Source organism: Halosolutus sp. YCN4, from assembly GCF_059736495.1.
This window is the reverse complement of record NZ_JCASSM010000007.1, coordinates 55,123-109,308: the sequence shown is the minus strand read 5'-3', so window position 1 is coordinate 109,308 and position 54,186 is coordinate 55,123. Positions and strand designations below refer to the sequence as shown.

Here is a 54,186-nt window from a genome sequence, read left to right as displayed (position 1 = left end):
GACGCCCCGGATCGGGACGTTGCGGTCCCGTTCGACGATCTCGCGTCGATCGAGAGGGGCGTCGCCGGCACCGCGAAGACCGGCGACACCACCGGCGACTCGCGAGCGGAGGTCGACTGACCCCGTGCTCGTCCTCCCGTCGTCGGTTCGCGACGCGATCGTCGACCATGCACGCGAGGGTCGGCCGGCGGAGATCTGCGGCATTCTCGGCGGTGAGTACGATCCCGACGGCCGGAGCCGCGTTCGATCCCAGTACCCCGCCGAAAACGTCGCCGAGCGGCCCCGAACGCGCTACCGGATCGACCCCGAAGAACAACTCGCGATCTTCGAGCGCCTGGAGGACCGCGGCGAGGAAATCGTCGGCTTCTACCACTCTCACCCCCGCGGCCCGCCGCGACCCAGCGCGACCGACGAAGCGCGGGCGACGTGGCCGGATCGATCGTACGTGATCGTCTCGCTGGAGCCGTTCGCGGTCGGCTCGTGGCGCTGGCGAGCGGACGGGCGCGACGACGAGCGGTTCGAGCGAGAACGAGTCGTCACCGAGTGATACGGATTGCTGTACCGATGTACCGGCGCAACCGCGATCCGTCTGCGGTTGCACCGGAATTGACGGACAGCAGTCCGTATGAGCGGCCGATCTCAGGCCCCGTCCGTTCCGTCCTCGAGTTCGGCGGCCTCCGCTCGCGCGTCGGCTGCCTGTTCGCGGAACGCCTCGATCGTCCGGCTCAGTTCCTTCCCGGCGCGGTATTTGAAGTCGTCGGGCATCATCCCGTACTCGATGTCGAGCTTGAGCATCGCGTCGCAGTCCTCCACGATTTCGGGTGCCCAGCTTCCCTGTGCCAGTTTCGACTCCTCCGTGACGATCGCCTCGCCGTCCTCGACGTCGATGAACGCCGTCACGGTGTTCCAGATATTCGGATTGCTCGTACTCGCCTCGTCGAACAGCCCCTCGAGTCGCGACTCCCTGACCGGGTCGTCCCGTAGTTCCACGACGAGGTCCTCGAGCGCGTCGGCGATCGCCTCGTACTCGGCCGCCTCCTCGCGGAGCGCCGTCGCTCGATCGTCGGTCATCGGTCCCCCTCCGTCCCGTCTGCGTCGGCGATCATGTACGGGACGGTAGCCGCCTGGGCACCGTAAACGTACGCTTCCGCACCGCAGGTACTGAAGCGAAGCCGCCGCTCCGAGCGCGTCACGGCACGTCCCGCAACACGTCCGGTACCCACTCCCGATTCGGATCGTCCGTCTCGTACATCCACTCGACCAGGCGTTTCCGCATCGCCGATCGCGCGTCGGCGTACTCGGGGTGGTCGATCAGATTCTGGAGTTCGGCCGGATCGCGATCGAGGTCGTACAGTTCGTCGATATCCGGGCCGTTGTAGACGTACTTGTACCGATCGGTACGGACCATCCGCTGGGTGTAGAGGCCGAACTCCTCGCCGTGGTACTGGGCGAACGTCGAGTCGGGCCAGTCGCCCGGGTCGTCGCCCCGGAGAAACGGCACGAGACTCCGGGCGTGGAAGCTCTCGGGGACGGGTACGCCGGCCATGTCGAGGAACGTGGGTGCCAGATCGTGGAGGTGGACGGGCTTCTCGCAGACCGATCCCGGCTCCGTGACGCCCGGCCAGCGCACCTGCAGCGGGATGCGGTAGGTGTCGTCGTACATCAGCGGCCCCTTGTTGAACTGGCGGTGGCCCCCGACGAAGTCGCCGTGGTCCGAGGTGTGGACCACCGCGGTGTCGTCGGCCAGTCCGTACTCCTCGAGCGCGTCGAGGATCCGCTCGAGTTGGTCGTCGATCAGCGTCACGAACCCCCAGTACTTCGCGAGCACCTCGGCCCAGGTGTCCCAGTCGAACCCCCTGACGCCGCGGTAGTCGACGAAGTTCTCGTGCACCTGCGGTTTCCCGTCGAACGTCTCCGCGTAGCTCTCCGGCGGGTCGATCTCGTCGGGATCGTACGTCGAGGCGTAGGGTTCGGGGATCACGTAGGGATGGTGCGGGCCGTAGAAGTCCGCCCGGTGGAAGAACGGCCCGTCCCGATCGCCCTTCGCGTGGGCCTCGATCGCGTCGATCGTCCGCTCGGCGAGGAAGTACGCGCGGGTGTCCGCGACGTCGATCGGCGCCTTCGCCGCGACGAAGGTGCCCTCGCCGCCGCCGGTGTAGACCGCCTCCTCGAACGCCACCTCGTCCATCGGGGTCCCGCGCTCCTCGCGGTACTCGCGGAACGCATCGTCGATGTCGTCGTGGTGTTTGTCGCTCCCCCCGAGGTAGGAAAAGCCGAAGTCCTCGGGCGTCTGGTCGTGGCCGACGTGCCACTTCCCCGTGTACGTGAGGTCGTAGCCGGCGTCGCTCGTCGCGAGCGTCTCCGAGAAGGTCGGGACGTCCGCGGGCAGGTTCGCCCGGATCGCGTCGGCCTCGTGGCTGTTGTTGAGCATCCCGTGTCCGTGCGGGAACTGGCCGGTCAGCAACGACGCGCGGGCGCTCGTACAGATGCTGATCGGCGTGCACGCGCGTTCGAATCGCATCCCCTCGCTCGCGAGTCGATCGATCGTCGGGGTCTCGACGGGCGGCCCGTCGGGGGCACTGCAGTCGTAGCGCTCCTGGTCGGTGAGGACGAGCAGGACGTTCGGCGTGTCGACCATCGGCCGTCGTACACCGGCCCCGTAGTTAATGCTGGGGCCGTCGAGGGCCCGGATGAGGCTGGGGCCGTCGGGGCCGCTGAATAAATACGCGCGACATGTGAACCGGGGCATTCAGTCCGACCGATCCCGACGTTTCGGTCGTGCCGACCGCGTACTGCACCGAGTGTGACTGGCAGCGAGAAGCGAGCGAGGACGAGATCACGGCCCTCGGACGGGCGATGATCGACCACCACGTCGAGACCGGCCACGGGCCGATCGAGCGGCGTGACGTGGTCGACCGTATCACGACCGGCGGTCGAGTAGATGCGGGATCGAAGACCCTCGATCGGTCCTGCCGGTAGAACACGAGCGAAGCGAGGAATCGATCGGGTTCGCACCCGAGAGAAACGGTCGGTTGCTATCGAACGGCGAGCGGGCGGGTTCCGATCGCCGGGCACAGTGGTCGAGTCTCGGACAGCTGTCAGAGGGTCACTGGGAGCGGTTCGAGTGGTCGGCCGGGCGTTGCCCCCGCGGCATCAGCCGAGGAGGTACCGGAGCCACGGCCGCCGTTGCACGAACTCCAGTTGCTCGAGGTAGGCGTCGACGCCGAGGATGCGGCCCGCGGCGAAGACGCCGACGATCACGAACAACATGAGGCCCATCAGGTCCCCGTTGACGTAGCCGTGCGCCCAGTCGGCGTTGCCCAGGTAGAACAACGTCATCAGGACGCCGCCGAAGAAGGCGGCGAGGCGCACGAGCGCCCCCAGGATGAGTCCCAGCCCGATGAGGAACTCGCCGAGGGGGATCATCACGTTGGTGAACTCGAGCAGCCAGGGCGTCCCGGCGACGATCTCGAACAGCCACGCGATGGGCGACTCGGCGTTCTGCAGGTAGCCGGCCGCGTTGAACGGCTCACCGGCGACGAACGCGAACTTCCCCCAGCCGGCGTGGAGGAACCAGTAGCCGACGATCAGTCGCACGCCGACCATCACGTAGCCGGCGACCGAGTCGGCGTATTCGAACTCCTGCTGTTTCCCGAGCCACTGTACGGTTGCTTGATTGGTTGCCATTGGTCGTCACCTCACGGATGAGAGTTGGCTCTCTCGGGGGTTAATACCGGTATCTCGATCCCATTCGGCAGGAACGGCTCCGTTTCCCCCACGCGATAGAGGGTCTTTAATACCGATGGGTTAGACGCGGTCGTGAGGCGGCCAGCGGAGACGCGTGGACGGCGATCAGGCGAAGTCCTCGTAGGTTGGGCGGTCCCGATCGCCGGGGAACTCCTCGACGGGGACCTGGACCTGGTCGCCCGACGCCATGTCCTTGATCGTCACCTCGTCGTTCGCGAGGTCCTGCTCGCCGACGATGACGACCGTCTCGGCGTTGATCGAGTCGGCGTAGTCCAACTGCGCGCCGAACGATCGCCCCGCGACGTCCGTCTCGACGACGTGGCCGCGATCCCGCAGGTCCCGGGTGATCCGGGCGGCCGCCGATCGGGTGTCGCCGACCTGGAGGACGTAGTACTCCGTCCGGAGTTCCTCGTCGGGCCAGACCCCCGCCCGCTGCAGGAGCAGGGACAGCGGTGCGAGCCCCGGCGCGACGCCGACGGCGGGCGTCGGCTGGCCGCCGAACTCCTCGATGAGGTCGTCGTAGCGACCGCCGCCGAAGATCGATCGGGAGACCTCGCCGGTGGAGTCGAAACACTCGAAGACGACGCCGGTGTAGTAGTCCAGTCCGCGGGCCGTCTCGAGCGAGATGGTGCAGTGCTCGCGCGCGCCGAAGTCCTCGGCGGCCGCGAGAACGTTCTGGAGGTTCTCGACGGCGGCGGTGACGCGATCGGTGTCGGCGAATTCCTCGACCGCGTCGAGGTCGCCGCTCGCGATCAGGTCGTCGAACGCGGCGGCCTGGTCGTACGTGAGGCCGGCCTCGACGAGCAGGTCGTGGTACTCGGGCTGCGAGATCTTCTCGGACTTGTCGACGGCCCGGATCGCCTCCGTGATATCCACGTCGGCGTCGTACGTCTCGAGGACGCCCCCGAGGATGTCCCGGTGGGAGACGCGGAACTCGAAGTGCTCCTCGGTGAGACCGAGGTCGGTCAGGGCGTCGGCCGCCCACGCGAGGATTTCGGCGTCGGCCTCGGGTTCCGACGAGCCGAAGATGTCGACGTTCGTCTGGTAGAACTCGCGCTGACGGCCCTGCTGGACCTGCTCGTAGCGCCAGAACGGCCGGGTCGAGAACCACTTGATCGGCTTCGACAGTTCCTGCTGTTTCGCGACGACCATCCGCGCCACCGTCGGCGTGAGTTCCGGCGTCAGCGTCACGTGGCGGCCGCCCTGGTCTTCGAACGCGTACAGTTCGTCGACGATGTCCTCGCCGCTCTTGTCGGTCCACATCTCGGCCCGTTCGAGCGCCGGGGTCCCGATCTCGCGGAAGCCGTACGTGCGGGCGGTCTCCTCCAGCGTGTCGATGGTCGCCCGTCGCGCGCCCATCTCGCCGGGATAGAAGTCTCGAAAGCCCTTGATCCGGTCGTACATGACAGGGCGTTCGCCGACGGCGAACTTCTATCCTTCCTTCCGGCGGTCCGATTTCGCCCACTCGTCCACCGACGCTCGATTCGTCGGTCAGTCACTCGCGTTCGCACCGGCCGGTGGCGACGCGTGCGGTATCGATCGGCGCGTGCGGGCCGATCAACTGCCGAACGCGTCGCTAGCCACGCGCGTGACCGTCGGCGACCCGACCAGTTCCATGTCGGCCGACGCGACCCCGCCTGCCCGCGGTCCGTCCGGTGCCGGGACGCTCCCGAGCAGGTCGTCGATGGCGGCGCCGTCGCCCGAAAGGACCGTTACCGACGGTTCGCCGAACGTGATTTCCATCTCGATCGACCCGCCGGACCCGGTGTCGTCCGTCGACTCGTCCGCCGTCCCGGGATCTCGACTCGAATCGGGGTCGTCGGCGTCCCGATCGGCCGCTGGCTCGCCCGTTTCGTCCGCCGCGTCCTTCAGGTTCCCGAGCAGGTCCGCGACGGCCGTCTCGTCGGCCGCCTCGTCCGCGATCGGATCGTGTCTTCCGCCGCCGGCGATTAGCTCCGCCGGGGAGTCGACGCCGTTCGCCTCCAGGATCGCGTCCGGATCGGGGTCGACGTCCGCGAAGACCTCGCGTACTTGCGTGCGTTCGCTCATGCGTGCGAACGACTCCCACGAACTCGGGTTTGGTTATGGCCTCGCTATCACGAGGAAAAGACAGTAACGGACTCGTTAACGTCCGCGCCGTCGCCGGAATCGATCGCACCGATCCGTCGGCGATCGTCGACGGATCCTCAGCGAACGTCGGTGACGTACGTCTGGTCGTGCGCCGGGAAGAGATCGGCCACCCGCTCGGGACCGTCCGCCTCGGCGATGAACGCCCGCAACTCGGCCTCGTAGTCCGCTCGATCGATCGCCTCGCTCGGCCCGACCGTCACCTCGAGGCGGGCGTCGACCAGCCGATCGACGGCGGTCCGACCGAACCCCGATAGCGGGGCGATGTAGTCGACGCCGTGGCGATCCTCCAGACTCTGAGCCTGTGCGCGCGAGACCGTCGGCACCCGATCGTCGCGCCGGGTTCCGTCGGCGATCGCGTCGAACTCCTGTCCGGCCAGCCGCTCGAGGGCGTGCTGGTGGACCCGCTGGATGCCGTTGCGGGGGAAGCCGTCCTCGCGAATCCGATCGACGGCCTCGCGAGCGACGTCGGGGTCGAGATCGAGCCGTTCGAACGCGAACTCGACCGACTCGGCGGTGTTCCGGGCGTGCTTCCAGTCGTCGGTGACGCCGAAGTGGCCGGTCACCAGCGTGACGTCGTAGAACTCGTCGAGGAGAAGCGCTGCGAGCGTCGAATCTTTCCCGCCGCTGTAGAGCAGTCCGAGCTCCATCACCGGCGCTTGATGTCGAAGCTCTTCGAGTCGGGCTTGAGCTCCTGGAGGAGCTGTTTCATCTTCCCATCGTCGATCTTGCCCTGAATGCGCCCCGATCGAGCGAGGGTGATGACCTGCCGTTCGACCTGCTCGCCGAACTGGGGCTTGCTCATCTTGACGGTGTTGAGCCGTTTGCGGGCGTCGTCGGTCAGGTGCTGGCGCAGGACGGCCTTCTTCTGGGCCTCGGCCTGTTGCTGGGCGGCCTCCTGGGCCTCGCTCCCCTGCTGGCCCTCGGCCTGCTCCTGGAGCTGCTCCATCTTCTTCTGTCGGAGTTCCTCGAGTTTCTCCTCGTCGGGTGATCCGCTCATAGCTATACTACACGTTTGTCCTGCAGGCGGGAAAATGATTACGGACCGCGGAAAGTGAGGCCTCTCGACGTGATCGGCGTCTCGAAAACGACGTCGCTCGCGATCGTCTACGCGTAGCGCTCGAGTTCCGGGCGATCGAGTTCTTCGAGGACCTCGCCGGCGGTGTCGTCGAGCAGGCTCTGTCCTTCGGGGGTGACGCGACGACCCTCACCCTCCGCGATGTCGACGAGGCCTTCGTCTTCGAGCTGCTGGAGGATGGTTCGAATGAGGTTCTTCGAGCCGTCGGCGCGCTTGTCGGGGGCGACGCGGTAGCGAGTCGAGCCGTCCTTCGAGCCGCCGTACTCGGTCGAGAGTCGTTCGACGCCGACGGGGCCGCGATCGGCCACCTTGCGCAGGAGGCTGGCGGCGCGGGTCGCCCAGAAGTCCTCCTGTTCGGGCGGGAGTTCGCGGTCGACGCCGGTCTTTACGAACTCGCTCCAGTCGGGTTCGTCGAGTCGGTCCTCGAGGTCCTCGGCGAGCGCCTCGATGAGGTCGTCCGCCGGAACGTCGTACATCGTAGCCATTGGCGTGTGGTTCCCGTCGGCGGCATTTAAGGCCATCGTTGTTCTCTGGCGGCGTTGACAGCCGATACCGTGCGTTGCCGGCGCTTGCTCGCTTCAGGACGATCGCCCGCTCGATTCCCGGCAGGTCCGGGTCGTTTTTCGCACTGGACGCGAAACGGCCGGTATGGACGAACGGGCCGCCCTGAAACTACTGGCGGACGAACTCGACCCCGTCGGCGACGACGCCGCGATCGTCGACGGGCTGGTCGTGACGACGGACATGCTCCACGAGCGGACGGACTTTCCCGCGGGGACGACCCGGTACACGGCCGGCTGGCGATCGGTCGGGGCGTCGCTGTCGGACGTCGCGGCCATGGGGGCCGAGGCGATCGCCGCGGTCGCCGCCTACGCCGCCCCCGAATTCGATCCGGAGGAACTGCTCGCGTTCGTTCGCGGCGCGAACGACGTCTGCGAGTCCGTCGGCGCGGCGTACGTCGGCGGCGACCTCGACGGCCACGACGAGTTCACCGTCTCGACGACCGCTATCGGGCGAACGGCCGATCCGGTCCGTCGGAGCGGGGCTCGCCCCGGTGACGTCGTCTGCGTTACCGGGACCCTGGGGCGTACCGCGGCGGCGATCGCTCAGTTCGAGCGGGGCGATCACGAGCGCGGGAACGACCTGTTCCAGTTCGAGCCCCGCGTCGCGGCCGGCCGGGCGCTCGCCCCCCACGCGACGGCCATGATGGACTCGAGCGACGGCCTCGCCCGATCGCTCCACCAACTCGCCGAGGCGAGCGACTGCGGGTTCGAGATCGAGTCGGATCCGATCCCGATCGACGACGCCGTCTTCGAGACGACCGACGGGGAGCGCGAGGCGCTCGATCGGGCGACGACGTTCGGCGAGGACTTCGAACTGATCTGTACGATCCCCGCGGACGACGTGGCCGCGGGTCGTGCGGATACTTCGGTTGCGCTGACGCCGATCGGGTCCGCGGTCCTGGACGGGGTCACGCTCGACGGGGACCCACTCGCCGATCGCGGCTACACGCACGGCTAGACGATCATCTCGATCGGCACCGGCATGAAACAGAGCGCGCCGAGGCCGAAGGTGAGGACCCCGAGCAGGAACCGGCCGCTGTCCAGCCCGTCGTCGTCGACCGGCTGGGCGGGACCGACGGCCGCGATCACGGCGGTCAGGAAGCCCCAGAACACCCAGATGAACACGGCGTACTGGCCGTAGTCCGCGATGTAGTAGAGGTAGGCGGCGAGTCCGAAGAGCACGCCGGGAACGAGGGCCGCGATCGTCTCCTGGAACTCCCCGGCCATCGCCCGGAGGATGTGGCCGCCGTCTAGCTGGCCGACCGGGATCAGGTTGAGGAACGTGACGAACATTCCGACCCAGCCGCCGATGACGACCGGACTCACTGCGGTCGTCGGATCGTCACGGTACAGCGGCTGGTCGAACAGCGCCGCGAGCCACTCCAGCAACAGGGGATAGCCGAGGCTGATCTGGATCGCGTCGGGATCGTCGACGAGCCCCGGCGGTGCGTGGACCGGCGGGAGGTGTAACCCGATCACGGTGACGACGACCGTGGCGATCAACCCGGCGAGCGGGCCCGCGACGCCGATGTCGAACAGCGCCTTCCGATCGGGCATGCGCCCCTTCATCTTGATGACGGCCCCCATCGTCCCGATGAGCGACGGGATGGGGATGAAGTACGGCAGCGAGGCGTCGACGCGGTGGTGGCGGCTCATCACGTAGTGGCCCATCTCGTGGACGCTCCAGACCCCGAGCACCGCAGCGGTAAACGGCAACGCGCGTAGCAGTTCCGCCGGGTTCGAGAACGGATCGAGGTAGTACCACTGTGCGCCGGCGAACAGCGTGGAGACGATCGTCGCCAGGAACAGCAACAGGTTGGTCCACGGGATCCCGTCGATACCGAGATCGGTCGGTTCGGCGACGATGACGTATTCGCCGTGGCGGATCGTCAACTGGGGTTCGTACCCCGCTTCCCGAAACGCCGACCATAGCTCGCGGATCACCTGTTCGGGCGGACGGAGCGGATCGCCGTAGTAGACCAGTCGGTCGCCCTCGGTTCGCGTCTCGTAGACGGCAAACACGGACTCGATGCGATCGATCGGTGGGCCCGCATCGAGTGTCGGTCCGTCAGGCGTGGACGGTTCGAACCTGGACGAGTCGACGTCCTCCATCACCAGTGATTACTCGCCGTCTCGTATAAATCGACTGTCGTCGGCAGGCGTCCCCGTCTTCGGGTGCTCCCGCGCCGCTCGTGGATCGATCGTTGCGTCGCTGTCCTGAACGGGAAGAAACGATGAGAATCGTGCCGACGGGGACCAGCGCGTCGGGCGGATGCGCGATCGTCGATCGTGGTGCCGGATGGCGTCGGTGAACGACGCGCCGGCACGATATCGGCGATCAGACGCGTGTGGCGTGTGATCGCCTGCGTGCGTGGGTGGCGTGTGCGCGTTCCGTTCGTGTCGGTGCGGCGACCGCGTGGGGACGGGGTTGTCCGTCTCGCGTGTACCGATGGGCGATCAGGCGGGTTCGACGCGCCACGTGGTCGCGCTCGTGTACGACCACTTCTCGATCTCGAGGTCGGTTGCGGACTCCGAGAGTTTGACCATCAGCGCGCCGATCTCTTTCGGGGACATGCCGACGTCGTCTGCGATGAACTTCCCTTTGAAGTACAGCTCTCCGTCTTCTGCGCGTTCGCGCAGGTAGCGCTTCAGGCGGTGTTCTTTGCTTTCCGTGGAGGGTTGGGCTGTCGTGCTCATCGACATCCATCCGTTGTGGGAGAGATATGTTATAAAGGACGGATGGTTAGCGGCGTTTCGATTGCATTCAGATATCCTGTGGGTAAGCGACCTTTTAGTCCGATTTACGATGGGTTTTACGAACGCCTGAGAAGCGGTTAGAAATTTTAAAACCGATTCTAACGTGTTATCGGTGTGGGGCGATCGACCGTCACTGCATCACGGTTCTGACTTGTTTCTAGAAACGTTCGCCGGATAGAAAGCCCTTGTGGTCGACCCGCGAAACGATCACGAACGCTCGTGAACCCAGTACTCGTCGTCGACCGTAACCTCCTTCTTGAACAGGGGAACCTCGTCTTTCAGCCGGTTGATTCCGTCCTCGACGGCCCGGAACGCCTCGTTGCGGTGTCCCGCGAGGACGACGACGAAAACGATGTCCTCGCCGTCCCTGACGACGCCGGTCCGGTGGTGGAGTTCGACCGCGAGCACCCCCTCGTGGGCTTCCAGTTCCGCCTCGATCGTGGCCATTCGATCCTCGGCGACGCCGTCGTACTTCTCGAACTCGAGGAACTCCGTGCGTGCGTCGTCGGGGTCGTCTTTCGCGCGCACTCGCCCGGTGAAGGTCGCGATCGCGCCCGATAGCTCGGCCTCCGGGGCGCGCTTGACGCGGGCGACGAGCGAGTCGAGCGTCTCGTGGGGGTCTCGCTCCTCGAGCGCGGTCACGAGCGCGTCCGTGTCCAGTTCGCCGGCCCGATCGACCGTCGCGAGTACGTCGTCCCGATCGTCGGCGTCTCGGCCGACGGCGATCACGGGGTACTGGAGGTCCGGAACGCCGGTGACGACCGCGTAGTCGCAGTCCGGTGCCAGCGCGTCGATGGCGTCGGCGACGGACATCCCCGTCCCCGAGGCCGTCCAGTCGCCGTCGGCACCGAGCCCGTAGGTGACGTCGCCGCCGATCGTGAGCGCCTCGTGTGCGCCGTCGGCGATCGTCGCGTCGTACCGGACGACGCCGACCCGCCCCTCGCGGGCGAGTCGATCGACGACCCGATCGACGACCTGCTCCCGTCGCTCCTCGCCGGCCCCCCGGTCCAGACAGCCGAGTACGTGCATGTACGACTAGACGGCGTTGTCACACTTTGTAGCTGTCGGCGCGTGTTCGGATCGCACGCCACACGTTCGTACCCGGCCGCGTCGCCACGTCTCCGAGACGAGTCTGCGCCGTATGCACACAGAACCGCCGCGAAAGCCCCTGACGCGTTCGTTAGTCCGGAATCCGATCGAGCCACCGGCTCCTCACCCTGTCACATCTTTTTCCCCGGCTCACGTACGTGCCCGTATGACACCCCGGATCGGCTTCACCGGCGACGTGATGCTCGGCCGGCTCGTCGACGATCGTCAGCGCCGGCGCGCCGTCGACGCGGTGTGGGGTGACGTCCTCGATCGGCTGCGCGCGCTCGACGGACTGGTGATCAACCTCGAGTGTACGCTCTCGACGCGCGGTCAACAGTGGCGACGGACCCACCGGCCGTTTCACTTCCGCGCGGACCCCGACTGGGCCGTCCCGGCGCTCGAGCGCGCGGGCGTCGACGTCTGCGCGCTCGCGAACAACCACGTGCTCGACTACGAGGAGGTGGCACTCTTGGACACGATCGACCACCTCGACGAGGCGGGCATCGCCCACGCCGGCGCGGGGGAGACGATCGACGAGGCGCTCGATCCAGCCGTCGTCTCAATCGCCGACCTCGACGTCGCCGTGGTCTCGTTCACCGACAACACCCCGGAGTACGCGGCCGACGAGGAGTCGCCGGGGACCGCCTGGATCGACGTGAGCGTCGACGACGGGGAGACGCGCCGCCGAGTCCGGGAGGCGCTCGATCGGGCCCGCGAGTCGGACCCGGACCTGCTCGTCGCCTCCCTCCACTGGGGGCCGAACATGGTGACGGAGCCGCCCGACGCGTTTCGCGAGTTCGGTCGCTGGCTGGTCGAAGCGGGCGTGGACGTGATCCACGGCCACAGCGCCCACGTCTTCCAGGGGATCGAGGTCCACGAGGGCGCGCCGATCGTCTACGACGCCGGCGACTTCGTCGACGACTACGCGGTCGACGCCGAGTTGCGCAACGATCGCGGGTTCCTGTTCGAACTCGCGGTGACGGACGCGGGCACGCCGACGGAACTGCGACTCCACCCGACCGCGATCGACGCCTGTGCGGTCCACGAGGCGAGCCCCGACGCGGCGGCGTGGTCCCGCGAGGTGATGCGCGATCACTCCGCCGAGTTCGGGACGACGTTCGAGCGGGACGGGGAGGCGCTCGTCTTGCCGCTCGACGGCTGACGTGGTGACGGGACGGCGACCGCCCCACACCTCGTGGCTGTCACTCCCTGCCGAGCGAGCGCTTCCCGGTGTCTCGGCAGTTGGCAACCCTTAAGATTCGCTCCCGGCTACACCGCTGTAGCATGAAAGTGGTCGTCTCTATCGGCGGGAGCGTGCTCGTCCCCGAACCCGGAGCGGATCGGGTGGCCGAACACGCCGCCGTCGTCGAAGACCTCGTCGCGGACGGCTGTCGCGTCGGTGCCGTCGTGGGGGGCGGCGGCGTCGCCCGCGAGTACATCAGCGCCGCCCGCGACCTGGGGGCAAACGAGATCGAACTCGATCAGCTGGGGATCGACGTCACCCGGCTCAACGCGCGCCTGCTCATCGCCGCGCTCGGCGAGGACGTCGTCAGCGCGCCCGCACGGGACTACGAGGACGCGGGCGACGCGCTCCGACAGGGGCACGTGTCGGTCATGGGCGGGGTCGCACCGGCCCAGACGACCGACGCCGTCGGCGCCGCGCTCGCCGAATACGTCGACGCCGACCTGCTCGTCTACGCGACCAGCGTGCCCGGCGTCTACAGCGCGGACCCGAACGAGGACGCCGACGCGACGAAGTACGACGAACTCTCCGCGGCGGAACTGGTCGACGTCATCGCCGGTCTCGAGATGAACGCCGGCGCCTCGGCCCCGGTCGACCTGCTCGCCGCGAAGATCATCGAGCGATCGGGGATGCGGACGATCGTCCTCGACGGCACCGATCCGGATCGGATCGCACGCGCCGTCCGCTACGGCGACCACGAGGGAACGGACGTCATTCCGGACGGCGGGGGCGAGGAGCCGACCTACTGGGCCCAGGACGACCATGAGTAGCGACCAGGACGATCGGGCTTCGGACGCCGCTTCGAGCCCGGACGCGGAGAGTCCGTACACCCTCCAACGCGAGGACGGCGACGACGCGCGCCACGCCTTCTGGGCCGATACGGTCGCGGATCGCGTGGAGGCGCGCGTGGCCGACCGGCGGGAGGCCACGAACGGGACGAGCGGGGAGGAACGACCCGCGAGTCAGGACCCGGCGGAACCGATCGTCATCAAGGGCGGCATCTCGCCCTCCGGCGTACCCCACCTCGGCAACGTCAACGAGATCATGCGGGGCTACTACGTCGCCGAGGTGCTCCGGGAGCGCGGCTACGACGTCCGACAGGTGTTCACCGCCGACGATCGCGACCCGCTCCGCAAGCTTCCGCGGACCCTCTGTGATCTCGACGGGAACCTCGTCGATCTGGGCGAGGTCGACGCGGGCGCGCTCGGGCGCAATCTCGGCGTTCCTTACACGGACGTTCCGGACCCGTTCGGCTGCTGCGACTCCTACGGCGACCACTTCGCGACCATCATCCAGGACAGCGCCGACGCGCTCGACGTCCCGATCGACCTACTCTCGGACACGGACCTGTACGAGCGCGGGGAACTCGAGGACGTCACCCGCTACGTCCTCGAACACCGGGATCGCGCCCGCGAGGTCCTCGCCGAGTACCAGGACAAGGTCGACGACGACTACGTCCCGTTCAACCCGATCTGCGAGGCGTGCGGGAAGATTACCGAGACGGTGACGAGCGTCGATGTAGATGCGGGTGACGCTGGCACCGTCGACTACCGCTGTACGGACATGGACGCCGGCGATCGAACGATCGAGGGCTGTGGCCACGAGGGGACGGCCACGCTGCGCGAGGGCAAACTCCCCTGGCGCTTCGAGTGGCCCGCCCAGTGGCAGGTGCTGGGCGTCGACTTCGAACCCTTCGGAAAGGACCACGCCGAGGGATCCTGGCCCAGCGGACAGGACATCGCGCGTAACGTCCTCGGAATCGAGCCGCCCGTCCCGATGGTCTACGAGTGGTTCACCCTCGACGGCGAGCCGTTCTCCTCCTCGGCGGGGAACGTCATCCTCGTCTCGGACGTCCTCGAACTGCTCGAACCCGAGGTCCTGCGCTACTTCTTCGCGAAGGACCCCGCGAAGGCGCGCGACTTCAGCATCGAACGGCTCGACCAGCTAGTCGACGAGTTCGATCGGCTCGAGGCCGTCTACTTCGGCGAAGTCGAGGCGAGCGAGGACGAGCGGGCCGTCGCCGAGCGCGTCTACCCGTTCGTCGTCGAGGATCCCCGCGAGGAGCGTATCCGACTCCCCTACACCTTCGCCGCGGTGCTGGGCATGACCGACGACCCCGACCTGCGCGAGGAGATCGCCCGTCGGGAGGGGCACGTTCCCGACGATGCTCCCGAGTGGGCCGTCGAGGACGCCCTGGCACGGGTCGAGAAGGCCCGCAACTGGGCGCGGCGGACCGAAAACGAGTTCGACTACGAACTCAAGCGGACCGAGATCCCCGACCACGAGTTCGACGCGAACACGGCGGACGCGCTCGACGAACTCGCCGACTTCGTCGCGGCGGACGAGGACGTGGACCCGGACGCCCTCCAGGGCGAAATCTACGAGACCGCGAAACGCCACGACGTCCCCGTCGGCGACTTCTTCGCGGCCGGCTACCGGCTGTTCTTCGACGAAGACCAGGGGCCGAAGCTCGGCCCCTTCCTCGCGAAGGTCGATCGGGAGTTCGTCGTCGATCGGCTTCGACGCGAGCGGTAGGCCGGCGGCGCCGCCCGATCGAACACTCGGTAGACTCACGCCGGAGGACTAGACAAAAGCCATTTGAGAGCGCCTCCCGGATGTACAGTCGATGGAACACGCCGCCCCCCTCTTCGTTTCGCCACCCGAACTCTTCGGTTCGGAACTCCTCGCGTGGGCCGCCATCGGGCTCGCAATCTACTGGTTCGGCATCGTTTTGCTCCGACAGATGGATCTCCTGCCCGGATTCGTCGCGACCCAGGGGCCGATCCTGACGATCCACACGAAACGCGGCCGGGCGTTTCTCACCAGGCTCGCGCGGCCGAAGCGGTTCTGGCGCGCGTGGGCGAACCTCGGCATCGGCATCGCCCTCGTGGTGATGGTGGCCATGTTCGTCTTCCTCCTCTCGGCCGCGGTGACCGCGCTCACCTCGCCACAGGTCTCCTCGACCGTCCAGCAACCGCGGAACGTCCTCGTCATCCCCGGCGTCAACGACTTCCTGCCGCTGTCTGCGACACCCGGTATCGTCGTCGGCCTGCTCGTCGGCCTGGTGGTCCACGAGGGCGGCCACGGCCTGCTCTGTCGCGTCGAGGACATCGACATCGAGTCGATGGGCGTCGCGATGCTCGCGATCCTCCCGGTCGGCGCGTTCGTCGAACCCGACGAGGAGAGCAGCAAGTCGGCCTCCCGCGGCGGCCAGACGCGGATGTTCGCCGCCGGCGTCACGAACAACTTCGCGATCACGCTCGTCGCGTTCGCACTGCTGTTCGGTCCGATCGCCGGTTCGATCGCCGTCGCACCCGGTGCCGCGGTCGGCGGCGTCGCGGACGAGTCGCCCGCCGCCGACGCCGGAATCGAGCCGAACGACCGGATCACGGCGATCGACGGCCAGCCGGTCGAGTCGAACGCCGACCTCGCCGACCGGATCGAGGGCGCCGAGGGCGACCAGCTCTCGGTCGAACTCAACGGCGAGGAGACGGTCTCCGTCGATCGATCCTTGCTCGTCACCGCGGCGATGGACGGCGGGCCGACGGGACTTGACGTCGGGGACGCGATCCTCGCCGTCGACGGCGAGTCGGTCGCGACCGAACGCGGCTTCTACGACGCCGTCGGCGACGCCGAGACCGTCTCGCTCACGATCGAACGGGGCGACTCCGGCGAACAGGTCGACCGCGAGGTCCCGATCGGAGCCGCAGTCTCGGTGATCGAGGACGAACCGCTGGCGGGCGAGATTGGCCCGATCGAGGGGTCGTTCGTCATCACGACCTTCGACGGCGAGCGGGTCCACAACTACGCCGACCTCCAGTCGGCGCTCGACGAGACGAGTCCGGGTCAGGAGGTCACCGTCGTCGGGTACCACGACGGCGAGCGCGAGGAGACGACCGTCACCCTCGGCGAGCACGGCCAGTCCGACAACGGCTTCCTCGGCATCTCCCCGAACCCCGGCGTCTCCGGGCTGACGGTGAGCGACCTCGGCGTCCAGCTCTACCCCGCCGGCGAGTACCTCGCCATGCTGGGCGGCGACGGCGAGAGCCGGTTCGACGCGATCACCGACAGCTTCCTCGGGAAAATCGGCATCTCGCTACTCCTCCCGATAATCGGCATCGCGGGCGGGCTCCCGTTCAACTTCGCCGGCTTCACGGGCGGGATCGAGAACTTCTACGAGGCCCAGGGGGCACTCGCCGCGTTCGGCGACGGCACCGTCTTCGTCCTCGCGAACCTGCTGTTCTGGACCGGCTGGATCAACGTCCAGCTCGGCTTCTTCAACTGCATTCCCGCCTTCCCGCTCGACGGCGGCCACATCCTCCGGACCAGCACGGAAGCGATCGTTTCCCGGCTCCCGGCCATCTCGCCGACCCGCGGGATGGTCCGCGTCGTAACGACCTCGGTCGGCCTCACGATGCTCGTCAGCTTCCTCGCGATGCTGTTCGCGCCGGGCCTGCTCGCGGGCTAGGTCACTCGTCGGGATCGATCCCGTAGCGCTCGTAGAACTCCTCGGGCGTGTCCTCGATCCGTTCGAACTCCGCGTCGAAGTAGTCCTCGTGGTGGCGAACGACCTGTTCGACGACCCACCGGCTGAACGTCTCGTCGAACCGCCACTCACCTTCTACGTCGGGGATCTCGAACCGATCGTCCGTCGAGAACGCGGCGTAGACGTGGAAAAAGCCGAGGATGACGTCGGCGAAGTCGCGAGCCTTCTCGGCTCCGCTCTCGCGGCGCTCCTCGAGTTCCGCGTACCCCGCGTCGGTGAGTTCGAAGTACTTCCGATCGGGTTCGTCATCGCGTTCGATCCGCTCGGCCCACCCTTTCTCCTCGAACTTGTAGAGGATGGGGTAGACCGACCCGTAGGACGGCTCCCAGTGACCGCCGCTAATGTCGCGAATCTCCTTGAGGATCTCGTAGCCGTACCGTGGTTTCTCCTCGAGCAACTCGAGGACGAGATAGGCGATGACTCCTTTCGGCGGCCCACTTTTCCGCATATAATCAGGTCCTTGCCCCGTCGGACGTAAATGGTTTCTGTCGCGCTCACTCTCGCGCGGTCCCGCTTCGCGTGCCGTCGGGGCGAAACCCGGTCCTTCTTGACCTCGCCGCACCAACCGGCGTCTATGGACCGACGGCAACCGCCACAGACCGAAGAGGGCTGGTACGTCTTGCACGACTTCCGGTCGATCGACTGGGACGCCTGGCGGGCGGCCCCGGAGCGAGAACGGACGCGGGCGATCGAGGAGGGGGTGGACTACCTCTCCGCCCGCGAGGCCGTCGTGGACGCCGAAGAAGGCGAATCGGCGACGTTCTCGGTCCTCGGGCACAAGGCAGACCTGCTGTTCTTGCACCTGCGACCGACGCTCGGCGATATCGACGCGCTAGAGCGCCAGTTCGAGGGGACGGCCCTCGCGGAGTTCACCGAGCGTGCGGACTCGTATCTCTCCGTCACGGAGGTCTCGGGCTACATGTCCCAGGACTACTTCGAGGAGGGCGAAACCGCCGACACCGGGATCGCCCAGTACATCGAATCTCGGCTCAAACCCGACCTCCCCGACGCCGACTTCCTGTGTTTCTACCCGATGAGCAAACGTCGCGGACCCGACCACAACTGGTACGAACTCCCGTTCGACGAGCGCGCGGACTACCTCTCGAACCACGGCGAGATCGGCAAGGACTACGCCGGCCGGGTCACCCAGATCATCTCCGGCAGCATCGGTCTCGACGACTTCGAGTGGGGGATCACCCTGTTCGGCGACGATCCGACGGACGTGAAGGAACTGCTCTACGAGATGCGGTTCGATCCCTCCAGTTCCCGCTTCGCGGAGTTCGGCCGGTTCCTCTCTGCACGGCGGTTCCCGCCGGAGCAACTCGACGCGTACCTCGCGGGCGATCGGATCCCGCAGGACGAGAGCGAGCAGGGCCACCCGCACGGATCCTCCAGCGGCCACCCGCACGGCGATTCCGGCGGGCATCCACACGGCGAGTCGGGCGGTCACGCCCACGGCGGATCCGAGGGCGGCGGCCACCACGACCACGGCGACGCCAGCGACGAGGACGTCCGATCGGAACTCGAGGAGATGGGCATCTACGCCGGCCAGCCACACGGCGAGGACGTCCACGCCGTCGTGCTCTACTCCGCGGCGGACCCCGACGACCTGTTCGCGGAGGTCGAGGGACTGCGGACGAACTTCGATCACTACGACACCCACGTGAAGACGGCCGTCTACGAACCGAACGAGGGCAGCGGCGAGGAGGCGGAGACCGCCGTCGTCAGCCTCTGGGAGACCGATCGCGCCGCGAACACGGCCGCCGGGTTCCTCGCCGATCTTCCCGACGTCGTTCGACAGGCCGGTGACGACGGGGCGCCCGCTGGCACCGCGAGCGACGATTCCTGGGGGACGATGGGCATGTTCTACACCGTCGAACCCGACCACCGGGAGGACTTCGTCGACACGTTCAGCGACGTCGCCGGCGTGCTCGCCGACATGGACGGCCACCGCAAGACCGACCTGCTCGAGAACCGCGAGGACGAGAACGACATGTTCATCGCCAGTCGCTGGGACTCCCGCGAGGACGCGATGGCGTTCTTCCGCAGCGACGAGTTCTCCGAGACGGTCGACTACGGCCGCGACGTCCTCGCCGATCGGCCGCGACACGTCTTCCTGGCCTGAGAACGGCCCATTCCAGCCGATCGACGCGTTCGTCACAGGAGTGGGACAGTCTCACCGGTAGCGACACGGGTTGATCGGTCCCGTTCGTAGCGTGGTCTGATGAGCACGACACAGGAGTCGTTGCCGTACCGGATCTGGAGCCAGTATCGTTCGATCCCGATTATCTACCGCATCGCGGTCGCGTTCGTCCTCGGGACCGCAGTCGGGGCGACCGTCGGCGAACGCGCTGGCGTTCTCAGCCCGCTGGGCGACCTCTTCTTGCGGTTGCTCGAGATGCTGATCATTCCGCTGATCGTCTTTACGCTGCTCGGTGGGATGCGCAAGCTAACGCCGTCGAAACTCGGCAAGGTCGGCGGGCTGACCGTCGCACTCTACGCTGTGACGACGACGATCGCGGCCGTGATCGGCCTCGCAGTCGCGAACCTGTTCGATCCCGGCACTGCAGTGGAGTTTACCGGCGGTGAGGCCCAGCAGGCCGAACCGCCGACCGTCTCCGAGGTGGTCCTCGGTATCGTCCCCGAGAATCCGCTTGGCGCAATGGTCAGCGGTGACATTCTCGCGACGATATTCGCCATCATCGTCTTCGGGTTGGCGTTGACGATCGTTCGCGAGTCGACGACCGAGGAGTCGATCGAAGACGCGATCGACGGCTTCTTCGCGTTTATCGACGCCGGTACCCAGGCGCTGTTCAAAATCGTCTGGGGCGTCATGGAGTACGGCGTCATCGGCGTCTTCGCGCTCATGGCCGCCGCAATCGGTACCGAGGGCCTCGGCGCGATCGTTCAACTGGGTGCACTCGTGGGGGTCATCGCGCTCGGAATCGTGATCCACATGTCCGTCACCTACCTGGGCGTGATGACCGTCGGTATCCTCGGGCAGTCGCCGCTGGCATTTCTCGACGGCGCGAAAGACGCAATGGTGACGGCCTTTACGATCCGCTCCTCGAGCGGGACGCTGCCGGTGACGATCACCGACGCCAAAACGAACCTGCGGATCGACGAGTCGGTCTACGGCTTCGGCCTGCCACTCGGGGCGACGATCAACATGGACGGCGCAGCGATCAGGCAGGCTGTGACGGTGGTATTTGCCGCTAACATGGTCGGGATCTCGCTGGGACTCGGCGACCAGTTGATCGTCCTCGCGACCGTGATCCTGATCAGTATCGGCACTGCCGGCGTCCCCGGTGCCGGGCTCATCATGCTCACCGTCATCTTGAACGCCGTCGGACTGCCCCTCGAGATCGTCGGGTTCGTCGCGGGCGTCGACCCGATCCTCGGTCGGATCGCGACGACGAACAACGTCACTGGCGATCTCGCTGTCGCCTCGGTCGTCGGCAAATGGACCGACGCGATCGACCTCTCGGAGGGCGTCTGGGCCGACGGCTCGCACGTCGGGAGCAAAGGCAGAGAACAGACGGCAGCCGGCGACTGATACGGATTACTGTACGTCTCCGGCGCACCCGCGACTCGCGTCATACGGGTGCGCCGGCAAACAGTTACAACAGACCGTATGAACACATACTCGACAGTCGTGGTCTCCCGCTCGCGTCTTGACACTCCTCGCCGCTGGTGACGCCGTCTCGAGGTGGACCGGTATCTCGATCGCGTTGGCCGGCAGTATCAGCGTGCGCTCGAGGTGGCCGACTCGTCGTAGAAGAAGTAGGCGGCGATCCCAGCCAGTCCGAACGCCAGCGTGACGAACGGCCACTTGCCGGCGTCGCGATCCGTCCAGACGGCGTGGGCGGTCACGAATATCGCGAACCCCACGTGTGCGAGAAGCGTCGCGAAGAGGAACGCGGTGAACTCCATCACTCGAGGGATTCGACGGAGCGCGGATAGCCGTTTCGAAGCGAGTTACAGTGACCGCAACCGGTTACTGGCCGGGAAGAACGACCACCGCAGTTCCGGTGGTCGTTCCGATCCGGGGAAAGGCAGGCTGTCTCGCTGGAACGCACCGCGAGCGCCGCGGATGCGGCGCGAGCGGGCCGACGGCCGACGTGGAGAGCGCACCGCGCTCGGAACGGAGTGGAGGAGTGCTTTTGATCGACCTTTTGCCGAGTGACGACGCACCGTGCGGTAGCAACGCTACCGCCGGTGCGAAACGAACGTAGAGCAAAAGGTCGGTGTTTAGAAATCGTGGTCCGGATCGTCCTCGACTTTCCGCTTCATCGAGTCGCGACGGGACTTCGCGTCACGACCCGTCGCTTCGAGGAGGAAGTCGTTTTTGGCGTCGACGGCCTCGCCGGCGGCCTCGAGTTCGTCGGGGCCGAGTTCCGTCGGATCGCGTTCGTAGAATTCCACACCGAGTTTGTCCTTCTTTCCGGAGTACTCGACGGCACCGACGACGACTTTCTCGAAAACGGGGTTGTCGGGTTCCCCGATGACGTACAGCTCACTCCCCTTGTACTCCTCGGTGCCCGTGATCGGCCCGAAGTAGTCCTCGATGGTCGCTTCCATATCGGGAATTCGCTCTTCGAGATATTCACCGCGGCGCATCTTGTACTCCTTCATGGATTAGGGAATACACGGCGGAGTGTTTACCTCTTTTCATAGTCGACGGTACGGCGGCGTGACAGGACGAAACAGGGGCCTGCGAGGCCGCTCGATCGACCGGCCGCCGCGATCGGTCCGGCGATTTCGGATGCGCGCGGTTCAGGGGGTAGCGGGCTCGAAAACGATGAATCGTGGTGGCAACCGTCCCGTCTACCGGCTACTGCGCTCGTTCGCTGAGATACCCCTTCCGACACTCCGGACAGATGTCCCCGGTCCGGAGCGAACTGCGATCGGTCCCCGCGACGTATCCACAGCCCGGACAGTAGAGTTCGGTCGGGGTGTCCTCGTCGGGCTCCGCTCGGCTCGCGGTCGGCGCGGGTGCGGAGGTGGCTCGCTCGATACCGGTCCCCGACTCGCCGGCCTCGGCTGCGCCCTCGCCACCGTGCTCGGCCTCGATCGTCTCGGCGTCCGGCGGTTCCGCGTCGACGCCGACCGGGTCGGACTCGTCTGCGGGGGCCGTCGCGTCCGACTCGAGCACGACGGCGTCGTCGATCGGCTCGGACGCCTCGGTGTCGGGCCACTCCTCGGGTTCGTTCTCGGCGCCGATCGGCGGCCCGACGTCGTCGGAGTCGGGCCACTCGCCGTGCCCGCGGTCGCGGTCGTCACGGGCGTCGGTGTCGTCTTCGAGTATTTCGCCGTCGTCCGTGACAGGCTCTCCGTTCTCGTCCGTGGGGACGTCGAGGTCGTCGCCGTCGGTACCGACCACTGTGTCGTCGGCGCTGGGGTCGACGTCCGCCTCGGCGTCGATGAACTGGGCGTCCTCCGCGTCGGCGTCGGGTTCGTCGGGTCGTGGATCGGCGTCCGTCCCGGTACTGAGGCTCGTCACCTCGGTGTTCTCGCTGATGACGTGTTTGGTGCCACAGCGGGCACACTTCTCGTACTCCTGGACGGTCACGACGACCTCACTGCCCCGTTCTTCGCGCTCGCGTTCGACCTCGGGCTCACCGTAGTCGTGTCCGAGCAGCGAACATCGCAGGACCATTGTCACACCGTACCCAGTCATGGCATAAAAAACGTACTGCATACTTATCTCAGACTCGTTGACAGTGTTTTTCAATGACGTGATGCGGCCGGGAGCGTCGCCAGTACGGCCGACGGTGGCGATCACTCGAACGGCAAACGTCAAATCCCAGGTCATCGAATGTATACCTAGATGAAAGCAAAGCGGGAGTACCGGAACCGCGCGCAAACGGAGGTCGCGGTACTCGATGCGCTCGTCGATCGGTCCGAGGAGGGGATGGGCGTCTTCGAACTCCGGGCGGCGGTCGAGGTCGACATCGACGAACTCGAGGAGGCCCTCGGCACGCTGAAGGCGGACGACCTGATCGTCGTCGAGTCCAACCCCGACGAGACGGTGATCAAACCGGACGAGCGGGTCGTCCCCGACGCACCCGCCGAGGAGGAACCCGACCAGTCGATCGGCGAGTGGCTTCGCGAACGCATTCCCTTTTGAATCGAAACGCCTGTGGGGGCCAGGCGCCTCTGTGGAGGTATGAGCGTCATCGAGTCCATCCACACCGATCTCGGGGGGACCTTCGGCGAGCGCGACGGCCGAACGATCGTCGACCACTACGGGCGGCCGGAGCGAACGCACCGCGCCGTTCGCAACGGCGTCGGACTGCTCGAGGCGGCCTACGGCGTGATCGTCGTCGAGGGCGACGATCGGGTCGAGTACGTCGACAACGTCGTCTCGAACCGGGTCCCCGACGAGGACGGCCAGGGCTGTTACGCGCTCGTGCTCGATCCGCAGGGCGGGATCGAGGTCGAACTCTACGTCTACAACGCCGGCGAGCGACTCCTGCTCTTTACGCCGCCGGCCGAGGCCGAGGGCCTCGCCGAGGAGTGGTCCGAGAAGGTGTTCATTCAGGACGTCGACATCCGGGTCGCCACCGAAGACTTCGCCATCTTCGGCGTCCACGGCCCGAAGGCCACAGAGAAGATCGCGAGCGTCCTCAACAAAGCTGGTTCGCCCGATCGGCGCTACTCGTTCGTTCGCGGAACGATGGGCGACGAAGGGGTCACCGTCATCCGCACGGACGCGCTCACGGGCGAGGAGAGCTACGAGGTGATCTGTGCGGCCGACGACGCCGAGGCCGTCTACGACACCCTGCTGAACCACGGGCTCAACGCCGCGCCGTTCGGCTACCGGACGTGGGACACGCTCTGTCTCGAGGCCGGGTCACCGTTGTTCCACACCGAACTCGAGGGTACGATCCCGAACGTCCTCGGCCTGCGCAACGCCCTGGACTTCGAGAAGGGCTGTTACGTCGGTCAGGAGGTCGTCTCCCGCGTGGAGAACCGGGGCCAGCCGAGTCGACAGCTGATCGGGCTGACGATCGAGGGCGAGAATGGCGCCGAGAGCGATGACGCGCCGGTCCCCGACTCCGGCGCGGCCGTCTTCGACGGCGACGCGTCGATCGGCGAGGTGACCCGTGCCGACGTCAGTCCCCTTCTCGAGGCGGTCGTCGCGCTCGCGATCGTCGAGTACGGACTCGAGAGCGACGACCTGACGGTCCGCGTCGGTGGCGAGGAGGTCCCCGCGACGGTGACCGGGTTACCGTTCGTCGAGGGGTCGGATCGCTCCGATCGATTGCCCGTGTACCAGTAGGTGCCGCGAGCGGCACGTACCGGTCGGTAGCTGTTCGCGCCCGCCTGAATGTGCCAGCCACACCCTCACGGCCGGCGACGTCGGAGCGGCGCTATGGGCACGCGTACGGATTCGCCGATCGACGACACGACCGATTTCGAGGAACTGTCCGCACGACTGCGCACGCAGTCGGCGAACGCCCCCGGCTCCGACACCGAGCGCGTGACGATCCGCTCGCTCGAGGCGGTGCGCACCGACTCGCTGTCCGAGTTGCTCGAGGCGGCCGAAACCGACAGCACCGCCCCGGCCGACTTCGTCTTCGTTCTCTCGCGGACCAACGCCGATCGACTCGCCGACCGCGAGTCCGAGATCGACGCGGTCGACGACATCGAGAGCGCCCTGGGCCGGACGGTACAGGTCGAGGAGGGGATGCCCGACGACACGATCCTGGTGCTCGACCCGGACGCGATCGACGGCGAGGACCTCGTCGACCCTGACGCGATCGCCTGCGGGATCGTCGGCACCGGCGGCTGACGGGATCCTGTCCACTGCCACCCCCGATACTATCTGTGGATCTATTGTGGCTCCAGTATGCGCTATCTGGAGATTACGGTCCCGAAGGGGAAGCGGCCGGCCGTGCTCGAAATCCTCGAGGACGAGGGGATCGACTACGTCGTCAGCGACGAGACCAGCGGCCGAGGGTACGCTGCCGTCGTCCGGTTTCCGGTCCCGACGCAGGCCGTCGAACCGCTTCTCGATCGGCTGAAGCGGGTCGGCATCGGAGACGAGGCCAGCGTCGTCGTGATCGACGCCGAGACGGTCATCTCGGAACAGTTCGCGACGCTCCGGGACCAGTACGCCCACGGCAGTCAGGTGGGTGCGCGCACGTCCAGACAGGTGCTTCGTACGAAGGCCGACGAACTCACGCCGCCCTTTACGATCTACGCGGTCATGCTGCTCATCAGCGCCGTCGTCGCGACGTCGGGGCTGCTGGCCGATTCGCCCGCGGTCGTGATCGGCGCGATGGTCATCGCGCCGCTTCTCGGTCCCGCGCTCGCCGCCAACGTCGGAATCGTCACCGGCGACGATCGGCTCAAGTCGACCGGCTTTTCCTACCAGGCCGTCGGGGTGTCGATGGTCGTCCTCGCCTCGATCGGTCTCGCCGCGCTCGCCCGCCTCGCGGGGCTCGAGCCCGCGGGCGTCGACATCGTCGTCGCCACCGAACTCCAGGAGCGGGTCGCGCCCAACCTGTTCTCGCTCGCCGTGGCGCTCGGCGCCGGAATCGCCGGGATACTGAGCCTCACGCGGGGCTTTTCGGAGGCGATCGTCGGCGTCATGATCGCCGCCGCACTCATTCCGCCGTCGGCCGCGGTCGGGATCACGATCGCCTGGGGGATGTACGGCGCGGCGATCGGCGCGAGCGTGCTCGTCGTCGTGAACGTCCTGTCGATCAACCTCGCCGCACTGGCCACGCTGTGGGTCGCCGGCTACCGGCCGCAAGGGCTGTTCGAGGTGTCGCCGACCCGGACGCCGACGTACACCTACGCGGCGATTTTCGGGATCGGATTGCTGGTACTCGCCGCACCGCTCGCCAGCGTCACCCTGCTGGATTTCCACACGACCGAACTCGAGTCGGCGGCCGAGGACGAGGCCGAGACGGTGCTCGCGGAGCCCGAGTACGCCGATCGCGAACTCGAGGACGTCGTGGTCGAACTCGACGGCGACTACCCGATCCAGTCGGTCGAGCGGATCGTCGTCACGGTCACCGGCCAGGATCCCGGGTCGGATCCGGGGCTCGCCGGTCGCCTCCACGAGGAGATCAGCCCCCACAGCGACGACCCGCTGGTCGTCGAGGTCCAGTACGTCGTCGCCGAACGACGCGGCCACGAGGCTGATGAGGATAGACCGGTTCGAGCCGCTAGCGATCCTGCATCGCTACGGCCGTCCGCCCGTGATTCGATCCCGTCGGTGCTGGTTCCGCCGAGAGGGGACGTCTAGAACTCAATAGCTACTGACGGCCACGTTCGTCACGTGGCCGGTTCGACGTTCTGGTTCATCCGGAACAGGTTCTCGGGATCGTACGTCGTCTTCAGATCGGCCAGTCGATCGTGGTTCTCCCCGTAGGCGAGATTCTCTTCACCCTCGCGCTCGCTGATGAAGTTCGAGTAGACGCCGCCGGTCGCGTACGGGGCCATGGCGTCGAAGAACTCCCGGGACCAGGCGATACACCGATCGTCGTCCGCGGGGTCCTCCCAGCGCGTGTGGACGTTCATCGCGTATTCCGCGTCGCGGTGTGGGAACGCCGTCTCGTCCGCCGCCACTCGTCCCATCGCGCCGCCGATCTGTCCGAAGAAGATTTCGGACAGCGGTGTGGGGAGGTTCTGTGCGTATTCGACCGCGGTATCGATCGCCTCGTCCGGGAGCGTACTGAAGTTGTGTGACTTCCAGTAGTTCCGCGCACCCTCCTCGAGCAGCGGATCGAACGCCTGCTGGAACGCCGCGTACTGCTGTGGCCCGACGGTATCGGCGATCGGATCGCCGTACTCCCGGATCGGGGCGAGGACCTCCTCGCCGTCGGGGATGTCGCCGGCGTAGAAGGGGACCACGACGACGACGTCTTCGCCGTGGACGTCCTCCGGGAGGAACGGGAGCGGCGGTGCCTCGCGGAGGACGACCCAGACGGCCGACTCGTCCGGCGCCTCCTCGTTGAAGTCCCGCACGTGCCGGATGACGTCCGGTGCGTCCGCGCCGTGGTAGACGACCATCCCGGCGAGTACCGTCGGCCCGACTTCGTGGAGGTCGAACTCGAACGACGTGACGACGCCGAAGTTGCCGCCGCCGCCGCGGATCCCCCAGAAGAGGTCCGCGTTCTCGTCCTCGCTCACGTGGCGAAGGTTACCGTCCGCGGTCACGACGTCGACGCTTCGCAGGTTGTCCACGCTCATCCCGTACCGGCGCGTGAGCCAGCCGAATCCGCCGCCGAGCGTGAGTCCCGCCACGCCGGTCGTGGAGTTGATGCCGAGCGGGGTCGCCAGGCCGAACGCCTGGGTCTCGTGATCGACATCGGCGAGCGTCGCTCCCGGTTCGACGCGGGCCGTCTTCTTCTCCGGATCGACGCGAATCGATCGCATCGCAGAGAGGTCGAGCATCAGTCCGTCGTCACAGACCGCGTTCCCGGCGATGTTGTGGCCGCCGCCACAGACCGCGAGGAGCACGTCGTGGTCGCGCGCGAAATTCACCGCGCCGATCACGTCCGATACTCCCATCGCGCGAACGACGAGTGCCGGCGATCGATCGATCATCCCGTTCCAGATCGATCGCGCCTCGTCGTAGTTCGGATCCCCTGGCTGGAGCAGGTCGCCGTGAAGCCCCTCGCCGAATCCGCGTATTGCACCGTCGTCTACGGGCGTAGTCGTTACTGCCATGTCACTCACACCTCGTAGGTCTCCCGTGGCGATATAGTTTCACATAATCAATAATTAAGATATGACTTGGGCCGTGAGACACCCGAAATTCGTCCTCTCGGGGCGGCAATCGAGGTCGGGAATCGACTCGCGGCGCGTCACCGACCGCCGATCTCAGCGGGCCGATGGACTACGCCGACCTGCAGTCGATGCTCGACGAGGACTACCCCGACGGGCTGCGGTACTACTGGAAGTCCATCTTCCTGACCGACGTGATCGACGCGGTCGTCGACCTGATGCGCCGGTACACCGAGTCGGCCCCGTCGGCGCTCTCGACGGTCGACCTCTGGCATCTCGGCGGGGCGGTCGCGGAGGTGCCCCGGGACGCGACCGCGTTCTGGCACCGGGACAAGCCGTACATGCTCACCTTCGAGGCGAACTGGGAGGAGCCAGCCGATGACGACGCGAACGTGGCATGGGGCCGCGACGGAATCGCGGACGCGTCGGACCTGCCGGTCGCGTCGGGGAGCCACGACAATTTCCCGGGACTGAACGAAGACCCCGTGAAACACCGATTCGGCGGGAACTACGATCGGCTGGTCGACCTGAAGACGACGTACGATCCCGAGAACCTGTTCGGCGGGAACGGGAGCGTCACGCCGCGAACCTCCGAGAACTGATCGAGCCGTTCCCGCCGCCCCGCTCGTCGCTCGAATTACTCTCCCCGCGCCGATCGCGCCGGCGAACCGGCGCTTCGGCGTCGTTCGCGATCGGGTGCCCGCGACCGATCAGAGCTGGGTCGCCTCGACTGCGGCGAGCCCGTCGCTCTGTTCGACCTCCCAGACTCGCAGGACGAGGTGGGCCTTGCAGTAGTACTCGACCGTTCTGTTGCCGGTTTCGAGGTTCCTGAGGACGAGTTGGCAGTGCTCGTCGCTCGAACAGTCTGGGGAGAGTTCACACATGGTCGATACCTGTTCTACTGCGCTCGCCGATAAGTCTCTGTTGGTGGTCGGGGTCGGCCACAGCCGTTCCCGTCCGCCGTGGGGTCCGTGCGGTCGGTTTACGGCCACTCGCCCGGATTGCCGGTTCCGGCGGGTTCAGTGCCGATCGAGGAACCGGTCACCGAAGCGGGACGTCACACTCGCGAGAGGAGCGCTTTCAGGTGCTCCGTCGAGAACAGCGAGGTCGGCCGGTCCATGTGGACGCCAATCTCGCCCGAGAGGGCCCCGAGTCCGACGCGCTGGACTGGTTCCGGGAAGGAGTACGCCCGCCGGAGCCAGTGGCCCAGTTCCATCTCGCGCTCCAGATCGTCGCGCCAGGCGCGTTCGTAGGCCGCGAGCGTCGTCGGCCGATCGGGATCGATCTTCCGGGCGGCGTGGTCGGCGCTGGTCATCCCGTAGAGGATGCCGCCGCCGGTGAACGGCTTGGTCTGGGCGGCCGCGTCGCCGATCAGGAAGCCTCGACGCGTGGTCACTCGATCGGGCGGGCCGATCGGGATCGCACCCGAACACCGGTGGGAGACGTCGATCTCGTAGCCGTCGATCAGTTCCTCGAAGTGTTTGGTCACCGCGACGCCGGGCGGTGCGGCCAGCCCGTACTCGACGCCGGCCTCGCCGCGGGGGATGCGCCACGCGAAGAACGTCGGGGCGGTGAGGTGGACGTCGACGAAGTCCTGGCTGTCGTTCTCGTCGGAGAACGCCAGCACCCCGTGGAGGAGTTCGCCGGGTTCGGGGAGGTCGAGCGCGTCCCGGACCCGCGATCGAGGCCCGTCGCAGCCGGCGACCATCTTCGCCTCGAACGTCTCGGTGCCGTCCGGGCCGCTGGCGACGACCGTGACCCGATCGCGGTGCTCCGTCACCTCGGTGACGGTGTGTTCCTCGCGGACGTCCGCGCCCGCCTCGCGGGCGAGGTCGGCGAGGTGACGGTCCAACCCGACCCGGTCGATGACGTTCGAGGCGACCTCGCGCTTGTAGAACGGGTAGGCGTCGCTGTGGGGGCCGCCGACGTGGAACCGCGCGCCGTAGATCTCGTTCTGGAACAGTTCGTCGCGGGCTCCCTCGCCCGTGAACTCCCAGACGTCGGTACTGACGTGGCCCGAACAGGCAAGGGGCGTGCCGATCGATCCCTTCTCGAGGGCTAGTACGTCGTACCCGTTCTCGGCGGCCCGGCGGGCGAAGCGCGCTCCCGGCGGTCCCACGCCGACAACGACGTAATCGTACATGTCCGTCACGTTCTCGGGCGAGAGTAAATAGTTTCTCGAGATCCTCCGGGCGCCGCGGCGAGGGCCCAGTTCGCGGGAGACGGTTCCGACCCGCCGTTTTCGTCCAGGGTCAGTGTCCCAGTGAAGGGGTAGTGTTTTGTGAGTCGTGTGTACTCGAGTTAGTGTGAACGCGAACACAGTGGCGGTCGAGGCCACACGCCGGTCCGCTCGACCGTCGGTCGCCCGTGAGTTCCACCGGCAGCGCCGACGATGATCGACGGCGTTTCGACGGGTGCGCTGGTCGTCTTCGGACTCATCGCCGTCGCCCTCGTCCTGTTCGTCACGGAAGCGATCCCCAACGACGTGACGGCGATCGGGATCATCGTCTCGCTGCCGGCACTCGAGCCCGTGACGGGCGTCGGCCATCAGGCGGCGATTTCGGGCTTTGCGAGCACCGCGACGATCACCATCGTCGCCATGTACATGCTCAGCTCCGCGATTCAGGAAACCGGCGTCGTCCAGCGACTCGGCGTCTCTCTCGCCCGATTTACGAACGGAAGCGAGAAACGCGCGTTGGTCGCGACGATCTGTACGACCGGGCCGCTCGCCGGCGTTATCAACAACACGCCCGTCGTGGCGATCTTCATCCCGATGATCTCGGAACTCGCGGAGAAGTCCGGTATTTCGCCGTCGAAACTGCTCCTCCCGCTGTCGTACGCGGCGATTCTCGGCGGCACGCTCACGCTCATCGGGACCTCGACGAACCTGCTCGCAAGCGAGTTCGCCGTCGAACTGCTCGGTCGCAAGCCGCTGGGTATGTTCGAGTTCTCGCTACTCGGACTCGTCGTTCTCCTGGTCGGGCTCGCGTACCTCGCGACCGTCGGCCGGAGGCTGACGCCCGCACGGATCCCGGCCGACGCCGATCTGATCGAGGAGTTCGACCTCGAAGACCACCTCACTGCGGTCCGCGTTCGGGCCGACTCGGCACCGGTCGGGCTCACGGTCGACGAACTCGAGTCGCGGACGGACGCGAACGTTCGCATCCTCCAGCTCCGTCGGAACGGCACGTCCCGCCGGGAGCCGGAGGTCCTCGAGTACGACGATGCGGAGGGAAGCGCTGCGGAACTCGGCCCGGGTATCGACGACAGGGGACCGGAGGCGATCGACGTCACGGGCGAGGCGACGACCGCTGCGACGGACGAGTCGGGGGTCAGCGCCGCGGCCGGGGTGCCGGTCGACCCCGCGAGCGAGTCGTACGTCGCCGTCGGCTCCGACCAGCGTATCCGCGAGGGCGACGTGCTCACGGTCCACGGGACCCTGCAGGCGGTCAACCGGTTCGTCGAGAACCAGCGGCTGCGGCAACTCGCCCGCAAGCGCGTGACCGAGGAGACGTTCGACGACGCACCCAGCGAGGACACCCTCACCAAGGCGGTCGTTCCCGACGGCTCGCGGTTTCTCGGCGAGCGACTCGCCGAGACGAACCTCCGATCGGTCTACGGAACGACCGTGCTGGCGATCCGTCGCGAGGGCGACCTCCTCCGAACCGACCTCGCCGACGTCCGTCTCGCCGCGGGCGACCTCCTCTTGCTCCAGACCGATCCCGACGTGATCGAGCACTTCACCAGGTCGACGGACCTGCTGTTCGTCGAGGAAGACGCCTTCGACCGACTGGCTGACACCGATCTCGAGGAACTCGCGCCCCTCTCGCCGAAAACGCCGCTCACGATCGCGATAATGGCCGGCGTCGTCGGTGCCGCCGCGCTGAACGTCGCGCCGATCGTGATCACCGCGTTCGCCGGCGTGTTCCTGATGGTGGTCACCGGCTGTCTCTCGATCGGGGACGCCTACGACGCCGTCTCCTGGAACGTCGTCTTCCTGCTGGCGGGCGTGATCCCGCTCGGGACCGCCCTCGAGTCGACCGGCGGGTCACAGGTCATCGCGGGAGGACTGATCGCGACGGCGACCGTCCTCCCGCTCGTGGCGGTCCTGTTGCTGTGTACGATCGTCACGGGGCTGCTCGCGAACGTCATCACACCGGTTGCGACGGTCGTGTTGATGATCCCCGTCGCGGTCGACGCCGCGACGAGCCTCGGCGCGTCGCGGTTCGCGTTCCTGCTCGCGGTGATGTTCGCCTCCGCGACCTCGTTTATGACGCCGGTGGGCTACCAGACGAACCTGATGGTGTACGGCCCCGGCGGCTACGAATTCACGGACTTCGTGCGGGTCGGCGGGCCGCTCCAGTTGCTCCTCGCGATCGTCACGACCGCCGGCATCGTCCTCATCTGGGGGCTGTAGCGTCGGGCGCCGGTTCGATTTGCAGGCACTTTCAAATGGATCCCTCCGGTCGTGGCTACTATGAACGGACCGTTGACAGCCGACGACGCGACGCGGATCGACCAGCACATCGGCCTCGCGGACGGCCCACCCGGCGAGCCGATACCGCCGTCGATCGACGCCGCCGGCCACGACGCGGGTGAGGGAGGTGAGTCCGCGTGAAACTCGCCACATTCGAAGTCGAGACGCCCGTAGGGGCGGTCGAGCGCATCGGTGCCGTCGCCGAAGCCACCGAGGACGAACGCACGCCGGCCGGGGAGGCGACGCTCGTCGATCTCACCGCAGCCTACGGAGCGGCGCTCGAGGCCGAGGGCGAACCCGCGCCCGCGGATCTGGCCCGCGCGCACGTCCCGCCGGAGATGATCGCATTCCTCGAGCGCGGCGACCGGGCGATCGAAGATGCACGAGCGGCCCTCGAGTACGCCGCCGAAACGGACGCCGAACGCGGTCCCGCGGGCGCGAAGCTCCGGTACGAACCCGGCGAGTACGATCTGCTCGCGCCCCTTCCCCGGCCCAACTCGGTGCGCGATTTCATGGCCATCGAGGAACACGTCGAGAACAGCATGGGCGGGGAGATCCCCGACGTCTGGTACGAATTGCCGGTCTGTTACAAGGGCAACCCGGACAGCGTCGTCGCGCCCGGCGAGACGGTCGAGTGGCCCGATTACTCCTCGCTGATGGACTACGAACTCGAAATCGCGGCCGTGATCGGGAAACGAGGGCGCGATATTCCGGCCGAAAACGCCGAGGAGTACATCGCCGGCTACACCGTCTTCAACGACTTCAGCGCCCGCGACATCCAGGGCCGGGAGATGGACGGCAAACTCGGCCCGGCGAAGGGGAAAGACTTCGCGAACGGACTCGGGCCGTACGTCGTCCCGCGAGACGACATCGACGTGCTCGACGCCCCGATGACCGCTCGCGTCGACGGCGAGGTCTGGTCCGAGGGCACCGTCGACGAGATGTACCACTCGTTCGCGGACATCATCGAGCACGCCTCCCGGTCGGAGACGCTGTATCCGGGCGACGTGATCGGCAGCGGCACCGTCGGCGAGGGCTGCGGACTGGAACTGGGGCAGTGGCTCGAGGACGGCAACACGATCGAACTCGCGGTCGAGGGGATCGGCACGCTCGAGCACACCGTCGTCGAGTGAGGGTGGCTCCGACTGCGGACGGATACGGGCCAGCGCTTCCGGTGTCCGAGGGGCTTACACCGTCGCGTCGCTAGGGTGGGCATGATCCTGTACTGGCACCGGCGCGATCGCCGGACGATCGACAACCGCGGCCTGGCCGCCGCGAGCGACGCCGCGGACACCCCCGTTCTTCCCGTCTACGTTTTCGATCCGTCCGTGACCGCTGCACTCGGCGATCGCAAGCGCGCGTTCGTCGATCGGACCGTCCGGGCGCTGCGCGAGCGCTACCGCGACCTCGGGAGCGATCTCGTCGTCCGATCGGGCCCCGCGGCCGAGGTACTGCCCGGCCTCTGTGCCGAGTACGATGTCGATCGCGTCGTCACGACCGCGTGTTACGATCCAACCCGACGGGCCCAGTCGGCGACGGTCGCGGCCACGATCGACGTGCCGCTGGAATCGCACGTCGATACGGTGCTCGTCGATCCCGGGACCCTCGCGCCCTCCTACCCCACCCACAGTCAGTTCTACTCCGACTGGCAGACGCGACCCAAACCGGTACCCGCGAACGCGCCCGCGGCCACCGACCTCGCCGACGTCACCGACGCGGGGTCGATTCCGATCGTCGACACCGACATCGACCTTCCGGAACCGGGCCACGGCGCCGCCCGCGAACGACTCGACGCGTTCTGCGAGTCCGGACTAGTCAGCTACAACGACACCCGTGACGACCTCGCACTCGCCGTCGACGCCCCGACCGGCGCCGTCTCTCGACTCTCGCCGTACCTCGCCGTCGGCGCGATCGGCATTCGGGAGGTCTGGGACGCCGCCACCGACGTTCTGGGGACGGTCGAGGGGACCGATCGATCGAACGTCGAGAAGTACCTTTACGAACTCTCCTGGCGGGAGGCGAACTATCACCTGCTGTACTACAACCCTGCCCTCGCGACCGAGAACTACAAAGAGGTTCCCAACGAAATCGCCTGGCGAAACGACGACGACGAGTTCGCGGCCTGGACCCGCGGCGAGACGGGGTATCCGCTCGTCGACGCCGGAATGCGCCAGCTCGAAGCCGAGGGGTACGTCCACAACCGGCCCCGGCAGGTCGTCGCGAGCTTCCTGACCAAACACCTCCTGATCGACTGGCGACGCGGCGCGGCGCACTTTCGCGATCGGCTCGTCGATCACGATCCGGCCACGAACGCCGGCAGCTGGCAGTGGATCGCCTCGACGGGGACGGACTCGGTCGACGTGCGAATCTTCGATCCCGTGGCCCAGCTCGCGACGTACGATCCGGAGGCGGCGTTCGTGCGGGAGTACGTCCCGGAACTCGCCGATCCGTCGATTCCGGCCGACCGAATCGTCGAGTGGCCCACGCTTCCGGCTTCGATTCGAACCGATCTCGCGCCCGACTATCCGGCCCCGATCGTCGATCGAGACGCGGCGTACGAACGGGCCCAGCGGGTCTTCGAGACGGCGCTCGGAAAACGGGACGCGTGAGACGATGGTGTCCGACGGGGGTCAGGCCCGCTCGAGCAGTTCCCAGAGCCGATCGGCGTCGCCCTCGAACCGATCGAGCAGCGCGCGTATCTCGGCTCGGTGGTCGTCGGTGACCTTCACGTGGACCATTCCCTCGTCGGGCTGGCCGTAGACGACGCTCGCGCCCTCCGGCGCGGCGACGATCGCGGGGAGGACGACGAGGTCCTCCTCGCCCTCGACGAGTATCGTGGTCGGGTCCTCGCGTTCGAGGCCGTCGCGGAGCGCCCGGACGACGTCCGCGGTGATCTCGGCCGGCGGGTTCACGGCCTCGATGTGGGTCGACTCGGTGACGGTCTCGCGGATCTCCTCGTCGACGGCGTCTCGTTTCGTCCGCTCGTCGACGAGCGCCACGTCCGGCGCCCGTCCGGCCTGGAGGAAGTGGTAGGTGACGACGTCTCCGACGGCGATCAACGGACCGTCGACCGCCTCCAGCAGGACCTCGGCGTCGGTCTCGATCGGGCCCAGCGGCTCCTTGAGTTCGTGCCGGAGGTCGTCGGGCAACACCAGCAGGTGGTCGTCCGCATCGGACGCCGCGCTGGAGTCGTCGCGAGTCACGTCTACCGGACCTTCAGCGCGTACGCTCCCGGTTCGTCGACCTGCATTTCGGACGCGATCTCGCTGTCCTCGGGGTGGGCGATGACGACGTACCCCGCCCAGTCCTCGGTCAGCGAGGAGGAGCCACAGCTCTCACAGGAGTCGGCGTCAGCGTCGTTGACCCGGTGGCACTCCCGACAGACGAGACGATCGGATGCCATGGTTATTCACCTGCGGCCGCTTCGCGCTTGTCGTATTCGTCCTCGAGCCAGGCGTGCTTGCCGAGGCCGGGCTGTTTCGCGGTGAGGCCGATCTTGGAGTCGCGCGGGTTGCGCTCGTCGATGCTCTTGGTGACGATGCGCGCCCGGACGGCGTCGTCGACGCCGAGGGTGCGGTTGGACTCGTTCGAGGCGAGTTGCTGGTTCTCGCCGTCGAACGCGAGGTACTCGTCGCTGATCTGGGAGACGTGGAGCAGTCCGTCCACCGGGCCGATCCCGACGAACGCGCCGAACTCGACGACCTCGACGACGGTGCCGTCGACGACCTCCTGCATCTGCGGATCGAACGTGACGGCGTCGAACTCGGCCTCGTAGTAGACGCCCGGCCGGTTCGGGAGCACCGTCCCCTCACCGATATCGTGGACTTCGGTGACGGAGACGACGCTTCCCACCTCCTCGTCCATGCGTCCCTCGAGTTTGTCCTGCAGCAGTCGCTTCACGAGATCCGGCGAGACGTCGCCGAGTTCCTCCGGCGGTACTTCTACCGTGTCCTTTAGTCTGACCCGTTTGTACATCTATGGTTGAGTGATCGCCAACTTGTTTCTCCCGCGTAATGCAATTACCGGTATCCCCGCCTCGAGCACCCGGTCGCGTAGCGGGCGATCGTTCGTGACGACGTAGTCGACGGCGCCCTCGCGGGCGAGTTCGACCAGCGCGTCGTCGGCGTACGATGCCTCCGTGTCGACCACGAGACAGCGTTCGGTCGCTAGATCGTGCCCGACGGTCGCGGCCGTCCCCTCCGTTCCGCCCTTCTCCGAGAGGCGGCGGAGTTCTTCGACGACCGCCTGCGGAATCGTCGGTTCGTAGTCGTCCAGCAGCCGATCGAGTTCGTCGAACAGCCGCACGTCGAGTTCGACCGGCATCATCAGTGCGCTCGTATCGAGGGCGACCCGCGTACGCATACTCGTTCGTTCTCGCCTCGTAAACCGCTATCCCTGCAACGTTCCCAGGCCGATCAGCCGCCAGCGAGCGCCGATGCGGCGGTTGATCGCGATCTTCGCGCCCGGTTCGGCACAGACTGGCCGCTTGAGGTTGACCTCGCACTCGCCCTCGCGAGCGCTCGTCACGGCGCCGACCGTCGTCGACGTCCCGACGGTCATCATCAGCGGTTCGCCGGTGCTGATCTCGTCGATCTCGCCGCCGTCGGTCCCGACGACGCGATCGAGCAGGTCGACGTCCATGGTGAACCCGTCCCACGTCGGCGGGAGCGAGTCCGGCGGACCGGCGAGTCGCCCGGCCAGCGCGTCGCCTTTCGTCAGAGCGGGATCGAGGCCGGTTCCGACGCCGAGTAGACCGCCCGGCGTGACGGTCTCGGCGTCCTTCCCGCCCGCCTGGAGCGATCGAACCGTCGTCTCGATCGGGACGTACTCGGTCTGGCCGCCCTCCTCGACCTCGCGGCCGGGACGGATTTCGATCTCGTCGCCGACCTCGAGTTCGCCCTGGACGAGACTGCCGCCGAGGACGCCGCCGGCGAGGTCGTCGGCGGTCGTCCCGGGCTTGTTGATGTCGAAACTGCGGGCGACGTGCATCCGCGCATCGGCGTCCGGGTCCCGATCGGGCGTGGGAATCTCCTCCTCGACCGCCGCGATCAGCAGGTCGAGGTTGACCTCCTGGCCGGCCGAGACGGGGACGACGGGGGCGTCTTCGGCGACGGTCCCCTCGACGAACTCCTGGATCTCCTCGTAGTTCTGTCGCGCCTGGTCGGTGCTGACGAGGTCGACCTTGTTCTGGGCGATGACGATGTTGTCGATCCCGATGATGTCGAGCGCCATCAGGTGCTCCTCGGTCTGGGGCTGCGGGACGGGTTCGTTCGCGCTGACGACCAGCACGGCCCCGTCCATCAGCGAGGCCCCAGAGAGCATCGTCGCCATCAGGGTCTCGTGCCCCGGGGCGTCGACGAACGAGACGGTCCGAAGCGGCTCGCTTTCCGAGCCGTCCGGACACTCCTCCTCGACGGTGTAACACTCGGGTTCCTCGACGCCCTCGCAGCGGCGGAACGTCGCGTCGGCGTAGCCGAGTCTGATGGAGATACCGCGTTTCATCTCCTCGCTGTGCTGGTCCGTCCACGAGCCGCTGAGGGCTTGCACCAGCGTCGTCTTGCCGTGGTCGACGTGACCGACGAGCCCGATGTTCACCTCCGGTTGTCCATTTCCTACCATAAGACGGGAGTAATCTTAGCAGTAGCTATCCCCGTGCGCTTGATAAAGCTACTGTTCTGGGACCGGCGCAGTCCCGGCATTCGCTCCCGTTCCGGAGACCGTCACGCCTGCGAACGTTCGGGCGGTCCTGGCCGATCGGACGACGGATCGGCCCGCGAACGGTGGCGTATGTAGCCGACAATAGCGCTCTTAGGAACGGTTATTCACGTCGATACGCATCCCTCTCGTATGGACGACGACACGCTGAAATTCGGATTCGTCTGCGTGCAAAACGCCGGCCGGAGCCAGATGTCCGCCGCGTTCGCGGAACGGGAACGAACGCGTCGTGGACTCGAGGACGAGGTCGAGATCCTGACCGGGGGAACGCACCCCGCGGACGAGGTCCATCCCGAGGTCGTCGAGGCAATGGGGGAACTCGATATCGATATCTCCGATCGGACCCCCCGGCAGGTCTCGACCGACGAACTGAACGACTGTACGGTCGTGGCGACGATGGGCTGTTCGACGCTCGATCTCGACGCCGACGTGGCCGTCCGGGACTGGGCGCTGGACGACCCGCACGGGAAATCCGTGGACGAAGTTCGGGCGATCCGCGACGACGTCGAGCGACGCGTCTCCGCCCTCTTCGACGAGTACGTCGACGAGTAGCCGTCCGATCGGTCCTTTTTTCCGGGCCAGCAGACCGGGGCCTACGGCGCCCGGGCGAGCAACCGATCGACGCGCTCCAGTGCGCGTTCGATGCGACTCCCGAGGTCCGCGATGGCGGCGAGAACCGGATACGTGTTCTCACACTCCTCGTAGAGGTAGTCCGTGAGCGTCCCGACGTCGATCAGCGAGAGGTGCCGACGTCGGCGACGAAGCTGCGTCTGGCGTTCGACCGCGAGTTCGTCACAGTGCTCTCGACACGTCTTCAGTCGCTGCCTGGTGAGTCGAAGCGCGTTGAACTCGAGTTGGTCGAGGGGTTGCCTCAGCATCGATTGTACGTCCCTCTGGAGCGCCGATAGCTCCCGTTCGGCGCGTTCGACGGCGTCTCGCTCGTTCTCGATCCGCTCGATGAACTGGGTCCGGTTCGCTACCGCCTGTGTCGCCGCCTCGATCAGCGATCGTTTCAGCGACGGGTGAAACTGTGTGCGCTGTTCGAGCGCCGCCGCCAGTTCGTGGCTGAACTCTTCGGCGACGCTCTCGATCCAGGTCTCGTCGTACGCGTCCGCGTAGTGGGGCACGCTCATCACCGTCTCGGTGTAGGCGTCCCGGACCGGGGAGAGATCGATCGAGTCCGTCTCGTGCGTCCGGATCCCCGGTCCGGCGAGCTGGGGAGTGACCGTTTCGAGCGTCGAGAGACGTTTCGCGAATCGTTCGAACGCGCGTCGCTCGTCGCTCAGTAGCCGGTGCTCTCGATCGAGCGCTCGCATCGCCGTCTCGAGGTCGGCCGTCGATCTACCGGTGGGCACGTCACCCGACGCTGTGGGGCCGCCCATCGTAAAGCCATCTAATTCCTTCCCGTTTACCTATAGACGAAACAATAGGCGTCCGTAGCTCGCTATAGTCCGATCGAGGACGCGGATTCTACGGCCTTCGGAGTCGTCACACACCATACGCGCACGTCACGGCCCACCGCCCGGTCGATACGGACGCGTCGACACCCCTCCGTACTCGACAATACCACAACTAGCAGTGGCTTTGTACGTGCCCCGAGAGAATCCAGTCACAGCCCCTTCGAATCCATGACGAGTGCATCACAGGAGTCTGATCCCGACGGTCCCGGACAGCGGGGGTCCGCGGCGACCAGCCACGACGACGGCCGATCGATCGACCTCGAATCCGTCGTCGTCCGCTACGAAAACCAGCCAGATCGGTGTACGATCGTGCCGCGCAACCGATCGGAATCGAGCCAGTTGACCACCTGGCTGTCGGCGGACGTCGACGACTTCGTCGAACTGGGTGAGCATCGCTAAGCGGAACCGATCGCTGGCCACGCATTTCGGGGACCGCCGGTTCGGTCACCTGGTGTCGAATACGGGGCCGTCCACGACGGTCCGTAGTTCGCTATCCACCTGTTACGTAGCTTCAAATTCCGTCTCGTCGGACTCAGTCCTCGATCGTGGATTCGGCTCTCGCGTCGGCGATCTCGATCCCGTGCTCGGCGGTGCGACGGATCCGCTGTCCCGCCGTTCCGTGCAGGTACGCGTTCCGGGTCGCTCGCTCGGACAGGTCGCGATCGAGTCGGCGACTCGCCTCGCGAACGGCGGCCATCGTTTCGTCGGCCCGGTCGGTCTCGCCGCCTATGGCCAGTTCGACGACGGTCCGCGCGTTGGTGCCGAGCGACTCGAGACGGTCGGCGATCGGGTCCGCCGGTGGCCCGGACTGTCGGGTCGTCACCCTCGCGATCGCCGCGGCGTGGTCGGCGATCCGTTCGAGCTGTCGGGCGATCCGGTACTCGCGAAACGCGACCAGCCGATCGGTCCCGAGTCGGCTGATCTCGTGGACGTCCTCCAGCCCGCGATGGAACCCGCGACTGACGAAGGCGACCAGTCGATCGACGTCGTCGGTTCGATCGATCACGCGCCGGGCGCGGTCGCCATCGTCGGCCAGGAGGGCCTCGATCGCGTGGGCGTGCAGTTCCAGCGCGACGTGCTGGACCTGTGCGATCGTCTGTGGGAGCGACACCTCACTGCTGTCGAGCAGGTCCGCGACGATCAGCCGATCGCCGGTGTCCGACTCGATCGTGATCCCGATGAGTCGACTGACCGTCCGTTCGATCGTCCGGCGGACGCTCGCATCGGCGTCGTCGAGTCCGGTGACGGTGATCCGGTCACAGCCGATCGCGTACGTGCTCCTGACGCGTCGCGCGGCCGTCTCGTCGGTCGCGGTGCTGGCGTCGACGGTCGCGGTCCGGTCCCGGGACGACAGCGTTTCGGTCGCGGCGACCAGCCGATCCGCGTGGGGGTAGAGGTACATCGATTCGCCGGACTCGAGCCCCTGCTCGGTCGCCCACGCCTTGGGGAGCGAGACGACGAACGTCGAGGATCCGGCGAGCTGTACTGTGCGTTCGACCGGGTCGAACGGCCCGTTCGACAGCTGGTTTTGACTCATCAGTAGATCAGTTCGTCGTCGTTGTCGACCATGTACAGCGTTCGTGCCGCGATGTTGACCGCGTGGTCGCCGACCCGTTCGATATCACGGATCGTCAGGAGCATCCGGGAGACGTCCTCGAGCAGGTCGTCGTCGTCGCGCCCGGTCTCGACGAGGTCCTGTACCACGATCCGGCTCGCCCGCTCGCACCGATCGTCGATCTCGTCGTCCATCGCGGCGACGTCGTGGGTCGCGGCGGCGTCGTCCGCGGCGTAGGCCCGCATGGCGTCCTCGACCATTGCGATCGTCTCGGTGCCGACGTGGGCGATGTCGACGTCGGGGTAGCGGTCCCGCTCGGCCCGCTGGGCGTACTCGGCCAGGTTGACGGCGAGGTCGCCGATCCGCTCTAGATCGGTGATGATCTTGAACGAGGCGGCGACAAAGCGCAGGTCGCCCGCGACGGGTTGCTGGAGCGCCAGCAGATCGATACAGTCCTGCTCGAGGTCCAGGTACAGCCGGTTGATCTCGTGATCGCCGGCGATGACCCGGTCCGCGAGGGCCTCGTCTTTCGACTCGTAGGCCTCGAGCGCCCGGCGGAGTCGGCTGCAGACGAGGTCGCTCATCTCGAGGACGTCCTCGCGCAGTGCGTCGAGCTGGTGCTGGAATGCGTCCCGTGACATGGCTAGCCGAACTTGCCGGTGATGTAGTCCTCGACGCGGTCGTGCTCGGGGTTCTCGAAGATTTTCGCGGTGTCGTCGAACTCGACGAGTTCGCCGCCGGTGAGGAAGACGGCGGTCTTGTCGGAGATCCGGGCGGCCTGTTGCATGTTGTGGGTGACGATGACGACCGTGTACTCCTCGGCGAGGTCGGCGATCAGGTCCTCGATCTTCGAGGTCGCGATCGGGTCGAGCGCCGAGGCCGGTTCGTCCATCAGGATGACCTCCGGATCGGGCGCGATCGCGCGGGCGATACAGAGGCGCTGTTGCTGGCCGCCCGAGAGGTCAAGTCCGCTCGAGTCGAGCTTCCCCTCGACTTCCTCGAGCAGGGCGGCCTGTTCGAGTGCCCGGTGTACCGTTTCGTCGACGTCGTCGGCCTTGTCCTGGACTTCCAGGCCGAAGGCGACGTTGTCGTAGATCGACTTCGGGAACGGGTTCGGCGACTGGAATACCATGCCGATCTTGCGCCGGAGCGCGACGGGATCGACGTCGTCGTCGTAGACGTTCTTCCCGTCGAACAGCAGTTCGCCGTCGACGCGGGCCGCGTCGATGAGGTCGTTCATCCGATTGATCGACCGCAGGAACGTCGACTTCCCGCAACCGGAGGGGCCGACGAGCGCCGTCACCCGGTTCTCGGGAATCGCCATGTCGACGGCCTGGAGCGCCCGCACGTCGTCGTAGAAGACGTCGACGTCGCGCGCCTCGATGATCGTCTCGGCGGCCCCCGACGGGGATCGATCGTCGATATCGAACGACTCGTCGAGGAGGGACGCGGTCTCTGCGTCGGCTGGGTCGGCGTTTTCAGAGACCATCCGTCCGCTGCCGTCCGTGCGCTGTTCGTCGCTGCCGTCGGTCTGAGATGGGTCGTGTCTGGTCATGTTACTCGTGTCGCTGGTACTTGTTCCGCAGCAGGATCGCGGTGCCGTTCAGCATCAACAGCACGACGAGCAGGACGAGTACGCCGGCCGCGAGGACGCCGTGGTAGAACTCCGGTTTGGCCAGCCTCGCCCAGGAGAAGATCTGGCGCGGCATCGCGCTGAACAGGCCGAAGAACGAGTTCGGCGAGATGCGGACGACCGCCGCGACGCCGACCATCAACAGCGGTGCGGTCTCGCCGATCGCCCGGCCGAGCGCCAGGATCGTTCCGGTCAGGATGCCGGGCATCGCCCGCGGCAGGACGACGGTCCGGACCGTTTGCCATCGCGTCGCACCCATCCCGTAGGCAGCCTGGCGCTGGGAATCGGGGACCGCCTGGATCGCCTCCTGTGCAGAGACGATGACGATCGGCAGGATGAGCAGACCGACCGTCAGTCCGCCGACGACGACGATTCCGGGCTGCAGTCCGGCCGTGTTGACGAACAACGCCAGGCCGAGCAGTCCGTAGACGACCGACGGAACCCCGGCGAGGTTCGCGACGTTGATCTCGATCAGTTCGACGATCGATCCGGGGAGCCCCTCGGTGGGTGCGTACTCCTCGAGGTAGATCGCGGCGCCGACGCCGACGGGGAACGCCGCGACGGCGACGACGATGATCATCATTACCGAGCCGACGAGGGCAGGATAGATCCCGGCTTCGCGGGGCGTCCGATTGTGCGCCGAGGTCAGGAACTCCCAGTCGAGCCAGACGGTCGGCCCGCTCAGGTCGGCCACCCCGACGACGGCGGCACAGACGGCTGCCCCGATCGCGATCGTAACGGGAAACGCCAGCCCGGCGACGCCGTCCCCGCGCCTGAGAACCTGCTCCACGTACAGCCCGACCGGAACGCCGACGACCGTCGTCAGCACGATCCACGTCGTCGCCGTAATTCCCACGATCGGTGCGGCGACGAGTCCGAGGGCGGCCGCGACGATCGTCGCGCCGCCGGCGATCAGGCCGGCGCGATCGCTCTTGCGCACGCGACGAACGTGCCAGCCGACCACCGCCGCGATCGGGGCCACGAACGTCCCGAGCAGCGACAGCGACGCCATCGGCAAGACGGGTGCCGAGAGGATCAGTTCCCGAAGGCTCGGGACGAGGCCCGGCACGCCGACCAGCGCCAGCAGGGGCCCCATCGTGAGGACCGCGGCTCGTTCGATCGCGCCGGCGTTCCGGCGGCGGTCGTGGAGCACGATCGCGCCGGCGGCGACGACGGTGGCGACGACGAGCGCGAGCCACCCGTGCGGACTGACGATGTGTCTGAAGACGATTCCGACCCCGCCGGCCAGCAGGGTCGCCGCGATCGGGAGTCCGAGCGCCGTGTACGCGACTTCGCCCGCCGCCGGGTCGTACCGGTAGTAGTAGCCGGCCAGCCCGAGCGCCGGGAGCAGGACGGTCACGACGACTGCACCCCACCAGGCCGGGTCGGCCGTCAGGGGATCGATCGCGTCCAGTGTGACGTAGACGAGGAACACGAACACGAGGAACAGCGCGAGCAGGGTCGCGCCGAGACAGGTGGCCTTGAACAGCAGGCCGCGAAGCTGGCTGACCTGCCCGTCCGCGCCGAACCAGGCTCCCGTCGATTCGTCGGCGGTCGCCATCAGCGGCTCACCTCCCTCGTAGGCGTGGCTCTCCCGTTCTGGGTCGTCGATCGTCTCATTGGTACTCCTCCCGGTAGCGTGCGGCGATGCGGTTGCTGAGCAGGTTCATCGTGAAGGTGATCGCGAACAGCGTCAATCCGATCGCGAACATCGAGTAGTAGCCGGCGGTCCCGCCGGCCAGGTCGGTGGTGACCGCCTGCACCATGGCCGCGGTCATCGTCTGCCCGGAGTTGAAGAGGTTCGCGAACGGGTTGGCGGGATCGAACATCCGCGCCTGACTCCCGCCGGCCACGACGACGATCATCGTCTCGCCGATCGCCCGCGAGAGCGCCAGGATGTACGACGAGAAGATACCCGAGATGGACGCGGGGAGGACGATCTTCGTCGAGACCTCGAACTTCGTCGCGCCGAGGCCGTACCCCGCCTGCCGGAGCGAGTCGGGGACCGCGCTCATCGCGTCCTCGCTGATCGAGGAGACCATGGGGATGATCATGATCCCGACCATGATCGACGCGGAAAGCAGGTTGAACAGGCTCAGGTCGAGTCCGATCCGCTGGAGCCACGGCGTCAGGTACACGAGCGCGAAGAAGCCGTAGACGACGGTCGGGATCCCCGCGAGGATCTCGAGCGCCGGCTTCAGCACCGATCGCATCCGATCGCTGGCGTACTCGCTCAGGTAGATCGCGGCCGCCGTGCCGATCGGAATCGCGACGAGCGCCGAGACGATCGTGACCACGAGCGTGGCGCTCACGAGCGGCAGGATCCCGAGAATCGGGTTCTCGCTCCGCAGGACCCACTCGGTGCCGGTGAAGAACGCGGCGGGGGCGACGCGTCCGAAGAACTCCACCGCGTCGATCGTCAGGGTCGCGATGATACTGACCGTGACGAAGACCGTTAGTGCGGCGCAGCCGAACAACAGGCCGTGATACAACCGTTCCTTTGCAATCCGTCCGTGTGCCGATCGAGTGAGATCGGCGTCGACTGGTGTATTACTCATATCAGTTCGTTTAGAAAACGAAAAATCGGCGACGGCGTTACTCGCCGGCCGCGTCCTCGAGTTTACTCACGTTCTCGTCGACCTGGTCCTGATTCGCGGGGACGTACCCGACCTCGTCCGCGATCCAGTCGGCGTTCGTGTTTTCGAGGTAGTAGCTGACGAACTCGTAGACCTCCTCGCGCTGGACGGCCTCCTCGGAGGGATAGATGAACAGCGGTCGGGCCATCGGGTACGTCCCTTCCTTGGCCGCCTCCAGGCTCGGCGACCCGCAGTCGTCGCCCTCGCTCTCTTTGACGTCGAGCGCCTTGACGCGGTCCTCGTTCTCGGCGTAGTAGGCGTAGCCGAAGTAGCCGATCGCGTACTGGCTGTTCTCGAGGCCCTGGATGATGGTGTTGTCGTCCTCGGTCCCCTCGTAGTCGGTGGTGTGGGCACCGCCGCTGACGTTCTCCGTGAACCAGTCGTAGGTCCCGGAGGTGGTGTCGGGTCCGTACCGTTCGATCTCTTCGTCTGGCCAGTCGGAGTTGACGTCGGCCCACGTCTCCGCGGCGTCCTCGCCCCAGATCTGCTCGAGCTCGTCGAAGGACATGCAGTCGACCCAGTCGTTGTCGGGGCTGACTGCCATCGTGAGCGCGTCGCCCGCGACGTGCATCTCGATCGGCGTGACGTCGTTCTCGGCGCAGTGGTCTTCCTCCTCCGACTTGATCGTCCGGGACGCTCCGTTGATATCCGCATCACCCGGACAGAAGTGGTTCTCGAAGCCGCCGCCGCTACCGGTGGAGTCGGTCGTGACGTTGACCTGTGGGTACTCCTCCATGAACCGCTGGGCCATCTCGTCGGAAATCGGGAAGACGGTACTCGATCCCTTGACGATGACCTCTCCGGAGAGTTCGTCGCCGTTCCCGCCACCATTCCCGTCATTCGCGTCGGTTTCCGAACACCCTGCAACTGCGACTGCCCCGATCGCCCCGCTCGACGCGAGGAATTTCCGTCGTGAGACCGTGTCCACCAACCGCCCAGACTGGTTGTCCGTCATCGAGTAGACGATTGTACAGCCCGTATAAATACGGTGCTAATTCCTATATATCCAACACCAAATATCTATATCTTGGAACGTGCGTCTGTAGAGAGATACGTACCGGTACGTACCGGTCCACGCGACGAATCGGGTACCCGCTCGAGACGTCCACTCGGCTTCGATACCGCGGTCCTTGATCTGTTTGTCCTACGCTACTCGATCGCATGTGAAGGCTACTCGGGTCCGACCGGTCGATCGATTCCGGTCGATACGTCGGAAACGATGATTCGTTACCACACTTTCGTGCTGACTATATAGTAATACAGTGAAAAACACTCTCGACGGGAGGATCACGTATCGGTCAGTACCCGAACCTACCGGAAATCCCCCGCAATGCACGCCTATCCGTTGCAACGAGGTAATCTCTATAGAATTAGGTTGATTTATGTTCCAGGGATACAGAGGGATCGTCCATGGAGACGCGCAAGGTCCAGGTGACCGGCGGATCGACGTACACCGTCTCGCTCCCGAAGACGTGGGCCACGGCCAACGACATTTCCAGCGGATCGACCGTCGAAATCTACACGCAGGACGACACGCTGATCGTCACGCCGCAGCGCGAGACCAGCCACCAGGAAGGAACGCTCGACGTCGCGTCGATCGACGGCGAGCAGTTGACTCGCGCCGTGCTGACGATGTACGTCAGCGGTTTCGACGTCATTCGTCTCGAGGCGAACCGGATCACGACGGACCAGCGGCGAGCGATTCGAAGCGCGATCCAGGGACTCATCGGCGTCGAAATCGTCGACGAAGGCTCCGACTCCGTCGTCGTCCAGGACCTCCTCGACTCCTCGGAGCTGTCGATCGTCAACGCCGTCACGCGGATGCGCCTGATCGCGACCTCGATGCTCGAGGACGCGGTGACGGCGCTCGTCGAGAACGACGACGACATCGCCCACGACGTCGTCGAGCGCGACGACGACGTCGATCGGCTCTTCCTCGTCGTCTCGCGAATCTTCCGGGCGACCCTGCGATCGCCGCGGGCCGCCGAAGGGCTCGGGGTCTCTCGCGAGGACTGTTTCGACTTCCACTCGAGCGCACGGCAACTCGAACGCGTCGCCGACCACGCGGTCAAGATCAGCCAGCTCGCGCTGAAGCTCGAAGAGATCCCCGAAGACGTGGCGGAGGCGCTGCTCGATCTCCACGCGGACGCCGCCGAGATCCTCGAGCAGTCGATGGACGCGCTGTTCGCCGAGGACGGCGACGAGGCGTCCGACCTCGGCCACGACGTCCTCGAGTCCGTCCTCGAGATCGACGAACACACCCGCCGCATCGACGACATGCTTCGCGACCTCGACCCCGTTCAGGCCCAGTCGCTCGGGCTGATCCTCGACTCGCTCTCCCGGAGCGCCGACTACGGCGGCAACGTCGCCGAGACCGCGTTGCAGAAGGCGGCCCCGCGGCCGGGACACCGCTGAGCGCCGATCGACTCTCGAAATGAAATCCAGGTAACAGAAACGCCGTTCAGGAAACTGTTTTGACAGATGCACCTGTACGTGCCCCTATGAGTCGATCCGACGTCGCGACCGAGGGCGAGAGCCCGCTCGAGTGCACGGACTGTCTCGATCCCGCCGACGCGTTCGCGCTCGTCGGCAACGAGACGCGGTTGTCGATCCTCGAGGCGCTGTGGGCGGCCGACGCGGAGTGCGTCTCGTTCTCGGACCTGCGACGCGAGGTTGGGATGCGGGATTCGGCGCAGTTCAACTACCACCTTCAGAAGCTGACCGGACACTTCGTCACGCAGACGGACGACGGATACACGTTCAAACACGCCGGCGAGAAGGTCGTCCGCTCGGTGATCGCGGGTTCGTTCACCGAGGATCCCTCGATCGAGCCGTTCCCGGTCGAGGGGAGCTGTTACGCCTGTGACGGCCCTCTCGAGGCGAGCTACGAGGACGAACAGTTCACGATCCAGTGCCAAGCGTGTGGGCAACGGCACGGCGAGTACGGGTTCCCGCCCGGCGGACTGAACGATCGGACGCGCGAGGAACTCGCGGACGCCTTCGACCAGCGGGTTCGACACCTGCACTGCCTGGCGGCCGACGGCGTCTGTCCGGAGTGCAACGGCCGGATGGAGACCCGGATCGTCGAGGACGGCTCGTGTTGTCTCGGCGTCGGCCTCCGCGTCGACCACGAGTGCGCCCAGTGTGCGCACACGCTCTGTTCGGCCGTCGGCCTGCGCCTGCTCGACCATTCCGACGTCGTCAGTTTCCACCGCGAACGCGGGGTCGCCCTCGACGAGCGTCCCTACTGGACGCTCCCGTGGTGCGTCTCGGACGAGTACACGCGCGTCTCCGATCGCGACCCGCTCCGGCTGGAGGTGCGGATTCCGCTCGCGGGGGACGAACTGCAGGTGACGATGGACGCGGACCTCACGGTGCTCGAGACGCGAGTCGACGAGGCCTGACGCCGATCGTCCGCGACCGTCGTCTCGATTTTGCGATGTCGGACGGCGACCAGCGCCGCGGTCTGTACTCAAACGGATTTCAGTACGCCGCGTTACAAAAATATAATTCAGATTATACTTATGGCCGTTCCGCACGTCTGCCTAGATACGATGACCACGACTAGACCACCGCGGACGGTCGACCCGCTCGACGGACGGAGTCTCCTCGACATCGCCGTCGTCGCGCTCGGAACGTCGGTACTGTTGGTCGCGGCGATGACCCTCGCCCTCGCGGCGGCGGCAGTCGTCCGCACCGAATCACTCGTGACGCTCGCAGTCGCGTTGCTCGTCGGAGTGGGCACGATCGGCGTCGGCCTGGCCGGCGCGCGGCTGGTGGGCCGCTGGCTCGGCCGGCGGTTCGATCGCCGACGGCACTCGGCGGCCGCCGTTCGCGCCCGATAACCGCGCGTTGAACCGTCCGCCGGCGACTCGTCACGCCGACCGAAGCACCGCCGATTCGGCGGACTGGATCGGCCCGCGACGCGGCGCGGAGACCCGGTCGAACCCGACGACTTTTGCCGATCGCGCCCCTCCCCGGTATCGTGTCCGAGTTCGCGTTCGAACTCGCGCTGTGTGCCGCGCTCGAGGAGCGACGCGAGGGAATCGTCGCCCGGCAACTCGGCGGGAGCGTCGCCGAACCGGGGGGACGGATCCTCGACGTCGTCTGCGTCGACCCCGGACCCGCGTTCGCCGATCGAGTCGCCCTCACGGCCGAGACGATACCCGACGCCGCGATCGAGTCAGCCGTCGGTCCCGGCCGGGCGCGCTACTGGAAGGACGCCTTCGACTGCCACCCGGAGCAGGCCCGCCGAGCCACCGAGCGGGCCCTCGAGATCGGCTTCTTCGAACGCGAGCGCCGGCGCGGCCGCGACTACGTCCGCCAGGTCGCCCGCTATCCCGACTGGTACGATCGCCTCGTCGGGATCGAGAACAAACCCGACCTCGGTCGGCCCGGAGCCCTCGAAGCGCAACTGCGGACCGACGTCAGCCTCGCGCTGGTCGACGCGGTGATCCTCGCGACCGAGAGCTACGTCACGCGCGCCCACCTGAACCGCATTCCGGCCGCGGTCGGCGTCTGGCGCGTCCACCGCGACGACGGTGGTGCGACGGCCGAGGCGGGCGACGGCGTTCCCGCCGACGGCGACACCGTCGTCGAGATCGAGGTCGTCCGCGAACCGACGCCGCTGCCCGTCGACGAACCGGGGATCGAACCGATCGAGTTCCACCCTGGCCGAACGGACGTGGCCGCCGTCTCCCCCGCGGAGAAGGCGCGAGCGCGCCGCCGGATCGCCGAGCGCGCCTACGGGAAAGGGTGGCGAACGTACGCGTTCCCGGGGTGTGGGGCCTGCCAGCCGACGACCGACGCCGGTACGACCGTGCCCTACTGCGCGTGGAACAGGCGCGTCGTCGACGCCGGGACCGAGTGCGGGCCGTCGTGTCCGGGGTACGAGGCCGACTCGCCGCCTGACGTCGATCTCGACGCCGAACGATCGCGACGAACTCCGTGGGAACGGGACCCGGACGGGAGACGGCGACGACAGTCCGGCCTCGATCGGTTCGGGTGAGCGATCGGGCGCTGGTCCGCCTCTGCCATCACATCCCGTCGTCAGTCCCGTTCTCCTCGCCCGTGCCGTCCTCGGACCCGTTCGTGTGGTTTCCGTCGCCGTCTCCGGTCCCGACGTCGTCCCCGTCGATGCTCGCGCGAACGCGAAAGACGCCCGTGAACTCCTCGCCGTCCGCGTCGCGACTGCCGTAGAGGTAGTCGCCGGGCGCCCAGAAGAGTCGGTCCCAGCTATCGCCCTCGGGAACCGTCGGCTCGCTTTCGTCCCACATGCACTCGGCTGGGACGTCGATCGGATAGATGGCGTCGACAGCCGCCCCGCCCTCCCAGGTCCACTCGACGGTCGTCGAGGGGTCGATCTCGAACCCCGCGGGGTCGAAGCCGTTTCCTGCGGCATCGACACTGATCGAGACGGGGTCCTCGCCGGTCCGATCCGCGAGGTCGTACTCCGCGACGACGGTCTCCGCGTCCCGATCGTCCCCGTCGGCGACGTCGTCCGCCTCGCCGTCCGGATCGCGTTCGTCGGTCGAGTCGCCGTCGTCCCCGAGACAGCCAGCGAGCGCGGCGGCCGCGATCGTCGCGCCGAGGATCCGGCGTCTGCGCCAGTTCATACCTCCAACAGGGAGGTCGACGTTCTTGAGCGCCGTGGTTGCGCCGCGTGGGGTTGATCGCCGGGCCGGTCCTCGACTCGTCGGCCGGCCTCAGTCGAGGACGTACTGCTCGCCGTCGATCGCCAGCGGCTCTTCGAACGCCTCCTCGGCGGGGTAGTAGTGGGCGAGGTGGACCAGTCGCGTCCGATCGGCCTCGAGTTCGTCGGCCAGCGCGAGCGCTCCCTCGCGAGTCATGTGTTTCGTCCCGAACGTTCGCGCCACGCCGTCGGGCCCCTCGTGGCGACCCCCGATCGGGTGGTACTCGCAGAGGTGGGCGGGCACGATGGCGTCGGCCAGCAGGAGGTCCGGATCGGCGAGCGCCTCGCGCGATCGATCGGGAACCTCGTAGCTCGTATCGCCCGTAAGCGACAGTTTGGCCCCCGTTTCGGGGTCCTCGACGACGACGCCGTAACAGACCAGCGGCGGGTGATCGACCGGGACGAGCGTCACGTCGAACCCGCAGACCCGGACCGGATCGAACGGCGTCGTCGGGTGGACGTCGATCGGATCGAGGTAGTGGTAGTCCGAGCGGACTGTCTCCGCGACGCTCGTGCCAGTCTCGGGGTCGGTCTCGTCGGCGGCGTAGACGGAAAGCGAGTCGAAGACGCGGAAGGCGTTGCCGAGGCCGTCGAGGTGGTCGAAGTGGACGTGCGTGACGACGGCGGCGTCGGGCAGGGGGACCTCGTCCCGGAGGAACTGGTACCGGAAGTCCGGACTGAAGTCGATCAACAGCGACTCGCCGGTCCGATCGTTCTCGACGTGAACCGAGAACCGGGTCCGCTCGACGCCGCGCTCTCGCGCCGCCTCGCAGGTGTCGCAGTCGCAGCCGACGGTCGGCGTGCCGGTCGTGTCGCCGGTTCCCAGCAGCGTGACGCGCATCGGTGCGGCGGTCACTAAGCCGACTCCTCCCGGTCGGCTTCCGCCCCGGGTACGGGATCGATCGTTCCGTCGTACTCGTGTTTCCGGAGCGTGTCCGGATCGAGGTCACGAAGCACTGCCTCGTGGGTTGCCTCGAGGACGACCGGTGGCGCACAGCCGGCCGCGTTCGCCTCCTGCCAGCGATCGAGGCAGAGACACCAGCGATCGCCCGGGTCGAGGCCCGGGAACTCGAACTCGGGACGCGGAGTGACGAGGTCGTTGCCCCGTGCCCGGCTGAACCGGAGGAACTCCTCGGTCACGACGGCACAGAGTTCGTGTCGCCCCCGGTCCCCGTCGATGCGGCGGCAGCAGCCGTCCCGGAGGTAGCCGGTCGCCGGGTCGGTGCTACAGGGCTCGAGTTCGGTCCCGAATACGTTCCGATCGGTGGTCATATCCGCCGTATCGGGCGGTGGGACGAAAAGGGTGGCGTCGTCCCGGGATCAATAACTATGATGTGTTTTTTCGTCACAAATATTAAGGTGTGGCGTCCGAACACGTGACACACCGTGAACCGACGAACGTTCATCACGACGCTCGCCGCCGCGACGACGGCTTCGGCCCTCGGAACGACGGCGAGTGCCGATCACCGGACCGACGCGGCGTCGATCGATCTCGAGAGCGGCGACGGCTCCCACCACCCGGGCCCGCCCCGCTTTCTGCACGCGAACGAGGCGATCGCCGATCCGCTCGGCCACGAGACGGAGACGCGGGACAGTCTCGCCCCCTGGAATCCGGACGGGGACGCGACCTACTCGTGGTCGATCGTCGACGCACCGGACGGGGCGGACCCCGATCTTTCGGGCGACGAGGTCGTCGCGTTCGATCCCGACGAACCCGGCGAGTACGCGCTCGAACTCAAGGCGCCCGACGGTACCCACGAACTCTCCGTCCGGGTTTACCCGGACGATACCGAGGCCGATCCGCGGCCGCGCGTCGACCTCGACGCCAAGGTCGTGGGCGGACAGGTGCTGTTGAACGCCACGGCGAGCGAACCCGAACGGGAGGACGTCATCGGGAGCGCCCTCGACGTGGAGTTCGTCGTCGACGATCGCCACCGCGATCGACTCGGCGGACTCGACGGCCCGATCTCGGCCGCCGACATCGGCGATCGCATCCGCGTCCACGCGGTCGCCGTCGGCACCCGCCACTCCGTTCCCGACGCGATCGACCTCGTCCCCGACGGCGACTCGATCACCGTCGAGCATCCTTACGACGTGCCCGACTGGGCCGAGAACGCCGTCGTCTACGAGATCTTCACCCGCCGATTCCCCGACCAGGACGACCCCACGTTCGACACCATCGCCGATCGGGTCGAGCACATGGCCGACCTCGGCGTCGACGCCGTCTGGATGACGCCGTTCGTCGAGACCGATCGGGGCTTCGGCACGCCGCCGGAGGAGGGCGGTCCGCACGGCTACCACACTGTCGACTACTTCTCGACCGATCCCGACCTCGGGACGATGGCGGAGTTCGAGGCGCTCGTCGACGCGTGTCACGACCACGACATCAAGGTGATCTTCGACCTCGTGATCAACCACACCGCCGACAGTCACCCCTTCTTCGAGGCTGCGACCGATCCCGACCACCCCGACCACGAGAAGCACGTCGACTGGTACCGCTGGACGGATCGGGACGCCCTCGAGGCGGAGTTCTACTTCGGCTGGGGCGGCATTCCGAACCTCAACTACAACAACCCCGAGGTGCGCCAGTTCTGTCTCGAGGTGATCGACTACTGGGTCGAGAAGGTCGACGGCATCCGGGCGGACGTCGGCTGGGGCGTCCCCAAGGGCTTCTGGCAGGAGATGTACGATCGGATCAAGCGCCACGATCCGGAGTTCCTCCTGCTCGACGAGACGATGCCCTACGACGTCGAGTACGCCGGCGGCCTGTTCGACGTCCACTACGACAACCACCTCCACGCGGCGCTCGGCGACGCCGCCGACGGGACCCCCGAGTCGATCCTCGACGCCGTCGAGCGCCGCCGCCAGGAGGGCGCGCCCGACCACGCGCTGTTCCTCCAGTACATCGAGAACCACGACACCGATCGCTACCTCGCGACCCACGACGCCGAGTCCCAGCGCGCCGCCGCCGCGACGACGTTCACGCTCCCGGGCGTGCCGATGATCTACTACGGGCAGGAGACGGGACTCTACGACTGGCGGGAGGCGATGAACTGGGGCGAGTTCGACGAGTACGTGCTCGACTTCTACGATCGCCTCGTCGATCTCTACCGCGATCACCC

General features: G+C 66.9%; 59 protein-coding genes and 1 pseudogene (2 of these 60 cut by a window edge). 26 read left to right on the top strand and 34 right to left on the bottom strand.

The window, feature by feature from the left end:
* On the top strand, positions 1–120 hold the final stretch of the coding sequence (locus AC6I6X_RS21160) for an ABC transporter substrate-binding protein (protein ID WP_497932548.1). The gene continues 870 nt to the left of window position 1, outside the view; only the last 120 of its 990 coding nucleotides appear in the window; the start codon falls outside the window, past its left edge; its stop codon occupies positions 118–120.
* Between the two features lie 4 nt (positions 121–124).
* Positions 125–547 carry a desampylase gene (locus tag AC6I6X_RS21155; protein WP_497932547.1) on the top strand — a complete coding sequence of 141 codons (423 nt, stop codon included), beginning with the start codon at positions 125–127 and terminating at the stop codon, positions 545–547.
* Between the two features lie 92 nt (positions 548–639).
* On the opposite strand, the gene AC6I6X_RS21150 is transcribed toward AC6I6X_RS21155, so the two are convergent.
* Genes AC6I6X_RS21150 through AC6I6X_RS21140 form a run of 3 tightly spaced genes read right to left on the bottom strand, consistent with a single transcriptional unit; the run spans position 640 to position 2,638 of the window.
* On the bottom strand, positions 640–1,071 hold the full coding sequence (locus tag AC6I6X_RS21150; RefSeq protein ID WP_497932546.1) for a hypothetical protein: 432 nt from the start codon (positions 1,069–1,071) through the stop codon (positions 640–642).
* Complete coding sequence (locus AC6I6X_RS21145; protein WP_497932545.1) at positions 1,068–1,193, bottom strand: hypothetical protein; 126 nt, start codon at positions 1,191–1,193, stop codon at positions 1,068–1,070. The genes AC6I6X_RS21150 and AC6I6X_RS21145 overlap by 4 nt, the downstream gene beginning before the upstream one ends.
* Positions 1,190–2,638 carry a sulfatase family protein gene (locus tag AC6I6X_RS21140; RefSeq protein ID WP_497932544.1) on the bottom strand — a complete coding sequence of 483 codons (1,449 nt, stop codon included), beginning with the start codon at positions 2,636–2,638 and terminating at the stop codon, positions 1,190–1,192. Before AC6I6X_RS21140 ends, AC6I6X_RS21145 begins: the two co-directional genes overlap by 4 nt.
* Before the next feature lie 140 nt (positions 2,639–2,778).
* Here AC6I6X_RS21140 and AC6I6X_RS21135 point away from each other — a divergent pair, with 140 nt between their 5' ends.
* Positions 2,779–2,979 (top strand): hypothetical protein, encoded by a 201-nt coding sequence (locus AC6I6X_RS21135; RefSeq protein WP_497932543.1) that lies wholly within the window; start codon positions 2,779–2,781, stop codon positions 2,977–2,979.
* 174 nt (positions 2,980–3,153) lie between these two features.
* Here AC6I6X_RS21135 and AC6I6X_RS21130 read toward each other — a convergent pair whose 3' ends face one another.
* The 6 genes from AC6I6X_RS21130 to AC6I6X_RS21105 all read right to left on the bottom strand — a co-directional run bounded on the left by AC6I6X_RS21130 (position 3,154) and on the right by AC6I6X_RS21105 (position 7,437).
* Positions 3,154–3,687, bottom strand: coding sequence for a DoxX family protein (locus tag AC6I6X_RS21130; RefSeq protein WP_497932542.1), 534 nt, complete (start codon positions 3,685–3,687; stop codon positions 3,154–3,156).
* 165 nt (positions 3,688–3,852) lie between these two features.
* A complete protein-coding gene (hisS, locus tag AC6I6X_RS21125; protein ID WP_497932541.1) occupies positions 3,853–5,151 on the bottom strand; it encodes a histidine--tRNA ligase in 1,299 nt (432 codons plus the stop codon).
* A gap of 153 nt (positions 5,152–5,304) precedes the next feature.
* Complete coding sequence (locus tag AC6I6X_RS21120; RefSeq protein ID WP_497932540.1) at positions 5,305–5,796, bottom strand: hypothetical protein; 492 nt, start codon at positions 5,794–5,796, stop codon at positions 5,305–5,307.
* Between the two features lie 137 nt (positions 5,797–5,933).
* Complete coding sequence (locus tag AC6I6X_RS21115) at positions 5,934–6,524, bottom strand: DUF7411 family protein (RefSeq protein WP_497932539.1); 591 nt, start codon at positions 6,522–6,524, stop codon at positions 5,934–5,936.
* Entirely contained in the window at positions 6,524–6,874 is a 351-nt protein-coding gene (locus AC6I6X_RS21110; RefSeq protein ID WP_497932538.1) for a DNA-binding protein, read from the bottom strand. The genes AC6I6X_RS21115 and AC6I6X_RS21110 overlap by 1 nt, the downstream gene beginning before the upstream one ends.
* Positions 6,875–6,981: 107 nt before the next feature.
* The gene (locus AC6I6X_RS21105) at positions 6,982–7,437 is read right to left on the bottom strand and encodes a 30S ribosomal protein S19e (protein WP_497932537.1); all 456 of its coding nucleotides are present in this window, start codon (positions 7,435–7,437) and stop codon (positions 6,982–6,984) included.
* Positions 7,438–7,600: 163 nt separating this feature from the next.
* Here AC6I6X_RS21105 and thiL point away from each other — a divergent pair, with 163 nt between their 5' ends.
* Positions 7,601–8,473: a thiamine-phosphate kinase gene (gene thiL, locus AC6I6X_RS21100; RefSeq protein ID WP_497932536.1), complete on the top strand. Its 873-nt coding sequence runs from the start codon at positions 7,601–7,603 to the stop codon at positions 8,471–8,473.
* Here the strand turns inward: thiL and AC6I6X_RS21095 are convergent.
* The 3 genes from AC6I6X_RS21095 to AC6I6X_RS21085 form a co-directional block, all read right to left on the bottom strand.
* Complete coding sequence (locus AC6I6X_RS21095; protein ID WP_497932535.1) at positions 8,470–9,627, bottom strand: site-2 protease family protein; 1,158 nt, start codon at positions 9,625–9,627, stop codon at positions 8,470–8,472. The two genes, thiL and AC6I6X_RS21095, sit on opposite strands and share 4 nt — an antisense overlap.
* A 345-nt stretch (positions 9,628–9,972) precedes the next feature.
* Positions 9,973–10,218, bottom strand: coding sequence for a DUF7123 family protein (locus AC6I6X_RS21090; protein WP_160063167.1), 246 nt, complete (start codon positions 10,216–10,218; stop codon positions 9,973–9,975).
* 261 nt (positions 10,219–10,479) lie between these two features.
* A complete protein-coding gene (locus AC6I6X_RS21085; RefSeq protein WP_497932534.1) occupies positions 10,480–11,301 on the bottom strand; it encodes a molybdopterin synthase in 822 nt (273 codons plus the stop codon).
* A gap of 226 nt (positions 11,302–11,527) precedes the next feature.
* On the opposite strand from AC6I6X_RS21085, the gene AC6I6X_RS21080 reads away from it, so the two are divergent.
* The 4 genes from AC6I6X_RS21080 (at position 11,528) to AC6I6X_RS21065 (ending at position 17,072) form a co-directional block, all read left to right on the top strand.
* Positions 11,528–12,523: a CapA family protein gene (locus tag AC6I6X_RS21080; protein ID WP_497932533.1), complete on the top strand. Its 996-nt coding sequence runs from the start codon at positions 11,528–11,530 to the stop codon at positions 12,521–12,523.
* 122 nt (positions 12,524–12,645) lie between these two features.
* Complete coding sequence (pyrH, locus tag AC6I6X_RS21075; protein WP_497932532.1) at positions 12,646–13,374, top strand: UMP kinase; 729 nt, start codon at positions 12,646–12,648, stop codon at positions 13,372–13,374.
* The gene (gene lysS, locus AC6I6X_RS21070; RefSeq protein ID WP_497932531.1) at positions 13,367–15,139 is read left to right on the top strand and encodes a lysine--tRNA ligase; all 1,773 of its coding nucleotides are present in this window, start codon (positions 13,367–13,369) and stop codon (positions 15,137–15,139) included. The genes pyrH and lysS overlap by 8 nt, the downstream gene beginning before the upstream one ends.
* A gap of 91 nt (positions 15,140–15,230) precedes the next feature.
* Entirely contained in the window at positions 15,231–17,072 is a 1,842-nt protein-coding gene (locus tag AC6I6X_RS21065) for a PDZ domain-containing protein (RefSeq protein ID WP_497932530.1), read from the top strand.
* A gap of 1 nt (position 17,073) precedes the next feature.
* Here AC6I6X_RS21065 and AC6I6X_RS21060 read toward each other — a convergent pair whose 3' ends face one another.
* Positions 17,074–17,598 carry a PadR family transcriptional regulator gene (locus AC6I6X_RS21060; protein WP_497932529.1) on the bottom strand — a complete coding sequence of 175 codons (525 nt, stop codon included), beginning with the start codon at positions 17,596–17,598 and terminating at the stop codon, positions 17,074–17,076.
* Positions 17,599–17,724: 126 nt separating this feature from the next.
* Between AC6I6X_RS21060 and AC6I6X_RS21055 the strand changes: the two genes are divergently transcribed.
* Positions 17,725–19,275 carry a heme-binding protein gene (locus AC6I6X_RS21055; protein WP_497932528.1) on the top strand — a complete coding sequence of 517 codons (1,551 nt, stop codon included), beginning with the start codon at positions 17,725–17,727 and terminating at the stop codon, positions 19,273–19,275.
* 99 nt (positions 19,276–19,374) lie between these two features.
* Positions 19,375–20,706, top strand: a complete 1,332-nt coding sequence (locus AC6I6X_RS21050) for a dicarboxylate/amino acid:cation symporter (RefSeq protein ID WP_497932527.1) — start codon at positions 19,375–19,377, stop codon at positions 20,704–20,706.
* A gap of 188 nt (positions 20,707–20,894) precedes the next feature.
* On the opposite strand, the gene AC6I6X_RS21045 is transcribed toward AC6I6X_RS21050, so the two are convergent.
* The 3 genes from AC6I6X_RS21045 to AC6I6X_RS21035 form a co-directional block, all read right to left on the bottom strand.
* Positions 20,895–21,083 carry a hypothetical protein gene (locus tag AC6I6X_RS21045; RefSeq protein WP_497932526.1) on the bottom strand — a complete coding sequence of 63 codons (189 nt, stop codon included), beginning with the start codon at positions 21,081–21,083 and terminating at the stop codon, positions 20,895–20,897.
* Positions 21,084–21,401: 318 nt separating this feature from the next.
* On the bottom strand, positions 21,402–21,785 hold the full coding sequence (locus AC6I6X_RS21040; protein WP_497932525.1) for a DUF5611 family protein: 384 nt from the start codon (positions 21,783–21,785) through the stop codon (positions 21,402–21,404).
* A gap of 199 nt (positions 21,786–21,984) precedes the next feature.
* The gene (locus tag AC6I6X_RS21035) at positions 21,985–22,809 is read right to left on the bottom strand and encodes a DUF7093 family protein (protein WP_497932524.1); all 825 of its coding nucleotides are present in this window, start codon (positions 22,807–22,809) and stop codon (positions 21,985–21,987) included.
* A 171-nt stretch (positions 22,810–22,980) separates the two neighbouring features.
* On the opposite strand from AC6I6X_RS21035, the gene AC6I6X_RS21030 reads away from it, so the two are divergent.
* From AC6I6X_RS21030 to AC6I6X_RS21015, 4 genes are all read left to right on the top strand, one after another.
* Positions 22,981–23,280 carry a DUF6432 family protein gene (locus tag AC6I6X_RS21030; protein WP_497932523.1) on the top strand — a complete coding sequence of 100 codons (300 nt, stop codon included), beginning with the start codon at positions 22,981–22,983 and terminating at the stop codon, positions 23,278–23,280.
* Between the two features lie 39 nt (positions 23,281–23,319).
* Entirely contained in the window at positions 23,320–24,435 is a 1,116-nt protein-coding gene (gene ygfZ, locus AC6I6X_RS21025) for a CAF17-like 4Fe-4S cluster assembly/insertion protein YgfZ (protein ID WP_497932522.1), read from the top strand.
* Between the two features lie 93 nt (positions 24,436–24,528).
* The gene (locus AC6I6X_RS21020) at positions 24,529–24,948 is read left to right on the top strand and encodes a hypothetical protein (RefSeq protein WP_497932521.1); all 420 of its coding nucleotides are present in this window, start codon (positions 24,529–24,531) and stop codon (positions 24,946–24,948) included.
* A gap of 57 nt (positions 24,949–25,005) precedes the next feature.
* Positions 25,006–26,412 (top strand): TIGR00341 family protein, encoded by a 1,407-nt coding sequence (locus tag AC6I6X_RS21015; RefSeq protein ID WP_497932520.1) that lies wholly within the window; start codon positions 25,006–25,008, stop codon positions 26,410–26,412.
* 29 nt (positions 26,413–26,441) lie between these two features.
* Here AC6I6X_RS21015 and AC6I6X_RS21010 read toward each other — a convergent pair whose 3' ends face one another.
* On the bottom strand, positions 26,442–27,839 hold the full coding sequence (locus AC6I6X_RS21010) for an FAD-binding oxidoreductase (protein WP_497932519.1): 1,398 nt from the start codon (positions 27,837–27,839) through the stop codon (positions 26,442–26,444).
* 134 nt (positions 27,840–27,973) lie between these two features.
* Here AC6I6X_RS21010 and AC6I6X_RS21005 point away from each other — a divergent pair.
* A pseudogene (locus AC6I6X_RS21005) lies at positions 27,974–28,498 on the top strand (BBE domain-containing protein); the annotation flags it as partial.
* A 108-nt stretch (positions 28,499–28,606) separates the two neighbouring features.
* On the opposite strand, the gene AC6I6X_RS21000 reads toward AC6I6X_RS21005, so the two are convergent.
* Both AC6I6X_RS21000 and AC6I6X_RS20995 read right to left on the bottom strand, forming a co-directional pair.
* Complete coding sequence (locus tag AC6I6X_RS21000) at positions 28,607–28,780, bottom strand: hypothetical protein (RefSeq protein ID WP_497932518.1); 174 nt, start codon at positions 28,778–28,780, stop codon at positions 28,607–28,609.
* Between the two features lie 173 nt (positions 28,781–28,953).
* A complete protein-coding gene (locus tag AC6I6X_RS20995) occupies positions 28,954–30,039 on the bottom strand; it encodes a geranylgeranyl reductase family protein (RefSeq protein ID WP_497932517.1) in 1,086 nt (361 codons plus the stop codon).
* Between the two features lie 249 nt (positions 30,040–30,288).
* Here AC6I6X_RS20995 and AC6I6X_RS20990 point away from each other — a divergent pair, with 249 nt between their 5' ends.
* The 4 genes from AC6I6X_RS20990 to AC6I6X_RS20975 all read left to right on the top strand — a co-directional run bounded on the left by AC6I6X_RS20990 (position 30,289) and on the right by AC6I6X_RS20975 (position 34,982).
* A complete protein-coding gene (locus AC6I6X_RS20990) occupies positions 30,289–32,313 on the top strand; it encodes an SLC13 family permease (protein ID WP_497932516.1) in 2,025 nt (674 codons plus the stop codon).
* A gap of 60 nt (positions 32,314–32,373) precedes the next feature.
* Positions 32,374–32,514, top strand: coding sequence for a hypothetical protein (locus AC6I6X_RS20985; protein ID WP_497932515.1), 141 nt, complete (start codon positions 32,374–32,376; stop codon positions 32,512–32,514).
* The gene (locus tag AC6I6X_RS20980) at positions 32,511–33,506 is read left to right on the top strand and encodes a fumarylacetoacetate hydrolase family protein (protein WP_497932514.1); all 996 of its coding nucleotides are present in this window, start codon (positions 32,511–32,513) and stop codon (positions 33,504–33,506) included. The genes AC6I6X_RS20985 and AC6I6X_RS20980 overlap by 4 nt, the downstream gene beginning before the upstream one ends.
* 81 nt (positions 33,507–33,587) lie before the next feature.
* A complete protein-coding gene (locus AC6I6X_RS20975; RefSeq protein WP_497932513.1) occupies positions 33,588–34,982 on the top strand; it encodes a cryptochrome/photolyase family protein in 1,395 nt (464 codons plus the stop codon).
* A 21-nt stretch (positions 34,983–35,003) separates the two neighbouring features.
* On the opposite strand, the gene AC6I6X_RS20970 is transcribed toward AC6I6X_RS20975, so the two are convergent.
* The 5 genes from AC6I6X_RS20970 to AC6I6X_RS20950 are packed head-to-tail and all read right to left on the bottom strand — an operon-like array spanning position 35,004 to position 37,992.
* Positions 35,004–35,576, bottom strand: a complete 573-nt coding sequence (locus tag AC6I6X_RS20970) for a GTP-dependent dephospho-CoA kinase family protein (protein ID WP_497932512.1) — start codon at positions 35,574–35,576, stop codon at positions 35,004–35,006.
* A gap of 2 nt (positions 35,577–35,578) precedes the next feature.
* A complete protein-coding gene (gene spt4, locus AC6I6X_RS20965) occupies positions 35,579–35,776 on the bottom strand; it encodes a transcription elongation factor subunit Spt4 (protein WP_497932511.1) in 198 nt (65 codons plus the stop codon).
* 2 nt (positions 35,777–35,778) lie between these two features.
* Complete coding sequence (locus AC6I6X_RS20960) at positions 35,779–36,348, bottom strand: DNA-directed RNA polymerase (protein ID WP_497932510.1); 570 nt, start codon at positions 36,346–36,348, stop codon at positions 35,779–35,781.
* A complete protein-coding gene (locus AC6I6X_RS20955; RefSeq protein ID WP_497932509.1) occupies positions 36,349–36,735 on the bottom strand; it encodes a type II toxin-antitoxin system VapC family toxin in 387 nt (128 codons plus the stop codon).
* Between the two features lie 27 nt (positions 36,736–36,762).
* Positions 36,763–37,992: a translation initiation factor IF-2 subunit gamma gene (locus tag AC6I6X_RS20950; protein ID WP_497932508.1), complete on the bottom strand. Its 1,230-nt coding sequence runs from the start codon at positions 37,990–37,992 to the stop codon at positions 36,763–36,765.
* Between the two features lie 228 nt (positions 37,993–38,220).
* On the opposite strand from AC6I6X_RS20950, the gene AC6I6X_RS20945 reads away from it, so the two are divergent.
* Complete coding sequence (locus AC6I6X_RS20945) at positions 38,221–38,640, top strand: arsenate-mycothiol transferase ArsC (RefSeq protein WP_497932507.1); 420 nt, start codon at positions 38,221–38,223, stop codon at positions 38,638–38,640.
* Between the two features lie 41 nt (positions 38,641–38,681).
* On the opposite strand, the gene AC6I6X_RS20940 is transcribed toward AC6I6X_RS20945, so the two are convergent.
* Positions 38,682–39,470 (bottom strand): DUF7260 family protein, encoded by a 789-nt coding sequence (locus AC6I6X_RS20940; protein ID WP_497932506.1) that lies wholly within the window; start codon positions 39,468–39,470, stop codon positions 38,682–38,684.
* A 246-nt stretch (positions 39,471–39,716) separates the two neighbouring features.
* Here AC6I6X_RS20940 and AC6I6X_RS20935 point away from each other — a divergent pair, with 246 nt between their 5' ends.
* Entirely contained in the window at positions 39,717–39,947 is a 231-nt protein-coding gene (locus AC6I6X_RS20935; protein WP_497932505.1) for a DUF7511 domain-containing protein, read from the top strand.
* A 133-nt stretch (positions 39,948–40,080) separates the two neighbouring features.
* Here AC6I6X_RS20935 and AC6I6X_RS20930 read toward each other — a convergent pair whose 3' ends face one another.
* The 6 genes from AC6I6X_RS20930 to AC6I6X_RS20905 are packed head-to-tail and all read right to left on the bottom strand — an operon-like array spanning position 40,081 to position 46,327.
* Positions 40,081–41,085, bottom strand: a complete 1,005-nt coding sequence (locus AC6I6X_RS20930) for a PhoU domain-containing protein (RefSeq protein ID WP_497932504.1) — start codon at positions 41,083–41,085, stop codon at positions 40,081–40,083.
* Positions 41,085–41,744, bottom strand: coding sequence for a phosphate signaling complex protein PhoU (gene phoU, locus AC6I6X_RS20925; RefSeq protein WP_497932503.1), 660 nt, complete (start codon positions 41,742–41,744; stop codon positions 41,085–41,087). The genes AC6I6X_RS20930 and phoU overlap by 1 nt, the downstream gene beginning before the upstream one ends.
* 2 nt (positions 41,745–41,746) lie before the next feature.
* Entirely contained in the window at positions 41,747–42,658 is a 912-nt protein-coding gene (pstB, locus tag AC6I6X_RS20920) for a phosphate ABC transporter ATP-binding protein PstB (protein ID WP_497932502.1), read from the bottom strand.
* A gap of 1 nt (position 42,659) precedes the next feature.
* A complete protein-coding gene (gene pstA / locus AC6I6X_RS20915; protein WP_497932501.1) occupies positions 42,660–44,297 on the bottom strand; it encodes a phosphate ABC transporter permease PstA in 1,638 nt (545 codons plus the stop codon).
* Positions 44,298–44,352: 55 nt separating this feature from the next.
* Complete coding sequence (gene pstC, locus AC6I6X_RS20910) at positions 44,353–45,294, bottom strand: phosphate ABC transporter permease subunit PstC (RefSeq protein ID WP_497932500.1); 942 nt, start codon at positions 45,292–45,294, stop codon at positions 44,353–44,355.
* A 37-nt stretch (positions 45,295–45,331) separates the two neighbouring features.
* A complete protein-coding gene (locus tag AC6I6X_RS20905; protein ID WP_497932499.1) occupies positions 45,332–46,327 on the bottom strand; it encodes a PstS family phosphate ABC transporter substrate-binding protein in 996 nt (331 codons plus the stop codon).
* Positions 46,328–46,782: 455 nt separating this feature from the next.
* Between AC6I6X_RS20905 and AC6I6X_RS20900 the strand changes: the two genes are divergently transcribed.
* The 4 genes from AC6I6X_RS20900 (at position 46,783) to AC6I6X_RS20885 (ending at position 50,380) form a co-directional block, all read left to right on the top strand.
* Entirely contained in the window at positions 46,783–47,787 is a 1,005-nt protein-coding gene (locus tag AC6I6X_RS20900) for a PhoU domain-containing protein (protein ID WP_497932498.1), read from the top strand.
* Between the two features lie 86 nt (positions 47,788–47,873).
* Positions 47,874–48,776, top strand: a complete 903-nt coding sequence (locus AC6I6X_RS20895) for a DUF7351 domain-containing protein (protein WP_497932497.1) — start codon at positions 47,874–47,876, stop codon at positions 48,774–48,776.
* Between the two features lie 150 nt (positions 48,777–48,926).
* Positions 48,927–49,217: a hypothetical protein gene (locus AC6I6X_RS20890; RefSeq protein ID WP_497932496.1), complete on the top strand. Its 291-nt coding sequence runs from the start codon at positions 48,927–48,929 to the stop codon at positions 49,215–49,217.
* A 140-nt stretch (positions 49,218–49,357) separates the two neighbouring features.
* The gene (locus tag AC6I6X_RS20885) at positions 49,358–50,380 is read left to right on the top strand and encodes a DUF5787 family protein (RefSeq protein ID WP_497932495.1); all 1,023 of its coding nucleotides are present in this window, start codon (positions 49,358–49,360) and stop codon (positions 50,378–50,380) included.
* A gap of 28 nt (positions 50,381–50,408) precedes the next feature.
* On the opposite strand, the gene AC6I6X_RS20880 is transcribed toward AC6I6X_RS20885, so the two are convergent.
* The 3 genes from AC6I6X_RS20880 to AC6I6X_RS20870 all read right to left on the bottom strand — a co-directional run bounded on the left by AC6I6X_RS20880 (position 50,409) and on the right by AC6I6X_RS20870 (position 52,336).
* On the bottom strand, positions 50,409–50,987 hold the full coding sequence (locus AC6I6X_RS20880; protein ID WP_497932494.1) for a cupredoxin domain-containing protein: 579 nt from the start codon (positions 50,985–50,987) through the stop codon (positions 50,409–50,411).
* 90 nt (positions 50,988–51,077) lie between these two features.
* The gene (locus AC6I6X_RS20875) at positions 51,078–51,905 is read right to left on the bottom strand and encodes an MBL fold metallo-hydrolase (protein ID WP_497932650.1); all 828 of its coding nucleotides are present in this window, start codon (positions 51,903–51,905) and stop codon (positions 51,078–51,080) included.
* A gap of 14 nt (positions 51,906–51,919) precedes the next feature.
* A complete protein-coding gene (locus AC6I6X_RS20870) occupies positions 51,920–52,336 on the bottom strand; it encodes a DUF2237 family protein (protein WP_497932493.1) in 417 nt (138 codons plus the stop codon).
* Between the two features lie 114 nt (positions 52,337–52,450).
* On the opposite strand from AC6I6X_RS20870, the gene AC6I6X_RS20865 reads away from it, so the two are divergent.
* Positions 52,451–54,186 carry the 5' portion of a glucodextranase DOMON-like domain-containing protein gene (locus tag AC6I6X_RS20865; protein ID WP_497932492.1) on the top strand. 1,159 nt of this gene lie beyond the right edge of the window, so the window shows 1,736 of its 2,895 coding nt (coding positions 1–1,736); its start codon is at positions 52,451–52,453; its stop codon lies beyond the right edge, outside the window.

What these genes read in the sequence shown, in the direction of transcription:
- AC6I6X_RS21000 (WP_497932518.1), bottom strand. Translation starts at nt 28,780, where the DNA reads ATGTGTGAACTCTCCCCAGACTGTTCGAGCGACGAGCACTGCCAACTC.
- AC6I6X_RS20985 (WP_497932515.1), top strand. Translation starts at nt 32,374, where the DNA reads ATGAACGGACCGTTGACAGCCGACGACGCGACGCGGATCGACCAGCAC.
- pstB (WP_497932502.1), bottom strand. Translation starts at nt 42,658, where the DNA reads ATGACCAGACACGACCCATCTCAGACCGACGGCAGCGACGAACAGCGC.
- AC6I6X_RS21105 (WP_497932537.1), bottom strand. Translation starts at nt 7,437, where the DNA reads ATGGCTACGATGTACGACGTTCCGGCGGACGACCTCATCGAGGCGCTC.
- lysS (WP_497932531.1), top strand. Translation starts at nt 13,367, where the DNA reads ATGAGTAGCGACCAGGACGATCGGGCTTCGGACGCCGCTTCGAGCCCG.
- pstA (WP_497932501.1), bottom strand. Translation starts at nt 44,297, where the DNA reads ATGGCGACCGCCGACGAATCGACGGGAGCCTGGTTCGGCGCGGACGGG.
- AC6I6X_RS21130 (WP_497932542.1), bottom strand. Translation starts at nt 3,687, where the DNA reads ATGGCAACCAATCAAGCAACCGTACAGTGGCTCGGGAAACAGCAGGAG.
- AC6I6X_RS20935 (WP_497932505.1), top strand. Translation starts at nt 39,717, where the DNA reads ATGACGAGTGCATCACAGGAGTCTGATCCCGACGGTCCCGGACAGCGG.
- AC6I6X_RS20930 (WP_497932504.1), bottom strand. Translation starts at nt 41,085, where the DNA reads ATGAGTCAAAACCAGCTGTCGAACGGGCCGTTCGACCCGGTCGAACGC.
- AC6I6X_RS21115 (WP_497932539.1), bottom strand. Translation starts at nt 6,524, where the DNA reads ATGGAGCTCGGACTGCTCTACAGCGGCGGGAAAGATTCGACGCTCGCA.
- AC6I6X_RS20880 (WP_497932494.1), bottom strand. Translation starts at nt 50,987, where the DNA reads ATGAACTGGCGCAGACGCCGGATCCTCGGCGCGACGATCGCGGCCGCC.
- AC6I6X_RS21055 (WP_497932528.1), top strand. Translation starts at nt 17,725, where the DNA reads ATGGACCGACGGCAACCGCCACAGACCGAAGAGGGCTGGTACGTCTTG.
- AC6I6X_RS20905 (WP_497932499.1), bottom strand. Translation starts at nt 46,327, where the DNA reads ATGACGGACAACCAGTCTGGGCGGTTGGTGGACACGGTCTCACGACGG.
- AC6I6X_RS21065 (WP_497932530.1), top strand. Translation starts at nt 15,231, where the DNA reads ATGGAACACGCCGCCCCCCTCTTCGTTTCGCCACCCGAACTCTTCGGT.
- AC6I6X_RS21015 (WP_497932520.1), top strand. Translation starts at nt 25,006, where the DNA reads ATGCGCTATCTGGAGATTACGGTCCCGAAGGGGAAGCGGCCGGCCGTG.
- AC6I6X_RS21060 (WP_497932529.1), bottom strand. Translation starts at nt 17,598, where the DNA reads ATGCGGAAAAGTGGGCCGCCGAAAGGAGTCATCGCCTATCTCGTCCTC.
- AC6I6X_RS20900 (WP_497932498.1), top strand. Translation starts at nt 46,783, where the DNA reads ATGGAGACGCGCAAGGTCCAGGTGACCGGCGGATCGACGTACACCGTC.
- AC6I6X_RS21045 (WP_497932526.1), bottom strand. Translation starts at nt 21,083, where the DNA reads ATGGAGTTCACCGCGTTCCTCTTCGCGACGCTTCTCGCACACGTGGGG.
- AC6I6X_RS20870 (WP_497932493.1), bottom strand. Translation starts at nt 52,336, where the DNA reads ATGACCACCGATCGGAACGTATTCGGGACCGAACTCGAGCCCTGTAGC.
- AC6I6X_RS20950 (WP_497932508.1), bottom strand. Translation starts at nt 37,992, where the DNA reads ATGGTAGGAAATGGACAACCGGAGGTGAACATCGGGCTCGTCGGTCAC.
- ygfZ (WP_497932522.1), top strand. Translation starts at nt 23,320, where the DNA reads ATGAGCGTCATCGAGTCCATCCACACCGATCTCGGGGGGACCTTCGGC.
- AC6I6X_RS21010 (WP_497932519.1), bottom strand. Translation starts at nt 27,839, where the DNA reads ATGGCAGTAACGACTACGCCCGTAGACGACGGTGCAATACGCGGATTC.
- AC6I6X_RS20990 (WP_497932516.1), top strand. Translation starts at nt 30,289, where the DNA reads ATGATCGACGGCGTTTCGACGGGTGCGCTGGTCGTCTTCGGACTCATC.
- spt4 (WP_497932511.1), bottom strand. Translation starts at nt 35,776, where the DNA reads ATGGCATCCGATCGTCTCGTCTGTCGGGAGTGCCACCGGGTCAACGAC.
- AC6I6X_RS21110 (WP_497932538.1), bottom strand. Translation starts at nt 6,874, where the DNA reads ATGAGCGGATCACCCGACGAGGAGAAACTCGAGGAACTCCGACAGAAG.
- AC6I6X_RS20875 (WP_497932650.1), bottom strand. Translation starts at nt 51,905, where the DNA reads ATGCGCGTCACGCTGCTGGGAACCGGCGACACGACCGGCACGCCGACC.
- AC6I6X_RS20975 (WP_497932513.1), top strand. Translation starts at nt 33,588, where the DNA reads ATGATCCTGTACTGGCACCGGCGCGATCGCCGGACGATCGACAACCGC.
- AC6I6X_RS21040 (WP_497932525.1), bottom strand. Translation starts at nt 21,785, where the DNA reads ATGAAGGAGTACAAGATGCGCCGCGGTGAATATCTCGAAGAGCGAATT.
- AC6I6X_RS21095 (WP_497932535.1), bottom strand. Translation starts at nt 9,627, where the DNA reads ATGGAGGACGTCGACTCGTCCAGGTTCGAACCGTCCACGCCTGACGGA.
- AC6I6X_RS20960 (WP_497932510.1), bottom strand. Translation starts at nt 36,348, where the DNA reads ATGTACAAACGGGTCAGACTAAAGGACACGGTAGAAGTACCGCCGGAG.
- pstC (WP_497932500.1), bottom strand. Translation starts at nt 45,294, where the DNA reads ATGAGTAATACACCAGTCGACGCCGATCTCACTCGATCGGCACACGGA.
- AC6I6X_RS21050 (WP_497932527.1), top strand. Translation starts at nt 19,375, where the DNA reads ATGAGCACGACACAGGAGTCGTTGCCGTACCGGATCTGGAGCCAGTAT.
- AC6I6X_RS21150 (WP_497932546.1), bottom strand. Translation starts at nt 1,071, where the DNA reads ATGACCGACGATCGAGCGACGGCGCTCCGCGAGGAGGCGGCCGAGTAC.
- AC6I6X_RS20945 (WP_497932507.1), top strand. Translation starts at nt 38,221, where the DNA reads ATGGACGACGACACGCTGAAATTCGGATTCGTCTGCGTGCAAAACGCC.
- AC6I6X_RS21140 (WP_497932544.1), bottom strand. Translation starts at nt 2,638, where the DNA reads ATGGTCGACACGCCGAACGTCCTGCTCGTCCTCACCGACCAGGAGCGC.
- thiL (WP_497932536.1), top strand. Translation starts at nt 7,601, where the DNA reads ATGGACGAACGGGCCGCCCTGAAACTACTGGCGGACGAACTCGACCCC.
- AC6I6X_RS21080 (WP_497932533.1), top strand. Translation starts at nt 11,528, where the DNA reads ATGACACCCCGGATCGGCTTCACCGGCGACGTGATGCTCGGCCGGCTC.
- AC6I6X_RS21085 (WP_497932534.1), bottom strand. Translation starts at nt 11,301, where the DNA reads ATGCACGTACTCGGCTGTCTGGACCGGGGGGCCGGCGAGGAGCGACGG.
- AC6I6X_RS20890 (WP_497932496.1), top strand. Translation starts at nt 48,927, where the DNA reads ATGACCACGACTAGACCACCGCGGACGGTCGACCCGCTCGACGGACGG.
- hisS (WP_497932541.1), bottom strand. Translation starts at nt 5,151, where the DNA reads ATGTACGACCGGATCAAGGGCTTTCGAGACTTCTATCCCGGCGAGATG.
- AC6I6X_RS20995 (WP_497932517.1), bottom strand. Translation starts at nt 30,039, where the DNA reads ATGTACGATTACGTCGTTGTCGGCGTGGGACCGCCGGGAGCGCGCTTC.
- pyrH (WP_497932532.1), top strand. Translation starts at nt 12,646, where the DNA reads ATGAAAGTGGTCGTCTCTATCGGCGGGAGCGTGCTCGTCCCCGAACCC.
- AC6I6X_RS20955 (WP_497932509.1), bottom strand. Translation starts at nt 36,735, where the DNA reads ATGCGTACGCGGGTCGCCCTCGATACGAGCGCACTGATGATGCCGGTC.
- AC6I6X_RS20940 (WP_497932506.1), bottom strand. Translation starts at nt 39,470, where the DNA reads ATGGGCGGCCCCACAGCGTCGGGTGACGTGCCCACCGGTAGATCGACG.
- AC6I6X_RS21020 (WP_497932521.1), top strand. Translation starts at nt 24,529, where the DNA reads ATGGGCACGCGTACGGATTCGCCGATCGACGACACGACCGATTTCGAG.
- AC6I6X_RS21120 (WP_497932540.1), bottom strand. Translation starts at nt 5,796, where the DNA reads ATGAGCGAACGCACGCAAGTACGCGAGGTCTTCGCGGACGTCGACCCC.
- AC6I6X_RS21030 (WP_497932523.1), top strand. Translation starts at nt 22,981, where the DNA reads ATGAAAGCAAAGCGGGAGTACCGGAACCGCGCGCAAACGGAGGTCGCG.
- phoU (WP_497932503.1), bottom strand. Translation starts at nt 41,744, where the DNA reads ATGTCACGGGACGCATTCCAGCACCAGCTCGACGCACTGCGCGAGGAC.
- AC6I6X_RS21090 (WP_160063167.1), bottom strand. Translation starts at nt 10,218, where the DNA reads ATGTCGATGAGCACGACAGCCCAACCCTCCACGGAAAGCAAAGAACAC.
- AC6I6X_RS21035 (WP_497932524.1), bottom strand. Translation starts at nt 22,809, where the DNA reads ATGGTCCTGCGATGTTCGCTGCTCGGACACGACTACGGTGAGCCCGAG.
- AC6I6X_RS20895 (WP_497932497.1), top strand. Translation starts at nt 47,874, where the DNA reads ATGAGTCGATCCGACGTCGCGACCGAGGGCGAGAGCCCGCTCGAGTGC.